Genomic DNA, 55,227 nt, shown 5'->3' on the forward strand with positions numbered 1-55,227 from the left:
ACGGAGAATGGTTTATGGCCGCCCCTCCCCTCACAATCACCGAACCGGAAATCGATCTCTTCATGGAGCTCACGACGGAAGCGTTCCGCATCTTCGAAAGTGAAACACATGAGCATTAGGCTGAATCCGTGAAACCCGGCGACGCTGTCGTGAGGCCGACGGAGAAAGTAACCGCCAGCGCCCGCCAGTGGCGCCGAGAGTTCCACAGCCGGCCGGAGCTCCTTTTCGATGTGCCTCAGACTGCCGCTCGCGTCGCGGACCATCTGGAACGCTTCGGGTGCGACCGGGTGACGACCGGAATTGGCCGTTCAGGTGTCGTCGGTGTGGTCGAGGGCCGACGCGGGCCTGGCCCCGTAATCGGAATCCGTGCCGATATGGACGCGCTGCCGATCACGGAAGCAACGGGGCTCCCCTACGCGTCAACGCATTCCGGCAGAATGCATGCATGCGGCCACGACGGCCATATGGCAATCTTGCTTGGCGCCGTTTGCCATCTCGCTTCCACGCGAGCCTTCTCAGGATGCTTGGTCGCCATCTTCCAGCCCGCCGAAGAAGGCGGGGCCGGCGCGAAGGTTATGGTCGATGATGGCCTCATTGAGAAATTTGAGGTGGAGGAGGTCTATGCCCTTCACAATATGCCCGGTATGGACGTGGGTACTTTCGCAATTTCCGATGGGGCGATGCTTGCTGCTTCGGACCGCTTCGACATAAGGATAATAGGAAAGGGTGGCCATGCCGCGCGACCGCATGAGACTATTGATCCGGTCATCGTCGGCAGTCACCTCGTCGCCATGATGCAATCGGTTGTCTCCGGCGAGGCTGAGCCCACGGATCCCGCGGTCTTGTCGATAACGTCCATGCATGCCGGCGAAGCCTACAATGTCATTTCCGGCGAACTTGCCTTGCGGGGTACCGCGCGGACCCTTTCCGTCGCCAACCGGGACCTCCTCGAAAGCCGCGTCCGCTCCATGCCTCCGGCTGTCGCACAGGCATTCGGCGCAGAGGCCGAGGTCATCTACCAGCGCGGTTATCCGCCGACAATAAACCACGCTCGGAAGGCAAGGAAGCTTGGTGACGCCGCAGCGCGGGTCGTTGGAGAGATGGCCGTGGAAAGGTCATTCAAACCGATTATGGGCGCCGAAGACTTTTCCTACATGCTCCAAGCTTCACCAGGCGCTTTTATCTTCATGGGCAACGGCGCGACTGCCGCTCTTCATCACCCGGCCTACAACTTCAACGACGAGGCGCTGGCCTACGGGATTTCGCTTTGGATCGAGCTGGTTACGAGGTCTAACGGCTAGCTATCTACGTGAAGCTGGGTCTGCCAAACGTGCGCGCAGATACGGTCTTTGTCATCGCGGAGAACAGTGTGCCAAACTGAAGTTTTTCGGCCGAGATGCAGAGGCCTGCATTCGGCCGAGATGCGTGTTCCGGCACAGGCCTTTATAAAGCTGGACTTGGACTCGAGGGTTGCCGTTCTCTGGCTCGGACCAAGGTTTTTCAAAGCGCCTATTGCGCCGACATTGTCGGCGAGTGACATCAGTACCCCCCCGTGGACGGCGCCGCCGGAATTCATGTGACATTCGGTAACTTCGATATGGGCCGTTACACAGTCTTTCGCTATGTCATCAATGACGATACCCAGAGCGCACTGGAAACCTTGCAGCGGCATGCGCCGAATCTCTTCATCACTCCAGGGGCCGGGCTTAGTGCGCACCGGCCGGAATGGTACCTCCCCTGGTGGCTGTGGCTTGTCCGTAGGCATCACTCACCGTCGGCTTAGGTGCCGCGACCTAAAGGCCAAGGATAGTGCGAGCCTCGTTCGGGCTGGCAACGTCAAATGACAGTAGGTTAAGAATCGTTCGCATCCGGGCGACCTGTTCGGCGTTTGAACGGGCAAGTCTGCCACGCTCCAAGTACAGATTATCTTCCATTCCGACTCTCACGTTGGAGCCCATGGCGGCACCGACCGTGCACAGCCGAAACTGATTTTTTCCAGGCGCCAGAACTGACCAGTGGTAGTCTTTTCCGAACAGTCGATCTGCGACATTGCGCATGTGCGTGATATGGTCGATCTCAAGCCCGATGCCGCCGCTGAATCCGAACACGGTCTGGATGATGAAAGGCGGTTTGAGCAGGCCGATCTCCGCGAAATACGCCACGTTGTAAAGGTGGCCGACATCATAACACTCGCATTCGAACTTGGTGCCAGCCGCTCCGACTTCACGGATCGTGTGAGTGATCATCTCTTCGGTATTCGGGTAAACACGTGACGGTGCAGCCGTAAACAGCTCACGTTCCCAGTCATACTGCCAGGGCTCGAACTTGTCGAGAATGCGCTGTCGACCATATGGCGACAACGATCCCATGTTGAGCGATGCGAGTTCAGGCTTCAAGCGCAACGCGGCCGAAATGCGATCGTCCAGCGTCGTCTTTGGGCCACCGCTGGTGGTAATATTGACGATGACGTCTGTAGCCCGGCGGACTTTTTCGATAGCGGGAGCGTAGATATCCGGGTCAGGCGTTGGACGACCGTCCGCCGGATTGCGGGCATGGAAATGCACAATGGCAGCTCCAGCGGCTACAGCATCGATAGCCTGGTCTGCAATCTGCTCAGGTGTGATAGGCAGGTGGGGTGACATGGTCGGCGTGTGGGCCCCTCCTGTCACCGCACAGGTAATAATGACTTTGCGGCTCGAAGCCATAGCAGTCTCCTCAAAGGTGGCTGGGATATTGCCTCGCAAGCCGTTGTTCCGCGAACCGCAAGAGTTATCCCCTGCGCAAAAGGATTATGGGCGTGACCGTTTCAACGCGTTCGTTTCAGCTTGGTTTTGCCCGATCCAGTGTCCAGCCACAGCTCGCCTTCCAGCGGTCCATGAATTCGGGCAATTGTCGCGACTTCACCGTCGGAGGTGGTGGCCGCCGAGGTGATATAGCCGACACATCCCCTGTTGGACCAAACAGGCGCGTGAACGTAAGCTTCAGCCGGAGCGCCTTCCACCGGCCGCAATGCAAGCACCATCGTACCGGTCTCTGGACCGGCGAGGCCTTCACATCGAACGTCCGGTAGGAACGCGTTGAGGTCACGATTCCAGCGCGGCTGCCCGACGATGATGCGACGCCGCTCCACCGCCGCGGAGCCAACCGGCCCCAAGGCCGGCGCCGTACGCTTCCCATGCACCAGAATGAACTCATAGAGCGTCGCGCCATATTCAGTTGGGCAAATAATTGCGATGTCGGTCTCGAGGTGGCAGGCGAGGGCCGGGGTAACCCCGATATGGACCCAGTCCGCCTCCCCGGTGTCGGTAGGCCGGAGTTCTGTAATGATGTGCTTGGCGCGAGGCCCGGCAAGCAGGAAGAATGCCCACCCTGACGTTTCATCGGTCACGCGGCACTCCGGTGCTGCGGCATGCAGGAAACGGCGTAGACGCGGGGTCTCCGCAGGCTCGACAAGCAGAAGCCATTCGTCTTTGGCTACCCTTACGACAATCGGGACGCTCTCGACCCCGCCACGGGCATTGCGCATAGGCAGCCTGGCGGCACTCCGGCCATCGCCCGGAAGTACGTCGTTTACAAGGGTTTGTAATGGACCGGCGGCGGATTTGCCCGAGACGCGGATCTTCCCGAAATGGCTCTCATCGACCAGGCCAGCGTCGCTTTCAAGCAGGGCGACTTCATCATGGACCCGGTCCGTGGTACTGTCTCCGAAAGATTCTGCAACCTCCCAGCCGCAAACCGGCTGGAAATTTGCTTGCCACGCTTGAAGCAAGGAGTGAACCGGCGAGCGTCGGATATTTCTAGTACCGGGCCTCGAATGACTACGAGAAAGGTAGGTGCCGCTGGTAAGATCTGGCCCTACCAGCCGCAACCACCGGTCCGACCCCTCGAAGCTCTGGAACCGGCAAATATCGACGGGCGTCAGGTCCTCCGTCGGCGCTCCTGTAATGATAAGTTCCGCCAGCTGTCTGCCCGCGCCCATGCAAGCGCCGATGCCGCCCGAGTTCATGCCGGCAAGAGTATAAAAGCCTCTGGTACGGCTGGACTCGCCTAGGATGTAGCGATGATCAAATGTAAAGGCCTCGGGACCATTGATGAAGGTTTTGATCTCGGCCTGACCAAACACCGGCAGGCGCTCCACAATCTTGTCGATATAAGGGGCAAGCTGGTCCCAATTTTCCGGCAGCAGTCCGAAGGAAAAGTCGGCAGGGAGGTCGGGGAGGTTGATGAGCCGCGCATTTTCGTCGAACACACCGAGGAGAAGTCCTCCGACCTCCTCGCGCCCGTAAAAGAGGTCATCGCCCGAACGGAAGCTGGGAGTCTCGGAAGGCAATCCGGCGATGGGCTTAGTGAGCACAAAGAAATGCTCCAGCGCGACAATTGGAAGTGGAAGTCCCACCATCGCCGCGATCTGCCTAGCCCATACTCCGGCGCAGTTTATGACAATCTCGCAGCGGATCGAACCCTTGGAGGTGGTCACGGACCGAACCTGGTCTCCTGATTCGATCGCCGTGACTGCGGCGTTTTCGAACACGCGGGCACCTCGCCGGCGTGCAATCCGCAAAAGGGCTTCAGTCAGTCCCGTAGGGTCAACTCGGTACGCGTCCGGGTTCCAGAGGCTTCCTAACAGCTCCTTCGGCGCCAGGATCGGCAGCAGATCAAGGGTCTCGGCCGGCGTCAGAATGTGGAGCGGGAAGCCTGCGCTGCGGCCAAGCGCCTCGACGCGGCGTAACCGCTCGAAGCTTGCAGAGCGATGTGAGAACACCATACGGCCGACGACCTTACGACCAACACTCAGGCCGGATTCCCGCTCAACCACTTGAATTTCGCTACGTGAGTACAGGAAATTTCTGAGAAAAGCGGGGTCCTCTGTCGTCATTGATAATCCGGCAGCAGAATGCCACGTAGTTCCGCTGCCTATGGCATTTCGTTCGAGAACTACCACATCGCAATAGCCGAGCTTGGTAAGGTGATAGGCAACGCTCGCCCCGATCACACCTCCGCCAATTACGACAACTTGCGCATGGGAAGGAATATCCGTCACAACACTTCGCTCCTGTGCCGCGTTAATAACCGTACGCCGACCGGTCGCACGGCTCGCTAAGTGACAGCGGTGGGGGAGCAAACCTGGAACAGTGGCCAGGTGCCATCTCATTTCACGGTAAACGCGAAGATCTGACCACGAACTGTCGCCCCTAGCATGGTCGGGTCTCGGGTCGCGGTCATGCCGCTTCTATTATGAGGAGCTTTTGGTTGTTATGAGGGGTGTGCGTGCTAGTTCAGGCGGACCGCCTATCCTCTAGCCCACTTCGGTGTAATGCCGACGTGACGCTTGAACAACGTGCCGCCGCGACGGCCACGCTGCTGTCGCTGACGCGGGCGTCGATCAGAATCCATGCTTGCGGACGCCACATTCATCAATCTCATCCGCGAAGAAAATGTCGCTCACGCGGCCGCCGTGCTCGTCACCTTTCTTGAGCTAGATAAACGATCGGAATGATCGACTTGAGGTAAGCGATGATACCCAAGCGATCCATGCGCACGCCGCTGTTGAGACACCAGCGTCGAAATCGATCGAACGCCTCGCGCGGGGCGTTGGCGGGAATAGTCCTCATCGATCCCGGGGTTGATGGCGTTGAGGAAGTCGAAAGCCTGCTCGCTGCGCAACTCGCCCATGAAGATACGGGCGGGGCATAAGCGCAGAGACGCACCCAAGAGCGACGACATCGTGACCCTCGCCCTGCCCTGGTCGCCCTTCGAGGCGATCAGCGATACGACATTTCCTGGGGAGGCATAAACTCGGGCGCATCCTGCATCAGTGGGAACTCGGATAAAAGCTCACTCGCCATCTGCTGGATGCCGGCGGCGACCGTCTCGGCCGCCGGGCAGGTCGCAAACCTGATCATTGTCAATCCGGACGGATCGACGATGTCGATCCAGGGATGGCAGTCAAGGGAATGCGCGCCAGATTGCGTCTCTCTCCAAGTCCAGCCAGATACTGCGCGGCGCCCCCCACAAGCGTCAGCAGCGCTGGCGGTCCGTAACGCTCCCAATATTTGGGGTCGACCCCTCCCGCGGAGGTTTGAACAGGAGGGTTCCGTCGGCGGTCAGACGAGTTTAGGTTCCGCATTGCGCATGAAGGTAAGCGCCAGGCCGTCTATGAGCCCAATCTATATTTGCCGATTGGAATTTGGACCTTCACGACAGTGCCCGCCCCGGGTTTGCTGTCGATGAAGAGCCCCCCATCGAGTGTGGAGACCATCTGAGAACAGCCGGTGAGCCCGAGGCCGACGTGATTTCCGGCCCGGGTCGAAAAGAAGGGCGTTTTTGCCTTGCGCAGGATTTCTGGCGTCATGCCCACGCCGTTGTCCGCGACCTCAAGGAAAAGAGCTTTGCGGCGAAAAACAGGCCGGTGAACGACGGACGCTTTTACAAGAACCCTCGGCCTGTCGGTGTTTTCGACGGCAGTGAGAGCGTTTTGCACGAGTTCGGTAAGGACCAGTTGAAACTGGGTTGCCGGCACGGCTTGCGTTCCCGCCTCGGAATCTACCGAAAGCTGTACGATCCCGTCCCGATCTTTGAGGTCCAGCAGAAGCTTGGCAAGCGGCAGGACATGCGGATCTCGTTGCGAAAAGGCGATCTTGAGCAAGCCGTCATTGATGGATTCGAGCTCATTCGCCGCACCGCGCGCTGCGTTCAACATCTCTTCCCGCGGCGGGTGCTCAAAACCGCTATTCTCCAGAAACAGCCGCAAAGCCGTCACACGGGAGCGCGTCATATGCGCAAACAGCGACGCAAATGAGCGCATGTGTTGATCGCGACGGCTGACGAAAGCGTGACGCTGATGGATGATGAGATAGAAGATCGCGACCAGCCCCAAGGCAATCGCGAATATGAACCAGTTGCGGGACGCCGCTATGTCAATTTGAGCAGTTTCCTGGAGCGTTGTGCTATGATTAACAGTGGCGCTCGAGATCTCGTACATGTCCTCTTCAAGATTGGCCATGTGGTCGAGGGCCTCCCGGTAATTCGAGCCAGCGTCGACGATCGGCGCGACGTTTTGCTCGATCGTCCGACCTACGTTTTCCAGGAGTTCGATGTCTTTTTGCGGGAAAAAACGTTGCAGATACGGCAGCGCTAAAAGCTGCGCGATGTTGACATTCACGAGAGCCATTTGCCGGTTGATGTCAGGATCCAGCTTGCCGGCTTCGTCGGCGAGACGGACATAGCCATGGACCCTTACAAGCCGCTCGCGCACCTGGGTCGCACGCCATTGGATCTCGTAGGTCTCGTTGAGAATTTCGTCCGTCTCCTGCCTGTAGCGGTCCGAGCGGACGAATGCCCATGTGCTGAGGACGAGGGCGATCGCCAGCCCAAGGTAGGGCAAGGCGACGAAAAAGCGGCTGGTGCCGAATTTCATTGCTCAGCGCGCAGCACCACCGGGAAGAAGACCCAGATGGCATTCCGGGCCGGGACATAGGAGGGAGGCAGGCGATCGAAGGGCCAGACCATGAAGATTGGGCCTTTCTCGATCATGCTGATGGGGCGGAACTGCTGATCGCCTTTGCATCGTCCTTGGCTTCGATCATCCTTTGTACATTGGCGCTCGACCGCCAGGATCGGGGCATATGACTGGATCTCGTCCATGCGCAGTTCGGAAACGAAGTCGTCGTAGGCGACCACCTTGACTGCTGGGGCGTGGGTAAGCCCGGTTTTCGCCCATATGTCCTTTAGCAGGGGCCCTCGATAGACGATCTTCTCGTCTTCTCTCGTCCAGGGCGTGCGCGTATCATAGGTCTGTTGCGGAAATTCGGTCTTCAACTGCTCGACGGTGAGCGTTTGGATGGCCTGACCCGATGCATCTTCGAGCGTGAGTGTATCAGGATCTGCGAAGGCACCCTTGCCGGATGTCGGCCCGACAATAGCCATGGCAGCTGAGAAGGCAAGACAGGCAGCAAGAGCATTACGCCGCATCTGGTTCAACCTCTTCATATTCGCGTGGGCCGTCGTCTTTAGCGAAAAGGACGCAGGGTCCGCGGGAGCCGCGAGGATCATACGCATAGCCCTTTAGCGCCAGTGCCTGGGTAATATCGCGGATTCCGTCCAATCCATACAAATGATCATGCAGTTCCAGAAAGACGCGCTCGATGCCTGGGAGCTTGGCCTGCTGCAGGAGTTCCTTTTCGGCACCTTCTATGTCCATTACAAGGACGTTGGCGCCGTGCTGGACAATGAATTCGTCAATGTTGGTCGAGACAATCGTCATTTCGCGCTCGTAAGGCCCCTGATCTCTATCCATCGACGACATCCAGAGGTCTTTGCGGACATAAAACGTGAATGGACGGGGCGGGCCGGCTGCAAGAATGCCCTTCAATAGCACCACATTGTCCAGATCGTTGGCGTCGACGACGCGTTTGGCAAGGGCTGCCGAGGACGGATTTGCTTCGAAGGCCCAGACCTGAACGTTCGGGATCTGGGCGATAAGCGATGTGATGATGCCGATGCCGGAGCCGAGTTCCAGAACACGATCACCGGGCTTCACCGCCTTGGATATCCACTTGGCTTCCTTGGCCTCGTAGGTCTGGTTATTGAGGGCCTGCCAGATAACAGGCGAGACGTCATCGGGCAGCAACGGTACTTTGATTCCATGGACGCTCATCAATGACATTCGCGTTACAGACCCCGCGGTAGCCTGTGCCCGTTCTTCATTAGTTTCGCACGCGCTTGTTTGTAGTATTTTTCAGCGGAGGCGGGATCGATGCCGAGGCGACCTGCCATTACCTCGTAAAACTGAGTACGTGTCATGCTTGGCTCGCGACGGGTCATCATGTCGATAATTTCCTGTTCTCTGGGCGTCAGGACGGAATACCGAACGTCGGGTACCGTCATCGCAACACGCGAAAGCCGGATTGCAAATCCGTTCGTGGAAATATCGTCGAGCACGTCACTGAACACGCCAGGCTCCAGCCCTGTCTTGCCGAGATAACCGGCCGCACCGATTTGACGAAAACTTTCCGCCTCAGAATGGTTGTCAGACCCTGTTACGATGATGTGAATCGCGCTTGGTGAGGCTTCTATGATTGCGCCGACGACGGCCACGCGATCAGCGTCCAGCGTCGGATCGAAGCCGGGAAGTCCTGGATCAATGATCACCAGATCGAAGTCCGCGCTCTGAAGCTCACGCGCAGCGATCTCCAGCGTTTCTGCGCCAAGCACGACGCAATTTCCGAGACTCGCTCGAATCTGGTCCATAAGAGCCAGCCTCATCAAATTCTGGTCTTCGATGACGAGCGCGCGAAACACTGAGAGGAGTCCTTAGAAGGGAAGGTCCTTACTGATTACTTGGCGGGCAGGCTTTCATCTTTCGCAAAGGAAAAATAGGGATGCGATCATCCCTTTTTTCGCCCGCATGGGCGGGTATCAGTTTTGATAATGCGGGAGGAGCCGCAGGAGTCGGAGCATGTCTATGCCTAGTCAATTGGTGTGCAGCAGCAATGGCGGGGCACGAAAGGCTGATGGAGTTGTGGATCTGATCGGGGCGCACCGCCATGCCATGGCAAAGGTGGAGAGTCTCGGAAAACGGTTAATGCAAGCCGAAGAGGCCGAGGCGGCGCTGATCGGGCCGCAGCTTGACGCCGTGATGGCGGACGAGGCGGTTGTGCGACGGCAGGCAGCGATGGCGCCGGTTGCCGATGTTTGCGAGCTGAAAATGAAAGCCGTATATTTCGAGCGGCTGATGAACAACGGTTGGTGCGACGTGGATTGCGACGACCTGCATGAGCTGCTGCGATCTTTCGTCGATTTGCCGATCTAAGAAAAGACCGCAGAAAACCAAGACGCCAAGGCGTGCCATGCGGCATAGGCCAACGCCGGCACCGCGATGATCGCAATGAATGCGACCGCGCCCGGTATAGCCCCGTCCGTACGGCCCTCGACTGGGTAGTAGTAGCGGTTCGATTCCTCTTCGTGGTTCATTGCTTGCGCTCGCTCGGTGGTTTCAGCAAAAGTTCAATCGGATGTTGAAACTTGGTCGCCCAAAGGCCATCCGCGTTCATTTTCGCGTTAAGCTCGGCCACCAGATAGGTAGCACTGACGGCGTTGCCTTTCGCGTCGGTTGCGGCGAACGCGTAGCCGGCCGCTATGAGGGCGGTCCCCACGTCGATCGTGTTGCCGTCGAGTTTCGCTCCACACACGACAAAGGTCGCTTTGTCCAGCGCCAAGGCGATGGGCTGGCAAGTCACGGCCGCTGTCGAAAACAAGGCGGCCAGGCGGGCGAGCGAGATGTTGCCGCAATCGAGCTCTTTGCCATTCGCATTCAGGGCGGTCGTGCCCCGCAAGCACGATTGGACGCCATAAAGCCGGTAGAGCTTGCCACGGTCGCGCCACGTATCTCCGGTCAACAGTTCGGCGCTTTTCGACACGATGACGGGAGTGGCTGTCGCGCTCAGTGGCGTGGCGCCTTGGGCGCTCACAGCGTGAGCGGTCGCGAGTGCGAACAGCGCGGCGAGGCTAGTTCGCTTCATCGGTCTGGAACTGTTTGCCGAGATCGGAGGCATGTTCGAGATCGGGTCGCAGGGACTTGCCTTTCGTGTTGCGGCCGATCGCAGCCATCTCGAAGAAGACCATGGAATCGTCGTCATATGCGACCGAATAAGGGTCGTTGGCATTGCCAGCCCCGACGAGCGCAAAGCACGAAACCGCGTCCGGTACGCCAGATTGGCTCTTCAGGACCAGCGTCTTGCACAACACGACGGATGCGCGGGTGTTATAGACAGCGTCGTCGTAGTCCTGCACGGCCTTCGTACAATCCCACTCCTCGGTTTTATAGGTAATCTTCGGCTTCGGGCAGGCCGCGAGGCCACGCAGCCTGTAGGTGACGCCGTTGATGACGCGTTCCGTTGCGGACTTGATTTGCACCGGCTCTGTCAGCTGCGTCACCTCGCGCTGATAAAGGCCCCCGTGGCCATCGTAGCGCTCGTACACGAAAATCTTTTCGCCAGGCTTTGCGAACTTCTGCAGGTACGCGGTCGAGGGCTGCTCGAACGGATGCGGCTCGTTCGTGCCCAGGTCGGCTGCGCATAAAACGGTGCTTTGCAGCAACAAAGCCGCAACGAAGGGCATCTGTTTCATCGGAAAAATAGCCTCGATCACGCTTCGCGTATTGACACTTTACTTTGGGACCCTGTATCCATAGTAAAGTGTCAATTTCGGTAACGCAATGAAAAACCGGATCGCCCTCGCGGTTTCGCTGTGTAGCGTCATGGCGTCATTCGGCGCACACGCGCAAAACACGCCCTCGAAGCGCATTGCGGCGGTATTTCCACCGTCGGCCCGCACGGCGCTTTCGACCGTTTCGGACGATGATCACGGTTCGGCGATCAGCGGCGGGTGCGCGCCGACGGACCGCCGGCGCGCCGCGGCCTTGGTGCGAAAGACCGCCGAAGAAGAAGGCTTCGATCCCGATCTAACCGAGGCGGTTGCCTGGGCAGAAAGCGATATGGGCGGCAATCAAGGGCCGTCTCGCGCGGGCGCTCTCGGCATCATGCAGCTCATGCCGGCCACAGCGTCTCGTCTTGGTGTGGCTGACAGATGTGACGAGAAAGCCAACATCCGCGCGGGCGTCCGGTATCTGAAAGCGCTTTATGCCGAGTTCCATGATCCGCTGTTGATGTTGGCCGCCTACAACGCAGGTGAGCAGAACGTCTACAAAGCCAACGGCATTCCCGTGAACGACGAGACCACGAAATACGTGGTGAAAGTGCTCAATCGCTGGAAGCTCGGCAAGCTGATCAAGGGCGCCATTCCCAACGATGTTGACGATCACGCAGCCGCGACCGCCACGGTCGGTGGCGCCGCCTGGCAAGATGGTCACGTCATCGATTTTGGCAACTGAAAAGGAGTAAAAGGACGATGGATTATAAAAAGGCAGGCAAATTCGCCCTGCAGTTTATTGCCGCTGCGGCGATCGGCGTGTCGCTGGCGCCGGCGAGCGCATACGCGCAGTCGGCAGCCCCGGTCGAGGGCGTGCTGGAATGGTTCGTCGGTGTGCTGCAGGGCAGCATTGCTCGATCTTTTGGGATCATAGCAGTTTGCTTTCTCGGCTTTCTTGCCATGACCGGCAGACTGGTGTGGATGATGGCCCTTTCCATCATCATCGGCATCGCTCTCGTCTTTGGCGCTGCAGCTCTGGTCGATTCCATCAGGTCTACCGCTGGAGGCGCGTGAGCGGATGGACGACGAAGAGGTCTATGTCGAGCCCGTAAGCCTTCCTTTGACGCGCCCCCCGATGAAATGGGGCGTGCGTTACGAGGTGTTCGCGCTTAACGGCATGGCTGCCGTCATCGGATTCATAGCGACCAGCAGCTTCACGTTCGGCCTGTGCCTGTTCGGCGTGACGCATCTGGTAAGCGCCTATCTGTGCCAGCGCGACCCTTACATCTTTCACGTAGTCGAACGCCGGCTGTCGAAGCGGGGCGCGGTCGCAAACTCAGGCTTTTGGGGCGCGAGGAGCTATTCGCCGTGACCGTAAACGCCGATCTGAAGTTCGCCAAAGCGCGCAGACGGGAAAAGCCTGTCGAGGCCCATGTCCCCTATCTGCGGCATGTCGACGACAACCTGGTCGTCACCAAAAGCGGCTTTCTGCTCGGGGTCATTCAGCTTAGCGGCCTGCCCTTCCAGACCATGGATCAGGCAGAACTCAACAGCCGCATGTTCAATCGCAACACGACATTCCGCAATCTCTCCACGTCCCGTTTTGCGGCCTATTCGACCATCATTCGGCGTCACGTAGCCCCAGACATCGAAGGGGATTTCGACAACCCTTTCGTGGCGGAGCTCGATGCCCGCTACATGGACGAGTTGGGCTCGAAGAACCTGTTCGTCAACGAGGCTTTCCTGACGCTCATCCGCCGCCCTATGGTCGGGCGTGTCGGATGGGTCGACAAGGCGCTCAACGCGTTCCGCATCAGTACTGCCGGCGAAGAAACACGTGAAGAGGCCATGGCCGAACTGCATGATGTCCTCAGTGGCGTCGTGAAGGATTTTTCGGCCTATGGCGCGCGGCTCTTGGGCGTGGTGACACGGCGCGACAGCGTGTTTTCCGAACCCGCCGAATTCATCGCCAAGATCCTTGCCGGCGGCGCTGATGTGGAAATGCCGCTCCCGCGCATGAGTTTGGCAACCGCGTGTGCAACCCGGCAAATCTTCTTCGGCAAATCCGCTCTGGAGATCAGGGCGGCGCAGGAAAGCAAGATTGGCGCCATGGTGTCCATCAAGGAATACCCGCCCTTCACGGCACCCGGCTCCCTTGATGGCCTCTTGAGGCTCCCGCATGAATTCATCCTGACGCAGTCGTTCGCGATTGAGGATCGCGTGACGGCCATGCGACGCATCAACACCATCTCAAACCAAGTCAGCGGTTCGGATGAGGCCGGAACCTCCGTCGAGGATTCCGTGCACGCCGGCGCTGACAAGCTTGCCGGCGGCGAGGTTGTCTTCGGGCAGCACCACATGACGGTGATGGCGCTCGCTGCCGACGTCCAAGGGCTCAACCGCTCCTTGTCCGACATAACCGCCGAACTTTCGCGCATGTCGATCGTGCCGGTGCGGGAAACGCTCAACACCGAACTTGCGTTTTGGGCACAGCTGCCCGGCAATTTCAGCTACATTGCGCGCCGCGCCCTGATCTCGTCGCTGAATTTTGCCGGGCTGTTCTCGGGCCACAATTTTCCCTCAGGCCAGCGTGAGGGACTGCACTGGAAGCGGCCGATCGCGCTTCTCGAGACAACCAGCCAGACAGCCTATTATTTCAACTTTCACGTTCACGACGTCGGACACTTCACCGTTTTTGGTCCGACCGGTTCGGGCAAGACGGTCGTGCTGTCATTCCTGATGGCCCAGGCGATGCGCATTTCGCCGCGACCCCGGTGCGTGTACTTCGACTACATGCGGGGCGCCGAGCTCTTCATTCGCGCGCTCGGCGGCCGCTACGAGGTCATGCAGCCGATGCAGGCCACCGGCTTCGCGCCGCTCCAGCTGGAAGACACTGCAGAAAACCGCACGTTTCTCGAAGGGCTTCTGCGCTACATCCTGACCCCTGACGACGGTTCACTCGATGTGGCCGAAATGCGCGTGATCAACACGGCCATCGACAAGGTCTACAAGATCCCGCGCCAACAACGCACGTTCGAGTTGCTGCCGGAAGTTCTGCGCGGTTCGCTGACGCCCGGAATGAACGATCTCGCAGCTCGAATTGAACCGTGGCTGGACCCTGGCGACAAGGGCTGGCTCTTCAATAACCCCGTCGATCTCGTGGATTTTTCGAAGCCGGTGGTCGGGTTCGACATGACCAAGATCCTGGCCGAGAAGAAATTGCGCTCGGCCGCTCTGCTCTACATCTTCCACCGACTCGAAGAGATCATCGACGGCACGCCGCTTCTCATGTTCCTCGATGAAGGCTGGAAGCTGCTCGATGACGACGTGTTTGCCGCCTTCATCAACGAGACGCTGAAAACAATCCGCCGGCGCAACGGTGTCGTCGGCTTTGGCACCCAGACGGCCGAGGATGTGGTGAATTCGTCGATCTCGTCGTCGCTGATCGAGCAGACGAAAACCAACATCTTTTTCCCCAATCCGAAGGCGAGCAAGGATTCCTACATGGCGCGCTTCTCGCTGACGGCGAAGGAGTTCGAGTTTGTGCGCCGCACAGCCAAGGAGACGCGAACGTTCCTAGTCAAGCACGACAGCGATTCCATCGTGGCGAAGCTAGACCTGTCGGGCATGCCCGATCTCATCAAGGTGCTGTCGACCAACGAAACCAACATCAAGGAGTGCGAACGGCTACGGGAGATCTACGGGCAAGAGCCGGAGGCGTGGCTACCATACCTTTGCGGATGGGAGAGCGAGCATGAAGAAGCGGCTTAGCAGCGTGATCGCCGCGGCCGCGATCTTGCCGGGGCAGATGGCGCCTGCCCCGGCGCTGGCCCAGATCGCCGTCATCGACAATTCCAATCTGGATGAGCGCGCGCAAGACGAGCAGCACAGCGCGAAATCGCAAGAAACCAAGTCCGGCGAGAAGGGGAAGAAAAAGAGTGTCGTTTGCACTTATTCTAATAAGTACAGGTCGCAAATGTTCAGTCGCTCCCCTGGTGAGGCGTTGAGCCGCGACGCCGAAAACGCCAAGCTCATCCGCTACTATACTCAAAAATATGGCGTTCCGGAGGGCCTGGCCCTGTCGGTCGCGTACCAGGAATCCCGCCTTGACAGCTGTGCCGGCTCTCACACCGGCGTCAAGGGCGTGATGCAACTGACAAAGGGAACGGGCAGGCAGCTCGGCTTCGATCGCGATATCAACGAGCAAAACGTCGAGGGTGGGGTCAAGTATCTCGGCAAAGGCGTCGCACAATGCGGCGCCAGCAACTACAGCTGCCTGGCGAGCTTTTACAACGGCTCCAATGCCGCCGAACAGGCGCAGTGGGCCTCAGGCGTCGGCCGATGGCACGGCTACTTCGACAACTACGTCTCCAGCGGACAGGCGCCGGCGGCGGCCCCCCCAGCGATCAGCATCGTGACGTCGAGCGGACCGGGCGGCGCTGCCCAAAGCGGCGCCCTCGATTCCGTCTCCAAAGCCGCGGCCGACCTTGACGGAAGCTCCGCACAGATGACGGCCAATTCCGCGCAGATCGACGCGCTCGTCGGTGGCGTCGGACAAGTTGACGAATACAAGGAGGCCTGGGAGCTCAACTCATCCGCTCGCAGTCTCAATACGGACGTGACCGGCCAATATATCAATCAGGCCACGGATTTCACCGCCCTTCTCGGTCAGTATCTTTCCTTGAGCAACGTCGGAGCCTCGCAAACCGCGCGGATCATTGCGCCGCCATCGGATGGAGGGCCAAATCCATTTTCATGCGACCCGGCCGAGCTTCAACGCCTGCGGATCGATCGAAGCCAATGGCTACCCTGTGCCAGCCAGCGAGCGCACAGCGGTTCCGGGAACGCGCAGTCAGTGCAAATCAATGCTGATCCAACAGGCGCGGCTCGCGCGATTGAAGCAATTCAGGAATAGGAGGCTGACGTGAGAAAGATCGCTATCGCAGCATGTGTAACACTTCTGTCCAGCGCGGCTCACGCGCAAATCGCCGTCATCGACAATGCGAACTTGGACGTTGCCCGCCAGAATGCGGACAACACCAATTCGATCATGGGCTCCAACAAGGACATCCTCGAGAAGAGCAACCAGATCCTGCAAGCGCTGACGGGCAGCCGCAACGGCTCTCTCGGCATTGGCCAGATGGGCCTGGGCGGCAATATGTCGATTGCGCAAGCGCCGAGCTTCGGAGCGATCCTCAATGGCGGCGCCCTCTCTTTCGGCGGACTGTCGCCGCAAATCCAGAAAATCGCCGGAGCTGTCATCAACGGCCTGCAACTGGTCAAACAGCTCCAGCAAATTACCGGCAATGGCAGCAGTGCCGTCAACACAGCCTATGGCGGCAGCGTCAACGTCGCCTCGCTGTTGAGTGCTCTGACCTCCCAGGCTTCGCAAGGGGTCGCGCAACGCGAACAGTCGTTACAGTCGGCCAGCGGCCAGATCGGACAGTCTGAAGACGTGAAAGGCTCGGTCGATCAAAATACGCGCATGCAGCTCGAGAACGCTCGTGCGGTCAACGAGCTCATTGGCGTGCAGAATGGTGCAGTCGCCGCGCTCAACGAGGAAATGAAAACACGGCTGTTGCGCCAAAGCCAGGTGCAAAAGCTGATGACGCCGGCGCAAGTCAATCCATTCCAAAACTTCGGCACAAGCGGGAACTGATTGTTGACGGCGCGAGCGAAACGGATGCCAGCTTTGTGGCGGTGGGTCGCCGTGGTCGCCGTCGCGGTGACGAGCGTCACGGTGGGCGGGTGCGCCAGGCCAGGTCGCGAGCTTAAAGCGCCGTGCGCGCCGCTGGCTTATGCGGGCGACGCAAGCTGCGGCCCCTTGAAGCCGGTCAACGCCACGCCCTTCGATGGTGTTGTCGAGGATTGATGAACGGGCTGGCGACAAGCATTCTGGGAGGCATCGATGACGTCGGAAAGGGCTTTGTTTCCACCGTCTACATGCAGCTGGGCTACGCGCTGGGGAATGTCTACGCGCTCATGCTCACCGTCTATATCGTTTGGTGGGGATACTCGATCCTCAGCGGCCGCGAGACGATTTCTCCGATTGACTCGGGGTATCGCCTAGGTCGTGCGGTGGTCATTTATCTGTTGCTGAATGGATGGGGCACGTTCTCCGAAACGATCTACAAGCTCGTGCAGGCGGTGCCGAGCGAAATCGGCAAGGTCATCGTCGGGGCCGTATCGCGCGCGACGGGCAACCAGCTCTCGGATCAAGATGCGATCCCGGCACTGATCGACAATCTCTACCGAGGTGCCCAGGATGTTGCCAATCAGGTCTACAGCGGCACTTTTTACGACATATTCGGCGCGCTGCTTTCTACCATCGTGCTTCTGGCCGCCATCATCTTTTCGGCGCTTGCAATAGCGGCAATCATCGCGGCCAAGATCATGCTGTTCATCACTTTGGCGCTGGCGCCGGTCTGGATTGTCCTTTGGCTCTACAGGTGGTCAACCCGGATGAGCGAGGGGTTCATTTCGCTGACCACGTACCTGATCATCCAGCAGATCCTCATATATGGCTTCTTGGGATTCTATTTTTCTCTCGTAAATCTTGCCTTGAACACTGCCACGTCGGGAGGTGCCAGCGTCGACAACAAGATGTCGATGGTCCTGCCGCTCGTCCTGGTCACGATCATCGGCATCTATATCCTCATGCAAATCCCGGCGATCGCCTCGATACTGAACGGCGGCGGCTATCTCAGCACAGTCGCAGCATACCGTTCCTATGGAAATGTTCCGGGCAATGTTGCCCGCTATTCCGGAGCGCGGTTCGCTGCAAATCGTTGGCAGCGACTCAGGACCTCCCGCAGTTCCGAGGCGGCTCGATCATCCATTCAGCAAGCGGCGCGCGATAATGCGAGACCATTGGCCTAGATCGCAGGCATCGACCTGATCAGCGCGGCTTTGTGGCTGCCGCGGGAATTATGGAAATGGGGCAAAAGTAAAGTGACAGAAATGCCAGCAAGCATAGCCGCCGAGACCGGCAGACCGGTCGACAACCGCTACTATGAAGCAGGTGCGACGTGGGAGGACGACACACACCGGTCTCTGAGACGTTCGCGCACGCTGGCGTGGCTTGTCAGCGGCGTCGCAAGTGTGGTTGCAGGCCTGTCGTTGCTGACGCTCGTGCTGATCCTTCCGCTCAAGCAATTCGAGCCCTATGTGATCGAGGTCGACAAGACGACCGGCTATCTCGAAATAGCGCGCGCGCTCAAACCGGGCGATCTGTCGCAAAATGAGGCGGTCACGGCCGCCAACCTCGTTCGTTATATCCGCGCCCGCGAGACCTATGACGCGCGCGAGATCAAGCAGAATTACGATCTTGCGCAGCTTTATTCGACAGCAACGGCGGCCAAGGATTTGACTTGGGCTTACACGCCGTCCAACGCGCATTCGCTGGATAAGATCTACGGTCGCAACGTCACCATCTCCGTCGACGTCAAGTCGGTTTCGCTGCTCAACAACACGACGGCGTCTGTGCGGTTTTCGACCATGACGCGTCGCGAGAACTCCTCGACGACCGACAATTGGGTGGCCGTGGTCAAGTTCCGTTACACAACGACCCCCATGAAAAACGAGTGGCGCTTCGACAATCCGCTTGGCTTCCAGGTGATGGAATACCGTCGCGATCAGGAGTCCGCGCCGACAGCAGGGAGCTCGCAATGAAGACCCACATCGGGGCCGCTCTTTCCCTGCTGATCCTGCTTGGCTCGGCCAGCTGCGCTGCCGCGCGCGACTATCGTATCCGCTACGTGCCTTTCGACAATGACAACGTGACGGCGGTCAATGCCGCGCTCGGCGTCTCCACGATGATTGAGCTCAGCCCGTTCGAGGTCATCGAAACCGTCTCGGCCGGCGACACGAAAGGCTGGTCAATCGTGCCGAAACGCGGCTCGCGCTTTCTCTTCATCAAGCCGCTCGAACGGGACGCCTGGACGAATGTCAACGTCATTACCGACCGGCGCGTCTATTCGCTGCTGCTCAAAGCCACCAACAGCGATCGCGACCGTGCGTCCTTCCAGGTCCGGTTCAAATATCCGGATGAGGATCAAAACGCGCGCTTGCTTTCCCAGGCCCAGAAAAGCGCTGCCGATCCCGATCTCAAGAACCTCAACTATGCCGATCTCAACTACAATTACGTCTATGGCGGGGACGATAGCCTGAAGCCCCGCGTCGCTTTTGACGATGGCACCAAGATGTTCCTGGAGTTCACAGGCGATATCCCGGCCATCTTCGTCGTCGATGAAAAAGGCCATGAATCGCTGGTCAATCAGCGGACCCAGGGCAAATACACGATCATTGACAAGATCGGCCAGCAATTCACGCTGAGGGCCGATGGCAAAACGCTCTGTCTCTACAATCGAGCGCGGCCGTCGAAGGCCGATCCTGTCTCCGACGTCTACGGGCCGAAGAAGCTGGTGCGCGGGTCCGGCCCCTTCTCTTCCCCGATCGCAAGGGGACGATAGATGAGCAACATCGACTATAATGAGCTCGATGGCGGCCCGACCGTCGCTCGACGCTATGCCGGAATGGGCGCAAAACTCGCCATGGTCGCCACAGGGCTGACTGTTGCGATCGCGCTGATCTGGGTCAATTGGCCTCGCGAGCCGCGGTCTCATGCTGTCGCCTCGGACACTGGCGAGAATTTCAACCCGCCCGAATTTCGCCCGCCGGCGCTGGCCGAGACGCCACAAGCGGCCGACAAGACAATCGATCAGATCGTTGTTCCGCCGCCTGCGGAAGGCGAGACCAACAAGCAGCAGGCCGACAATGTGGATCAGACGGTTAAGCAAGGCGAAGATCTCGACGCGCAGCGGCGTGCAATCGAGGCCCAGATGGCAGCCGAACAGGCTCGCCGCAAAGCTGAAGAAGGAGAGGCCCGGCGCAAGGCCGCGGCCGACGAGGAGGCCCGCCGGAAGGCCGAGGACGCTGAACGCCAAAAGGCAATGTGGGAGCGCCTGCGGTCGAACCAAATGATTACGAGCGAGCAAGAGAGCGCGGCCAGCGGGCACGATCAGCCGGTCCAGGCACAAATCGCCGCTGACGGTCAGCTTGTTCCGGTGCCAGGGGCCGACACCGATCCCAACAAGGCTTTCCTCGCGCAATCGGAAACACATTCGAATGCGATGGCGAAGGCGCGGGTGTTCCGTCGCACCGATGCGTTGATCCCGGAAGGTACGATGATCCGCGGATTTCTGGAAACCGCCATCAACACCGATCTACCCGGCATGGTTCGCGCGGTCGCGCGCGAAGACGTCTATTCGCTCGACGGCCGTCGCATTCTGATCCCGAAGGGCTCTCGGCTGACCGGCGAGTATCGTTCGGGGATCGCGCGCGGGCAAAAGCGTGTTTTCATCGTCTGGAACCGGGTCATCCGTTCCGACGGCGTTTCGGTCGACATTGCCTCGCCCGGAGCCGACCGTCTCGGACGGGGCGGTCTCGGTGGCCGCGTCGATACCCACTGGCTTGAACGCTATGGCAATGCGATCATGCTTTCGGTGGTGGGCGGCTTTTCGGAGTACCTGTCCTCGCTCGCCGACAACGGCAACGACAGCCAGCAACGTCAGGTGACAACCGTCGACCCCGTCACGGGGCAGACAGTCACCACCACCTATGGCGGCTCCGGTTCGCAACGCGATGCCCGCAGCATCGCCTTCGACAAATCCTCGACGGCCCTGCAACAGCTGGCACAAGAGGCATTCCGCGACACACAGAACATTCCGCCGACGATCTATGTGGACCAGGGCACGCCGATCGTCGTCTTCGTTCGCCGTGATCTGGATTTTTCCGAGCTCTATGCGGATCCGGTTCAAGAGGAGCTGGCTCGACTGAAGCGCGGCGGAAAGCCGGCAAAGGCGCTCGATCCGACGCCGCTGTTTACGACGCCGAAGGCTGAGGCTGATCCCTATTATCATCCAGGCTACGGGAATCCGGCCAAATGAATGTCATGCAGCCTGTGCCGGACCCCTGGGCGCGGGCGCCGGTCCTGCGCGCCGAACTGGAACCGATCTGGCCCTATATGGAGGAAGAAACGGTTTCGGAAATCGCCATCAACCGACCCGGCGAAGTTTTCATCGAGCGCCTGGGTAGAAAGGAGATGGAGCGGGTCGTCACACGCGAGCTCACCAAAAACTGGATTCGCTCGGTCTCGGTCGGGGTCGCTTCGGCCACCAACCAGGTCGTCAACGAAGTCACGCCAGTGCTGTCAGCCGCGCTGCCCTCAGGCGAGCGCTTTCAATGCGTGCTGCCGCCGGCCGCACCGGATGGCGGCGTGATCTCTATCCGCAAGCAGGTCATCATGGACATGACCCTTGGCGACTACGCAAGGATGGGCGCCTTCGAACATACCGAGATGGGAAGTGGCCTGGCGCTCTCGGCCGAAGAAAAGCAGCTCGCCGATATGCTGCATGACACTTCGCCGCTGGGCTTTCTGCAATACGCGGTTCGCAATCGGATTTCGCTAATCGTCTCCGGCGGCACGTCCACCGGCAAGACGACCTTCCTCAACGCGTTGTTGAAGGTCATCCCCTCTCATGAGCGCATCATAACCATCGAGGACACGCGCGAACTCAAGCCGGCGACTTTGAACACCGTGACGCTGCTCGCCTCGAAAGGTGACCAAGGCCTCGCCAAGGTCACGCCGCAACAGCTTCTCGAGGCATCGCTGCGAATGCGACCCGACCGGCTGCTGCTCGGCGAACTGCGCGGTGCCGAGACATTTTCGTTCTTGCAAGCCATCAATACCGGCCACCCGGGTTCGCTGACGACCGTTCACGCCAATTCCGCCCGTTCGGCCTATGAGCGCTTGGCGCTCATGGTCATGCAAAGCAATGTCGGGCTCTCTCGTGACGAGATTCTCGACTACCTGCGCGACGTGATCCCGGTCGTGGTGCAGATGGTGCGCGGCGACAGCGGACGCCGATCGATCAGCGAAATCAAGTTCACGAAGGCGGAGACGATTTGACGAGGTCGCATTATGGAAAAGATCGCTGGCAGGATCTTTTTGACGCTGATGGCTGTGGCCCTAGGCGCCTTGCTGTTTTTGGTCGCATACGCGGCTACAGACTGGTACAGGACCGGTTCGCATTTTCTTTTAGAGAGCCTGAATGCGGACCCACGGCCAGCCTTCGGCTACGCTTGGACGGACTTGAAGGCCGGAAGCTTCGCAAAGGTTCAATACGCCGGCGCCGCAGCCGTATTCGGCTTCGTCCTGCCGCTCGTCATCGCATTTCTTATGCGGCCCCCGAAGCGCAACGACGCGAAATTCATGTCAATGGCGGACGTTCGCCGGGCCGGCCTGCTGAAGCCGAGGGGAATCTTCATCGGACGGGCCGGCGGCAGGCTGGTCAATGTCTTTGCACCGCACCGCGACCGGCGCACGGGCAAATTGCGCCTGACGCGGCCGAGAGTTCGGGGCGGCAAGAAACTTTGGATCGAGGGCGATGACGTCGGCGGCTTCGTCATTGGACCGCCGAGGTCCGGCAAAGGCGCGGCGTTGATCATCCCGAACGCGCTGATGTGGCCACATTCGCTCGTCGTGCTCGACCTTCGCGGCGAGACCTACGAAGCGACAGCGGGTTATCGGGCTACCTTCAGCCAGATCGTCCGCTTCGCGCCGGCCGACCGCGATGGCAACACCGCCTTCTATAATCCGATGGACTTCATTTCCCTCGATTCGGCTCAACGGGACATCGACCTGCGCAACATGGCGGCCGCACTCTTTCCGCGGCCACCTGCGAACGCCGATCCTTATTGGGTCAACGATGCGCGCCTCCTCTTCACCGGCATTGCCTCTTACGTGATGGAGTCCCCGCAGATCGCCGACGAGAACCGCAGCTTTGCCACCATTCTCAAGATCATGAACGGCACCGACGAGCCGATTTTGGAGTTCCTGGCGAGCTTGCGCGACAACCGCCGGCATGAAGTGTCCGATTTCACGCTGCAGACGCTTCTGCCCTACGCGGATATGGCAGAAAAGCAGTTTTCCGGCCTTTATGCCGGCGTTCGAACCGGCATGGCGCCCTTCTTGAACGAGCGGCTGATGCGGGCAACCTCGCGGAGCTCCTTCGACATCCGCAATCTCAAGAGCGAGCGGGTCTCGCTCTATCTCGATTTTCGGCGCGAGCAGATGGCTTCGCTCGGCCCGCTGTTCAATGTGCTCATCACGCAGATGATGAACTTCATGTCAGAATCCATGCCACGCCCCGGCGAGCATCAGGTGCTTGTCCTGCTGGATGAATTTCAGAACCTCGGCAAGCTTGAGAAGGTAACGGACATGGCCACGGTCCTTGGCGGCCACGGCGTGCCGATATGGTTTTTCGTGCAGTCCCTAAAATCTGTCGATGAGATCTACCGGAAAGAAAGCCGCGAAACGCTGATCAACGCTGCCCGAGTCCAGATCTTTTTCGGCGCCCAAGAGACCGACGATCTGCGCTACGTCTCTGAGCAGATAGGCGAAACGTCCGAATCTCAGAAGGACGTCACCAGAACCCAGGCCAGCCTTTTCGACACATATTACACGCGCTCCGTTCACAACAGGCAAGTACGTCGGCCGCTCATGCGCCCCGACGAAATCCGCACCATGGATAAGAGCAAGCTCGTCATTCTGCCGCGTGGCGAAAACGCAATCCTTGCAACCCGCAATTTCTATTTCGCTGATCGTGAACTCTCCAAGCGCGCTTTCATGGAACTGCCAGAAAGTGCGAACGCAATGCACGCCAAACCCGTCACTGCCACCGCTCCCCTCCCCTCCCCATTTGTCCAGTCGATTGTGCCGGTTGGGCCACGCTATCGTTCCGGCATCACACACTCGCGGCTGCAGCGCGGTGCGACTTTCGCTGCAAAAATTGGACGTGCCGACCATCCAGCCCCTCGCCGCCGCTTGCCCGGCCCGCAAAAGGCGGGCGTCGAGGCCCCCCTCATCCCAGCGGCAACGGTGGCGCGTGCAGCGCCAAACGCGATCGACTTTTCGGCTTTGGCGGCCCGCGCGGCGTCGACCAGGATCTCGCCGCAAAAGGAGGCCGTGATTGCGGCCATTCTCGGTCAGGCCAAATCCTTCCGCCCGCAGTCGGCGGATGCCGAGACATTCGACCGGAACTTAAGCATCGTTGCAGAAGCACTGCCGGACGTCGTGGACGAGTAATTTCTACCAGAGCCCCTCGGCAAGGTGAAACGGCACTCGCAGGAGCGTAACCAGGCTCCATTGCAAAAATATTTCCGCCTAGCGCCCAACCTTTGGAATTATCTTGGTCGAAAATCACTCAGAACCAAGTCACAAGGAGAATGTTCAGTGTTCGCTCCCAAGCCTCTGGACCGCTCCTCTGAAGGTTAGATCCGTCTTTTGGCCGGGCCATTTGAGCCCGGCCTTTTTCTTTAACTCCTCAGTTCCGAGGGCTTCGGAGTGAGACTCCGCGCTTCCGCGCGCCTTTGAGCAAATTGGATCATTACGTTACGCGCCCCATGCACTGGGTCGGTGTCTCCTCTTTACGTCGGCCAACTTCGGCGAGCCGCTAGGTGAGCAGACTTCGCGGAACAACGGAACCGGTGCGCTGCCCCCGCGCTGTTCTCTCCGGGGCTTCCGTCATGACCGTATGTAATCCCTGCGGCGGCGAGCGCCGCGTACACTCGTGCTGCAACGAAGATACTTGTCGGATGGCGCAGGAGCGCGGCGGCGGCGATGCGCCAGCCGATGTGCTGAGTGCTGTGTCGCTGGAGTTCGCTCTCCCGGACGTCTCCCAGTCGGAACGCTCCGACGCTCCGGGGGATTAGCCGTCTCTGAAAAAACCTCAAATGCTACAGCGACTTCGGACTCATGTTGGGGCAACCTCATATGCAAATTCCCGAATTTTAAGCATGTCTTCGCTCCGAAAGGGGGCCCTTTCGGCAGACGTGCTAGCGCTCGTATTCGTCGCCCTGGCTACGTTGCGTCTTGCGGTCCTGCTCGTCGGCCTGTCGGCCCTTTTGCTTGGCTGAATCCTTCTGCTGCTGAACGCGTTGTCGTGCCTTCTCGGCCTGCCGCTCCGACGTCTCGGGCTGACGCGTATCTTCTCGGGTCGGCAAATCGCGGCCGCGGGCTTCTCTTTCGGGCGCGGCGTCCCCGGCTCCGCCTGCGCCCTTTTGCTGCTCGTACTGGAGGCGGGCGAGACGATCGTGCATCTTGTCGTTTACGCCATCGCGGTATTGCTCGAAGCGGGTTTGCTCGGCGTTGGGGAGCGTGTCTCGCATCTGATCCAATGCCTGGTTCACACGCGCCATCTTCTGCCGCATTTCCAAAGGTGTCTGTGCCATTTCGCTAGCTCCTATCAGCCTGGTCAATTCTTTCATGCCGGGATGGGACAAGAACGACGATCGCCGCGGTCCCGCGGCACCCTTGGTGACAGCAGCGGCCGGCTTCTCGCCTGTCCGATGAATCTGGAGCGCATTGTTGCCGATCGCCTCGGCTGCAGTCAGCGCTTGGCCGGTCACGCCAGCCGCCCGCATCACGGCGGCGGTCTGCTGCCACATGCCGGCGATCGCCGCGCCACTGGCAACGAGCAATCCGCGGTCAATTCGACGCTGCCGCTTATCCTCCACGCGCGCGACCGTCTTGTCACTGACTTGGTAGCGCGGGTCGTTCTGCGCGCGTTTGTAGGCGCCTGCATGTTCCTTCGTGTACGGTCGGCTCGTCGCGTAATCGTATCGGCGGGTTGCGACCATCGCTATACCGCGTTGGCGCGCCTGCTCCGCGTAGGCTTCCCGCCAGGCATGGAGATCCGCCTTGTAGAATGTCAGCCGCTCGCCGTCGGCCGACCGCGCCTGCACCATGGCGTGGATATGGACGTGCTTCGTCTCGGCATGGTGTGCGAGCACGAACTTGTGCCCTGGCGCGCGCTCCTCGAGCACGGCACGCGCGGCCGCCATGATGGCATGCGGGTCCGTGCCGGCTCGAGCAGAGAAGAGCAGGTGATAGACGTTGCGGCGCTCCCGGCCGGACAGTTGCGGCCGCCATTGCTCATAGATTGCTGCGGCTGCCTTCATCGGCTGTTTGCCGGCAACCTCCTGTCCATTCGGCTGGCGAGCCTGCTTGTGCGACCGAATGAACTTTTGGAGAAAATATTGCGCCTTACGCTCGTTGCCGACGGCCGCCGTCACTTCCGCCGCCGCGCGAACACCGGCGTTACCCAGGGCTTCGCGCAAGCCGGCTTCGATCTTGTCGAGCGCTTTGCTGCGCGAATTTGCTCGGCCGGCTGCAAGAACCTTGGCAAGCGGTCCGGCGCGTTCCTCGGTGTGGCCATAGACATTGACGGTGTTGCCCTTGCGTGCATAGACGAACGGTTTCGATCCGAAGGCCGCATTTAAGGCAGCGGAAAGCGCCTCGTCCGAGACGTCGCCGCCGAGCTCGAACCGCACTTCGATGAAATTCGTATTCTCAAGTTGCGGCTCGAATGTCTGCGCGAATTGACGCAGAAAGCCGCGACGATCCTCCGCATTGGCGAGCCCCTGTCCGCTATCGGTGAAGATCTCGATGTCACGCTTCCCGCCGAGTTCAGTTTCGCGCGTGCCGATATAGGCGAGCAAGGCGGCGGCCTGGTTACCATTGGCCGCGCTCGACAAGACCTTGAACACAGCCGGCTGCGCGCCGGCGGCATAGGCCGCGCGTCCGGCACCGGCCCTCGCCTGACGCGTCGGCCGCGCGAGGTGTCGAGCGGACGGGAGCGCGTCCGACCTTCCGCCGCCACCGCTTCGGCGCCGCCATTCTTCTTCCTCTTCCTTGACGAAAGCTCCGAGTGCGAGGCGAAAAATCGCTATCGCCGCTTTGGCGTCCATGGAGCGCAAACTCTCGCTGGTGCCTTGCGGTCTAGCAGACAGCGGTATCGCGCGGGCGACCCCTCCCCGGCCTGTGGCCGAAACAGGGGCCCTTTTAATGCCGGGGCTCGCTCCTGGATGGTTCGCGCTCGTCGTCGACCATTTCCCGCCAACCTGGGGCAAAGGCCCGCGACCTGCGGCGACGCCACTCGCATGCAAGTTCATCGCTTTAAGATCGGCCGTCTCCCGACGGCTCGATTTCAAAAGCTTGTCATCATAAAGGTCCTCGAGATCGCCAGCGCCCGGTATGCGCAAATAGCGTTCGATCTCGGCAGCATATCCGGCAAGGCGGCCGCTCATGCCTTGACCTCCCTTCGTTTGCGCGGCCTCGCAATCATCGCCTTTAATTCTTCCCGGAACCGGCGCACGAGCTCGCCAACGGCGATCAAGGCACGCTCGAGGTCTTCGTCATACGGCACCCGGCCCTCATTCATCGCGCGGACCGCCTGATTGAAATTCACACCCACACGGCGAAGCTGGTCGGTGGCCTCCTCAATAGAGGGTCGCAGTTCGCCCGTCGCAGCCGGAAGAAAGCCAGCCTCGGTCCTCACAAGGCGGCGAACGACTTCGCTGACCGTCACCGACTCCCGATCAGCGATGGCGCGCAGCCGCTCCATTTCGACGCCTGAGAACCGCACGTGCAGGACCTCGCCATAGCGACGGGATGCATTCTGGGTTTCTGTTTCGTGGTTGTTGGGTCGCATCTTCAAGCCCGCTTGCGGGCGCTAAGGCCCTTGGGCCGCGCCGCCTTTTTCGTGTGTAACACAAAAAAGGCTATCCTGCCAAATACAAAAACAATCCTTCATAGAAATACACACACTTCCCTGAAGCCACCATTAGCACTAGCTCCCCATTACACTGAATGTGCGGATCAAATAAACATCGACGTTTGGAGACATTGTGCATTTTTAACTTATCGACAAGTCCCATCGTTGATATGTCTCTGCCGTAACATGTTTCCTTGCTGCGCTATCATTATGCTAACATGGAGACAAATCGCAACGAGCGGGAAATATGCCGGGGCTCTCGCGTGAGCTAGATGCGTCGGTTGCAAGATCGCGGCTTCGACGTGGTCATCGCAGATAGGGGTGATCGACTGTTCGGAATGTCCCTTCAAGGCGACAATTCGCCCTGCCAGCGCAATTTCAGGACTGCCCCGATACCTGTCCGATGAGCAGCGTGCTCCATTGTTGATCATAGTACAGAATGACCAACCTCGTTTTCCCTCTATTAACCGCGAATGCTATGAGGATTTGATCTCCGTTGGCTTTTTAATTTTTTGTCGCCGAGATGGGCGCACACTGATCCGCACGCAGAACGAGAAGCGGGAAATGCTCAAAGTCATAAGTGGTGATTGGCCCACCGGAATTTTGGTTAAATGCGGTGGCGTGTTTAACCCGCGGCCGAGCCACATGGAGTTTCGTGTGGGGTTTACGCGGGAGGAAAAAGTCGCCTTGCGAGATATAGCCCGCGCCGAACTTATCTCGACTGACAACACAACGGGCAGCGCCGTGGCGTACGGGCTTGCTGGTGCGGCAATTTTAGGTCCACTCGGTGCGCTTATGGGCGCTCAGGCAGCAAAAAACGGTCAGAAAACTTTGGCGGCTGTTGTCTTCAAGGACGGGCGTAAGGTGATTCTCAGCGGCTCCAGTGAAGAACTGGCTCCCATCATTGCTGCGGGCTTCGCGTGGGACAAGATGGCCCCCACGCTTCCTGGGACATCACCGCGATTAGATGCGGGCGCGATTGTCGAAGGCGAACGCTATGTTGACGAGCCGACGGCAAGTGCAGCTGCCGATGACTGGCAACGCAAGATCGAAGCCTACAAGGCAATTCCTTCTCCAGAAGCGCCAAAGCTTGAACTCCCGGACCGACCACAAGCAGGCGGAGTGCGTGCATTCGGGAGACGGCAGATTTCCAAACACTAGCCATTGAATTCCGTCACCGAGGCCGCACAGACAGGCGGTCCTCATTAGCAGCCAGACCGCTGCCCTAATCGTTCGGCAGTTTGTGCTTGTGGGTCTCGATGTAGTCCTGCACCGCCTTGCGCAGCAACTCGGTCATGCTGTGGCCATTGCTGATCGCGAGCAGCTTGAATTGGCGCTGCTCCCCGGCTGTAAGGTAATAGCCGCAGCGTACCATTTCCTCTTCGCGAATCCTTTTGCCAGCAACCGGATCCTTCTTCTGGCCCTGTCGCAGCATCTTGCGGAAGTCCGGGCTGGGCGGCACCGATGCAGTTTCAAGCTCCGGTGCCGCCGATGATGCGGCTGTAAGCGGCTGAGGGGCGGGATCGGATTTCGGAGCGATGAACATGCTCGGCAGCGTCGGCGGCTGTGTGGAGATCGCTCGCATCATGCGAGCCTTCTTGTCGACTTGTGTCTCGGGTGTGCTTTTCTCGGTCATGCGGCCTTCCTCATTGCTTCGATGAAGGTCTTGAGAACGTCATCAAAGACCCCTTCACTTTCGGCAATTGCCTTCGCATCAGGCTGATTTGGGCTGTAAAGTGTCTGGCCGCTTTGTAGGTCCCGATAGGCAACACGGTTTTGCAGCGCATGTTCGGCGATCGGCGTGCCGTTCGCCTGAATGATTGCGCGCAGTTCTGTCAATGCTCTCGCCTTCGCATCAATGATGGTCTGTTTTGTCAGGACAAACACGGCTGGCAGCGGCCGCCCACGCGTTTCGACCGCGAGCGGAATGTAGTGGTCAGTGATCTGGATTGCGGCGGTGACGTCGTCGAGCGCGAAAAAGATCGGCACCACGACAATGTCGGCGGCGAATAGCCCGGCCATGAGATTATCATTCGTGGTGCCTTCGGTGTCGATCAGCACCACGCAGCGATCACCATTGTGCAGCTCTGCCGCCTCCAGGATCTCGCGCGGCGTCGTGGCGCTGACGAGCTGCAGTGTCTCGGGACGATTGCCGGCCTCCTTGAGCATCTGTGCCCAACGGCTCATGTTTTGGCGAACGTCGCCGTCAATGAGGGTCACCGCGTAGCCGCGCTCGAGAGCAACCGATGCGAGCGCGCGCAGCAGGGTCGATTTGCCAGTGCCACCTTTGGCGATAGCGGCAGATATGATCATAGTTCAGGGGACCTCTGATGAACCGCTTTAATGTCAATCGCCTACCGGCATTGTCATACCCGTACCCAAAGTGTAGTGTCAATTTATGAGCGATCAACCGGACAGGGCAACCATTTTCAGGGCAGCTTTAGCTGAGATTTCGGTGCGAGACGGCTGCGACGCCGCTCTTGATTCGGCAGCCGCCACGCTGGCGCATTACAGCGCCCTTGCCTCCGTCGGCATGATGCGCCGGCGCGATCTGATTTTGATCGTGCCTAACAGCGAGGCGTGCAGAGCGGATGGTTAGGGAGATATTGGTGGCCGCAGCGGCGGCTGCGAGCGTCGGCGCCGCCGCTCAAGGCGATCAGTCCAAGAGCGACGGCAATCCGATGTGGCCCGCCGGACTGCGATGGAATTGCGAGACGGCGGCGAAAATTGTGTGTGAACGCGACGGCTCCTGCAAGCTGGCCAAAGGAGATGCTCCATTCCTGCTCAATTACGACAACAACAACATCGAGTTTGCGAACGGGAATGTCCGCATCAAGCGGCACTATCAGCAAACAGTGGAAGCCAGTCCTCTGCAAAGCGAAGTCAAGGTGGAACTCGCCGACAATCGGGTCATCTGGCTGACGGCGGTAGATGCCAGCCGCACCTATTCCGATGCCTGGGTCGGCGCTCTGACGGAATTGAAGGGCGGCGCCGTCCTTTTGGAATCCCAAGGCGTGTACTGCACCCCGCACAAGTGAGCGTCGCTCCAGGCCATGCACCGTACGAACTGCTAGCGGGCCATCATCTCCGGCCTCCGCCGTCCCTACGGCGCTATTGGGGGCGCGCTCCGGCTCCGGCTCTTTGGCCATGGGAATTGCGGCGACACAGAAGAAGATCCTTCGACGGGACCGGATTGCGGGTGGAAGAAGCCAAGTGCCACCAGCGGGCGATCACTGCAGGAAGGATTTCGCGGTTTGCTGATCGACCCCGGAAAGCAGACGTTCACAGTCAGACGATCATTGAACCTGCACCACTTGCCAGCCATCAGGTCCCTTGGAGAAAGCGACCACGCCATCACCTTCGTCTTTCCAGGAAGCGCGAAGCTTGTATTTCACGGTGCATTGCACCCCAGGTCCCATGGTGTTCTTGGAGCACTCTCCCAGCCGCAGCGTCACTTGATCAGAACTCTTTGCTCGCCGGAAAGCTTCCAAGGCCTCGGCCGGCGATGGAATCTCAAGGCCGGCTGCGACCAATTTCGCACACAGCGCCGGCTCGGACGCAATCGCTGCGGAGAGCTGGTCTTGTGTCGGATAAAGAGCCAGCGTACCGCTTATGCCGACCAATGTTCCCGATGCCGCCGCCATGATAAAGGCTCCCGCATTGAACATGATCACGGCTTCGGAAAAACGTTGAAAGTGGAGGCGATAAGATCCGTCGTATAGACTGTCTCGCCGTTGCGTTGGAAAGAGTTGTTGCTGATACGGCCTTCGACGAAGACGACATCGCCGGCCTTGGCGTTTTCTGCCACCCAGGTGGCCTGCTTCTCCTCCAGGACCGTCACCTGGACCCAGTCAGTGGCTTCCTTGGGAAGGCCTTGTTCGTCCCGCCAATTGCGATTGGTGGCGATGTTGACCCTCGTGCTTTTGTCGAAGCCGGCCACCGACCCGACATTGCCATGAATGGTGAACCTGTTGACGCTTTTCATCTGGGTAACTGCCTCTTTTGATGGAACTAATTTAGCCGCCCGGGGTGACTTGGGATTATGGTCTGCTAAGGTTGAACCAGGTGCGCTGCCGCAGCCCATTCGTGTCGTCGTAATCGATGTAGTAAGGCTTTGCGCGGCGCGGGCGTTGAATGTCGTAATAGGTGGTCGTTCGATCGTTATGCGCTCCGCTGGAAATATAGGTAACTTGGACCTGCACGGTGCGGTCGCCGAGCTGAATGGTCCCAGTCGGGCTTCCGTCGGCCCGACCATGCTGCATTCCAAAGCTGGCAAGCTGACCGAGATTGCCCGCCGCGATTCGGCACATGCTGGCTTGGCCTTGCCCCGGCCGGTCGGTAGCCGGCGCGTAAGGCGTCCACCCCTGCGGGCAAGCCTCGTACGGCTCGTAGCGGGCGCCCGACGAGTTGGCCTGCGGACAAGTCGGCCACGAAAAGCCCGGCAATCCCATGGCTCCGATCAGCCGATCTATTGGTGGATGACAAGAGGGCGTGCCCTGCCAGTCACCGGACAGACAAAGGAGGACCTGACACCCCCACTCGGATGCGAGTGATTTGGACGGAAGAGACGCGGCGCCCGCGAGAGCGGCAGCGCCTACAACGAGATATTTCAGCACGGTCGTGGCCCTTTTCTTGTGACGCTTTTTGACACTTTACTATGGATTTTGGTTCAGGAAAAGGGCAGACCGAACAGGCGGGATCGTGCGAATACATAGGTTTATGCTGCCAAATGAAGCGGGCGGGGTGAACAACCCCCTTCGAGACAATATCGCGGCGTTTCTCGACGCCGAGCGCCGTAAGCGAAAGCTTCGCCATCAAGACATGGCGGAACTGTTCAAAACGGCACCCGGTCAAGGGCTCGCGTACCGCACGTACATTCGGACCACAAGAAAGCGAAACAACGTGACGCTGCGCACCCTCGAACACATGGCCCAGGCGCTCCAGGTGTCGATCGCGACACTTCTGGGCGGCGGCGCTGAGGTAGAACCTTGGGCGCACAAACTCACCGAAAAATCCATTCGCACGCGCCTCGCCGCCATCATCAACAGCGAGCGTGAGCGCCGCAATCTGGTCCGCTATCAAATGGCTGAGCTCCTGGGTGTCTCTGACATCACTTTCACCAAGCTCGAGCGTGCGGCCGGCAATGTCAGTGTCGATACGATCGCCGCCGTCGGCGAGGCGCTCGGTCGCGATCCGGCGACCTTCCTGTTTCAGGAATCTGATAGCCAGCACCAACCGGCCTGATTGGCGCGGCCGATTCCCCAAGGCTGCTTTGCAACAGCCTCTTGCGGCCTTTCAGGTTGCTCTGCTGTCGCGGTTTTTGCGGCCTCGGCCGTCAGCCGGTCGACCAATCGTGACCAGAGAATGGCTTCAAGCCGCCGGAAGCGCCGTCGGATCTGGGGCTAAACGGTCGGCTGCTGAGTCTATTGCGGAAGCTTCCTGTGGACACCGCTTTTTTGAAGCCTGTCGGGTAAGATTTCAGGCCGAGATTGGGCCGAAATTTCGCAATCCAGTCGATCTGACGACGATGCACGACCACAATGTGATTGGGAAGGTTCCTGGCTCGCCATTGCCTGCGTTGCGTGACGCGCAGCAAACCGAGCGTGCTGGCTTTGCGCAGCGCATTCCGGACGGTGGTCGGCCCAACGCCGGCGCGATCGCCGATCTCCTTCACCGATCGGTCGCATTTGCCGTGCCGTCGGCAGTCCGACATGACGATGTAGAGAGCGGCGCTCTCCCCTTCGGTGAATTCGCCGGCGAACTCGGGCCGGACGGCCTGCATGCGGGCGAGACGCCGTTTGCGCGCCCATCGCACAGGATCTCGTCGGCCGCGGGCAGCCTCGCGCCGGCTTCGCTGGCTGCGGGGCCGTTGCGGATAACATGAGCGAGGCAGCGCGCTACCATCCGCGCGGGCCCTGTTGAGGTTGGCGCGGTGCTGGGCAGCCTTCTCGCAAAGCCGCTCCGCATCATCCTCGCCCAACGATTCCTCGCCGTAGAGCTTCCATATCTGGCGGCAAAAGTCGTCCAACTCGACCAATGCCCGGATGTTCGTGAGCCATAGGCTCAACGTTGAATACAGATCCATCTCTTTCCTCTCGCCAGGCCGTACAAAGCCGTGGCGCGGAAGCGCAATTTCTCTTGCAATGTCGGGAAGGACCGGCTACCGTCTCGCATAATCTTCGGGCGAGATCAGGAGCGCCAACTCCTGTAGCCTATTCCCTGGAAAAGCCGGCCTCCGCGCCGGTTTTTTTGTGCTCGGTTGCACCCTCCGTTCAGACTCGCTTGGCATGATTGCAAGGCGCGACATCCAAAGTAAAGTATCAAAATTCGGCAGATTGCGAGTCGTTGAGATCGCCGCCTGACAAGGCGTTCTCCTCAAAGTCGGTATTGCGGGCTGTCCGGTGCCTGACAATTGTCAGGTCCGCGCCGCTCCTGTTCCGACAGATCACGCAAGCCGCCAGAACGGGCGGGGACGAATGTGCCGGGGTTCGGCACGTTCAAGGTGAAGCACATACAGGAGCGCAAAGGTCGCAACCATCACCGATGATCGAGGCACCGCCGGATAAGAGGCTTCACCTTCATGCGGTCAACGCCACTTTAAGAACCCTTGGTTCCAACGTGTCGGTTCGACAAAATCAGGCGCAGACGAACGTGGTTCTTGGCACCGAGAGGCCCAAGCTCAATCGCGGGAGCCGCCACGATGGAGCACTAATGACGGGATCATTTTTGCTCAGCCTGCCCGAACCAGGCGCTCAGTTCGGCGCCTTTGAGCAAGCGAGCGCGGCCAATCCTTCAGGCGGCGAATTCCGATAGAAGGCCCTGTCGTGGCGTGCCTTCTAGCGGAATTTCGCTGGGGGACACTTTTGAGGCGTCCTTTACCGGATCGCGGCGCCCCGAGGTGGAGCGCCGCTTCCAACAGTGGCCGCCTCAGCGCGACCAGATGAGGGCATATGCGTCCTCGTTCTCGACGAGGCTGGCGTAGATCGGAGCGGGAAAGCTCGGGTCGTCGAGCTTGACCGAGTGATATTCCCGGCCCGTGTCCTTGGCGGTCTTCTTCCAGCCCGCACCGATCTCAATGGGACCTGCGAGGGCGCGAAGGTCCGGCGACTTGTCGCTTTCCTTCTCGGCCACCACCAGGCGGGCCTTGATGTTGAGGTTGAGCGTCTTGATCACTCCGGCAAACGAGCCGTCTTCATTGCGAGTGAAAGTGCCGATCTGAGCCATTTGTCTTCTCCTTTGCTGTATCAGGTCGCGACCATCGCGGCCTTGATGGCGATCGGAGAACACCGGGCGACCGACCCGCATCCGAAGGGCCGAAATGAAATGGAGGGCGGCGCAGGGGCGAGCTTCTTGGCAGCGCGAGGAAGCCGCGCGCAGGCGTCAGCCGAGCACGGCGGGGAAGAAGGTCGGCGTCGCGCCGTTGCGGGATCGAGGTCGGGCTGCTTCGCGGGCGAACCCGGTGTGAGAAACGCCAGCAAGAAAGGCCGCAGTGGACGTACCTAGGGCAGCTTCATGGATGAGACGTCCCAGGCTCATGACGCCGAAATCCGAACGACGACCACATGCCGGAGATCAGGCGCAACCTTGTTTCGCGCCAGGCCGCTGACTGCGACCGGAAGGAAGGCGGGCCTCGCCACTTCGCTCCTGGCAGATCAGCTTAACGGCGCATGGCGATGGGCCGCGTGGCACGGGTGGTGAGTAACACCCGTTTAGCCTCCTGCCGTATCGCGGACCTGACCCGAGCGCAGTGGCGGGCGGCGACATCGAACGCCTTTTCAAGCTGGTCCTGCGCGCTGGCAGGCCATCAGACACGCGCCCAACAGTCGAGGTCTCGACAGGCGGCCGAACCTGGCTAACGCGTTCGCCTCACTCCAACCAAGCCTTTTCGGCGGGCGATGAACTCGCGGGCCAAGGGCAGGAAGAACGCCTTGCTCAACCGCCCGAGCGGCGGATCGGGTTCAAGATAGAACGACTGACCAACTATATCAGTGTTGTACTCGTCAAAAATGATCCAGAGCCGCAGCGCGGCATCGAGGCCGGCTCGGCGCTTCTCGATATCGGGCAGTTCCACAGCGAAGCCGCCCGGCCCAGGTTGTTTGGTGGTGATCGGGAAAAACAGGACCAGGTCGCCTTCGGCGCGGACCAGGCGGACGCCCACCACGACGGGCCGGCTCTTGCGGCCCTCTGTTTCACCGCTCGCCGCTTCCCGTGCCCACAAATAGGGATAGCGGATAACGCTGGCCGTTTGGATATCTTCGAAGCTCACGGCTGAACCATCTCTTCTGAATCGGCGTAGGCCTCGACCGCGTTCTCGAACTCCTCCAGCAGGCTGTCGGACATGGTGTCGATTGTGCCGACGGCGCGCCTGTCCGCGCTGCCGCGCAGGCGCCGATAGTCTTCAATGTTGAGAAGCACCAGGCGCGGCTTTTTTCGCTGCGTTATGGTCACAGGATGGCGCATGGCCTCAGCGATGATATCACCGGATTTGCGCGACAGGTCACTGGTCGAGTAGGTGCCACCGGGTTTCGCCATCTCAGTCTCCTGCATTTGCTGTTATTGCTGTATATTACAACACTCGCTTTAAATCGCAAGCCTTGAACCGCTCCGTGAGCGTGACCCATGCAAGCCCATCTTCAAGCTCTTCCACCTCGGCTACGTTGCGCGGCCAGATGAAGAGCGCCGGGGGCTGGACAGCCGCCTCGATCTTCGATCCAACCGGGCATATCTGGCTGATCTGCCAGCGCTCGGCGGGGCGGGCAGGCCGGCGGCGTAGAAGCGACGTCACAGTACGACAAGTTGCGACGGCGGATCCGCGCGATGGCCGGGGACGATGGGCAAGGCCTGAGCCTTGCCCAAAGCGACAGCTCAGCCGAGAGCCGACATCTGCTGCTCGGCCGCCTTGCGGTCGATGGCCTGGCCGGGGTTTTCGACGGGACGCTCGAAAGGCTTCCACTGCTCGCCGACGATCTGTTCGTAGGCAGCAACTGCACCTTCCGCTGCCATGCGGAGCGAGTGGGCCTGGATGCCCATGTCGGCTGCGAATTCGCGCTTGCGCTGTGCGGCGTTGTCATATCCGACCGGGCCGTCGAGATCCTCGTCGCGAGCGTCATTGGCCGCCTTGGCGGTGGCATCGCGAGCCTCGGTGACGGCGCGGGAGTAGAACTGGCCGGCGCCGTGCGCGGACCCGACATAGGCGCCGACGATGCGCTGGAGGTGAATCTGCATCGCCCGTTCGCCGAGCCCCTCAGAAAGGCTGTCGGCGGTCTCGATGATCAGGCGCTGGTGCAGGTCACGGATCCCGTCGGCGTCGACCACAGCCGTTCCGAAGCTTTCAGCGATCCGCATCGCCTGAGCGACGTCCGGGCAAGTGAGCAGGACCATTTCGACTGTTGCGCCCTTTCGGAGCGGCACGACGCGTGCGGATTTGCGGGACTGGGTTGCGGGCTTGGCCATCGGTTCTTCCTTTCCTGGCTTCCTCCGAAGCGGTGCCGGCCCTTGCCGGCTTGCCCTTCGGTGCGGTCAAAAGGAACCGGCGCAAGCCGGGCGTTTCAGGGTCCGGGCCCGCCGGGACGAGCGAAGCTGGTTTGTGCGCGAGCAGGTCAGACTGACCTCGCGCGGCGCACGGGCCTGCTTTGCTGAGGACGGCGCGGTCCGGCCGCCCCGCGGCGCGAAGCGGCCTTGAAACGCCCGGCCGCAGGTTCAGACCGCGGCAAAAAAGAAGGGCAAACCGGCAAGGGCCCCGACAGCGGAAGCCCTGGAACAGGAAGCCCTTGGGGCGAGCCCCCAGTCTTCCGGAGGGAGCCTGACGGCCCGCTGGCGGGCAGATGGAGGACCGCTTTGGCCGCCAACTGAAGATCGGTCGGTGATCGCCTTGTCGAGAAGGACCTGGCCCGGCGCTGGAACGGTGCAGGCTTCAGTCTGGTGCGAGAGCGCAGTCGTTGACCGGAGCGCCCCGGTGGTGGGCGCATCCGCATCGGCGGGCTTCATTGTGTCGTTCACGGCGAGCTGCGGCGAAGCTGCTGCCGGCGTGAGTTCGAGTCGGGAGCATCCCCTTTGCCTATGCTGCTGAAGGCGTTTCGGTACATCGCTGAAGCTCGAATGCGGTCGGTTGCAGCCCCCCGACCGGACCGCACCGGCCGCCGGAAGCGTAAAGACGAGAAGAGCGAGAACTGACGCGGCTGTCACTGGAAGCGGTGATGCATTTCATGGGCGAACCAACGGGCTTCAAGCGCTGGCGTCTAGGATACCCGTGGCTGACGATTCATAACCGCAACGAATCGGTCGAGCCGGTTTGATTCAAAGAACGCGTTGGACGCCGCTTTCAAAGAACGCGAAGTTCCAGCCATGCAAAACGAAGAGACAGGGCCGGTTCATCTTCGCCGCATAGACTCGTCGCAGAACATGCGGCGCTTCTATACGCTCTCCATCCAGCCGACCTTATTCGGTGGGGCATCGGTCATCCGTAACTGGGGCCGGATTGGAACCAACGGCCAGTCGATGATGGAAACCTTTGATAGCGACGACGATGCCGCGACTGAGTCAATGAAGCTTCAGCGTGCCAAGCGCCGGCGCGGCTATTATGGCTGTGATCCTGCCTAAAGCGGGCGACAACAAAGCGGGATCCCGCAAAAGCTCACCGTGAGCGCACACGCCACGATGCCTATGGAGACGCTATTCGTAGCTGACCTCCGTGAACCGATCTCGACAAGATCGCCGTCGTCGTCCTCGTTCAAGACAGCGACCTGTGCGCCGGCCGGGTGACGGTTTTCACGAATGCGGGGATCGATGCGCAACGCTTGCCCTCGCCAGCGGCCATAAGCTGGTCGCGGATATTGCCGGCCGAGACGATATGGACCGGAAACGGCAGCACCTTGCCGGACGTCAGCCACTCGAGGTGCTCATATACGGCGCGGGGCTCCCAGCCGGTATTGGCGAACACGGCGCAGTCTGGCATCGGCCCGACCTCGCCATGCGGCGAGGAGTGCCGTTGCGGTGGACTGGACGCCGGCGCCGCTCGAGATCACGCGCAAGCGCATCGAGGAGGGCTTTCGCCGCCCTCCCCCGTCTTAGACGGAGCGTGAAAGCATCAGGCGGCCCCCTGCTCTGCGGCCGCTCGCGGCTGGAGGCTATGCAGATAGGTGACGGCGCGTTGTGCATGGGCGGCGGCCTGAAAGATTGCCCGCTTGTCGGAGCCAAGAATTTTCGCCCAGCTGTGGATATAAGAGGCATGGTCTGGTCGCGGCTCTAGTTCGGGCACGATGGCGAGATCGGCGCAGAGCATGGCCGATCCGAGTTCCACCAACATTTCCTCGAACGCCCGGGCGCTGTGATCTTTGTGGTAGCGGCTTAAATCCCGGTTCAGCCGGCCGGGGGCGGATGTCCAGTGCAGGGTCTCGTGTGCTCGCACGGCCACGAAAGAGGCCATGTCCCGGAAAGCTTCGGGGCAAGGCAGCTGAATATGGTCCGGGACCGGAGCGTAATAGGCCTTATCACCGCCATAGCGCACCTGCGCTCCCGTATTGTCGAAGAAGCGATCGGCGTGCGCGATCCGCTCGGCGGGATCGGCGACGGTCTCCGCCCGCTGGTAATAGTGATCGGGCAGACCGTCTATCTGATCCGAATTGAAGACCGTGTAGGCCTTGAGGAACGGGATATCCCGCTCCACCTCTCCACCATCCGCATCGACCTCCGTCTTGCTAAAGCGGCTGGCATAGACGACGGTGGCACCGCTCTCGCCCTTACGGACATGCGCGCCCAGCTCATTTGCCTGGCGAAGCGTCATCCAGATCGCGGAGGCGAAGCCGCGTGCCGTCGCCTCTGACCACAGAAGCAGCACGTTCAGGCCGGTATAGGGCTGGCCGTTGTGACGCAGCGGCCGCGTGACGCGGCCGTTGGCGTTGCTCGCGCGCCATGGTTGGACCCAAGGGCGGACGCCCTTTTCGAGATCGGCCACGATGCGTTCGGTGATGCGCGTATAGATGTCGGTGCGCGAGATCTTTTCCTTGTTCGTCATGTGCTGAACCTCCGTAGCGGGGCCGCGCCTATCGCGGCCCGTCGCGGAGGTCCGTCGCCGGGGCAATCAGGAGGGTTGCGCACCCGATCAGCCCGGTCGCGCTCGCGCGACGGGCGAAGGGCCGGAACGGAAGTGGAGGACGGCGAAGCCGTTGCGCAGCCCGCCGGCACCGGCAGGGCCGCCGTTCGGGACGGGCCGCGAAGCGGCAGCCCTGCCCTGTCTTCCCTCCCTTCGTGTCGGACCGGCCGGCGACGACATGGGAACGGGCCGGTCCCGGATGGGCCGGCCTGTTCAGCAGGAAGAGGGGCAAGGCCGAGCCCTCGCCCCACAAGCTTAACCGAAAGGCGCCGCCGACAATGGCCGGCGACGCGGAACCGCGATGGGAACAGCCACTATTCGGCCGCGACTCCGTAGGCGGCTTGCTTCTCCGCCGTCACGTAATCGGGGGTTTCTTTTGGTTCGGCTTCGGCCTCGTGCGGCTTCAGATCGGCGGGATCCACCTGGTCCACATCATCATCCTGCCCAACGTCCGCCCGATCAATCTCAGATTGGTCAGCCGAACCAATTCCCTCCTCCTCGTCGAAATCGTCCGCATGCCGCATCAAATCGGCGAGCTCTCCCGGGTCGGGTGTGAACAGTGCAGCCGGATGAACCAGGCGGGCCTCGGAGTTGTAGTGGTCGACGAGTGCGGCGCGCGTTTCGCGCACGCGAGGCCGCGGCAGGACATTCGCTTGGCTTGCAGCGAATTCGAGCGCCTGGCGCGACAAGCAGGAAAGGAAATCCTCCGTGCCCATGTTCGGCAGGTAACCGTCCGCGCCGATCATCTCGCCCGCAATGCGCGAAACAACACCGCTGTTCGACATGCCGCGCCGGCACGAAAGCACGTCGATCAGCACAGAGCGGGCGGCAGCGCGCACCGTCTCGATGTCGAACGACAGGATACCGTCTTCAGAAAACAGACGCGCGACATGTCGCTTGAAGCGTTTTGGGCCAAACACATGGTCGCTGGCACCGGAATCGACGCGAACGTTGAGGCCGGCGAAGGCCATGATAAGCAACGCCATCAGCATGTCGTCTTCGATCGGCGCACGGGCAAGAGCCTCGTGGAGCGCGTCAGTACGGAAATCCCCGATCATGTCCTGGCCCTTCTGGGTGACGTCCGGACGCGGCTTTGCTGCGAGGTTGGCGTGGTGATCGGCTTCATCGGAGCCGTTCGTCTCCGCGGACTGCCCGTTGGCTTTTCTGGCCTCCGGAACGCGGTAATGGACGCTTTGCACCTTGCCGTCCCGATCGAGATACATCGCGGTGCAATCGCCTCTGGCCGGCTTGCCGTAGACGCGTTCTGCCTTTTTCGGCAGGTCCGGCTGGCCCCAACCGTTGACTTCGACGAGCACGCCCTTCTTGGGCAAATTGTTCGTCATCCACTCCTGCTGGGCGCCGAGGAAAGCTTCGACATCCGTGGTGTAGCGATTGTCCTCGTCGGCTGGACCAAACAGGTCCTCCGCCCACTCGATGCCATAGGCCTGGCGAAGATCGTCGCCGAAGCTTGCGTCGCGGGCATACATGCGGGTCTTTGAAAGACCATTGGCAATCTGCCACCAGCCGGCCGTTTCACCCTTCTTCGGCTTATGTGCCTTCCAAACCTGCTTTTGCTCCTCGAGTGAAGCGGCGGCAATCGTCCTCAGCTGCTGCTCGCTCGGCATGTCGCCCCTGGCCATCTGGTCGAGCATGGGCGGAAGCACATTGGCAAGCAGGCGCAACTTGCGGATCTGGCGCACGGGCAAAGCGAGCGCTACCGCAATTGCCTCTTCGGTCCAGCCGAGAGCGACCAGGCGTTCAATGGCGCGCCACTGGTCGACGGGATTGAGCGGTTCGAACGCGATGTTGCCGATCAATGAACGCATGGCGCCATTGTCGCTTGCGGCTTCGTCGACCAGGACCTCGACCTCCTCGAGGCCGGCGGCGATCGCCTGCTTCACGCGGCGATGGCCGGCCTGGATCACGAAGCCGTTGCGGCCGTCGGTCGGCGGCGAAACGACCGGCGGCTGGATGACGCCGACGGCCTTGATCGTCGCGAGCAATAGCGCATCGGCCTGCGGCGAGGATTTCGAGCGACGGGCACCGTCGGGATTGTCGTTGAGCGCGCGGGGATCAAGTTTGAGGATGTGCATCGGAAAACTCCTTTGTCCGAGGTTTTCGGAAGCGGTCAGCTGCCGCTCCTTCCCGTCTCCATTTCTGTGCGAAGACATTTTCCGGACCGCAGGCCGGTCCGACCGACGCAACTGCGCGCGAGCAGCCCTGCCGCGAAGCACAAGCGGGGCTTACAGCCCTGCGCGGGGCGAGTGGCCGGGGTGAGAGGGCGCGGTTGAGCGCAAAGCGTCGCCGGGAGGACCGATCTGCGATCGGTTTCTCTTTCTTCCCCCGATCTCTTCCCGATTCTTTCTCGCCCTTCCACGGCGGGTGTCAGCTTGGGCATGCCGGCGAGCACGAGATCGCCGGCTCCGCCGTACGCGGTAGAGTCCGATCACGGCTCTTGCCGACCGTTCCAGACGAGCCAAGGCGATGGATCGGCGAAGGCATGAAGCCGGTCAGGCCAAGGCTGACGGCTGCGGCCTCGAGTGCCGCAAGTTACTGCCGATCAAATGGAGAGCAGGGCGCCCAATCATGAGCGGACCCGTTCCGGAGCTGTCGTGACCGTCTCGGGGTGCGGAATTTGCGGCAGGCCTTCGACCAGCCGTCGAGCTCGTCGATGTGATAGCGCACGAAGCGGCTGCTTACGAAATTGCGGACCGCCGCACTTGAGCCGCATCCGTTCGAGCGTGCGTTGGGAGAGCCGACAAAGACGACGGGCTGCGCGGTTGCCCTTCTTGGCGCGGGCGGCACGTTCGTTTTCGTGGTCGATGATGATCCTCGGATCAGTTCAGAAACAAGGATGCGAGGATGGGCGAGCGAGTGGCGCGCGACGGGCGAAAAGTCGGTCGGCAGCCCGCCGGCGCCTTGGGCGGGCTGGAAGGCCTCAGAAGGAACCCCCGCGCCGCCGGCGGCGCGGGAGCTTTCGGAGCGGATCGATCAGTCCGCGGGGTTCCAGATGATGGCATAGGTATCGTCATCATCCTGGCCGGCGGCGCGGCCGAGATTGGCGTAGAGCTTGCGCGGACCGAACTCAGGTGCGGCGATTGACAGGCTCACATAATCCTTGCCGGACGCCTCGCCGATCCTGATCCAGCCGGCGCCGACCTCGACCCCTTGGGTTAGCACCCGGAAGTCGGGATGGGTGTCGGCGCTCTTGGCTTGATTGGGCACGATGGCGATGTCGGCGCGGACGCTGAGCGTCTTGAGCTGGCCCTTGTAGCCGCCGTTTTCCTGCTTGGTAACGTATCCGATCGCGGGCATTTCGAAGTCTCCTTTTTGCTGCCGCCGGGGCCATTCCCCTGCGATGGCGGACCGTGATGGGCGCGTCCGGCCTGCCCGAACCTGAAGGGCCGCAGCGGCAGCAGAGGACCCGAGCGGGCGGCTTTTTTGAAGCGAAGCGGCGCGAGGAAGCCGCCGCAGGCGGCGGGGAAAAAAGCTGGCGGCGAGGGTTTCGGGCGGGCCGGATCCGCGCATAGGTCACCAAGCCAGCCGCAGGGGATGGTCCTTGGTACGAGCAAAGGAGACGGCCTGGAGATGCGGTCGCCAAGCCGAAGCAGAGGTTAAGGCGACGCCAAGGCTGCGGACCCCTCCGTCACCCCGCCAAGACCCATGCCAGTAGCAAGCGCCAAACTGCTCCCAGTAGGCGGGTGTCCTTGGGGCAGTTTGTGGTGCGCACAGCTGAAAACCGGAAGCGGTGCTGAGCGGTCGCCGTTTGGCGACGTGCCTGCCGCGTGCATCAGGTTGCATTGCCGGTCTTCGCCTCGGCAGAAGCCGCAGCTCCGTGTCGATGCCGACATAAACCGGGATCACCGCAGCGATGTCCTCGGCCTGCGGGACGATCGAGTCGACGCCCGTTTTCACGTCGCGGATCGTCACCTTTCTGCGTCTTTGACGGATCCGCCAGTCCGAACTTAAGCGCGGCAACCTGCTTCGCGATCTTCAGATCTGGTCTGTGATTTCAGACAAAGGCCGGCCCTCGGCTGCGGGCTTCCATTCCCGCCAACTTCGCCACGGGCTCCACGTTTGCCGGTTCTACGCGTGATCTGCTCTCCGCTCACCATCTCGCTGTGCCCACACCGCGCCGCCGGGAAGGGCAACCAAAAAGACAACGCCCGCCCAAAAAGAGCGGCGACCGTCACAGCCTACGAGGGCTGCCTGCGCCAGGGGGCGAAGCCGCATGGCCGAGACCGCCTGAGCCTGTCGAAGAAGCGCGGGCTCGGTGCACGAGCACCCGGTGCGCGCCATCAGCGCAGGCGCCCGGCGGACAAAACGACTAAGCCTTATGGGTATGCAACCAGCATATTAGCAATGGAGTATATTTTTCGTCAGCCGGTGCCGTGTTTCGTTTCCGAGCCCCCGCCGGTTAGGCCCGGCTCGTGCTGGCCTACCCCGCCAGCCTGCCGGGCCGCTCCCGCTGTTCGTTTACTCATCGCGCCAGATCACCCGCTTCTCCCAGCGGATCTGCACCAGGGGCCGGAAGCGGATCATGTGCGCCAGCTCTCCTGTCGAGTGGAATAGCTGCGCGCTCATCCACTCTCGGCTCTTGCACCCTTGGCAGCGTGCCTTGCCGCGCACTTCGTCGATCGTGACGTTGCCGACACTTCTTGCAACTCGAGCGGCTTGTAATGGCGGGTGACGTTGCAGCCGGCGCAGCGGATGCCGGCCACCTGCCCTGCGTCATGAGCATGCGTCAGGGTCCAGGAGGCGCCTGTCGGCCACTTTTTCGGGTTGCTCGGGCATGCATCGAGAAACATAGTCCTGTCCGGTCAAGGGGCAGCTTGACTTTTTCGTTCTCATTTTGTCCACTGTTGCCGATGATCGACGCACCAGGTTTGCGAGCACGATGGCTGCAGCAAGGATGCCGGTTGGGGCTTTGCCAAGTCGAAGCGGGTTGTGTTTCGAACATCGCGGCGAAGGTGAGACATTCCTGTAGGAGCATGGCCGATGTCCCGACAGCAATTCGTGTATGAACTGGAAAGCGCCGCCGACAACATAGCAGACGCTTCGCGGGCCGATCTGCAGGTTTTGCTACGCCGGGCCGCGCTGCTGCTCAGAAACGTCGGCGGGCTCCGCCTTGATCCGTACACCGAAGAGGTATTGAGCGGCCTGGCCGCCGAAATAGGCAAGCCGAAGCCGGTGTTGGTGGAAACGATCGTCAGCGAGTGGCTTGTGGCAAATGCCTATCTTCCGGTGCCGCGTGCGCTGGACGAAGACAGCGTGGTGGAAGGTAACGGATGATCAACGGACCTAGGCACGAGCGCGAATACGCCGATCGCGAGGTCGACTGCCAGGAAGCAGTGGAGCCCGGCTTTCAGGCCATTGTCGATTGCATGTTGGAGGCCGGCTGGCGCAGATACGAAATCATGTGGTCGCTGCGCCGCCTGATCGCGGCCGACAACATAACGCAGAAGGAAAACGCCAAGCTCGAAGCCGATCTGGCGATTGCACGGGCCATGCTGCGGGCCGGTAAGGCGCTATGATGGTGAGTAATGTGCCAAGGGGATGGCGTGTCTAATTCGGGGCGGTGGAGTTCTTCTGTACGTCTGCGGCTGAACCGGGCGCCGAGTGTAAAGCCGTCGAGCACCCACACCAGACCTTTCGTCTGCAGCCCAGAGCAGCATATCGCACGGCCGGAAGCGTTCCGTTAGCAATTGCTAAAAGAGACCGGAACATCGCGCGTGGAAGCTGTTTTTGCTTCCTCTCAGGAGGATCACTTGCGTGACCGCGACAGCGTGTCGGCTGACGAAGATCCGGAGGTCCGTTACTTCGCCAAGCGACACCGGACTACGACCTTAGCAAGTTCGAGAACTGACCGGCGAGCACGGCAACGACGCAAAACCTTGGAACGGGAGGCCAAGAAATTGCGCGGGTGATAAACCTTCGGACCTTGGCCGCCGATCGCCGGCTGCCGGCACGGCGGCAACCTCCCGCAACAAGTGTGCAATTGCAGGAAATGGGGCCAGCCGGTCGACTGGTGTGAGATGGTTGATCTCAGATTGTTCCGGGAAGAAGCGGAACCAATTTCGCGCATCGAAGTTAGCAGGCGCCGCTTACGGGAACCCATGCGATGCTCCTTGCCCGGGATGATGCAATTTCGACGGCTGTTTTGGCCGGCAGAGGCGCAGACGCGGAAATCTTTGGAATGATCGATCTCACCAGCAAAACTGAAGCCCGCATCGGCCCTATCAGCTTAGGGCGCGCCATCCAGTTTGTCGCCAATGCGTCGGTGCTTGGATACGACGTTCGCGGTGCAATGGTCCTATATGGGGAACCGGGGACGCCAAGCTTGAGGGTGTGGGACTGCGAACACCTTTGGGCGCAATACGGTGGCGCACTTATCCAACCATAACCCCGGGGACCCCGGCATAATTCTCCGGATGCATTTGCAATGCAGCGCATATATATTTAAGAGCATCCTTCCGAGTGGGGATGGGCTTGAATAAATCTCGGCACCACAATCGATCTGACCAATGGCTGAAGCACACCGGCGCCAGGCGCTCGCGCGCCCGACGTTGGGCAAGCGCGCCGGGGCGCCTGATCTTCGTGACTGTCGCCGCGGCTGGCGCACTGGCCGCCCAAACGGCCATGCAGCACAGCGACAACTTGCCCGACATCGATACGGCGAGCTGGTTTGGGCCGAAGCCGCAGCCGATCACTGGCGTCGCCTCCGTCGTCGACGGCGACACGATCGAAGTCCATGGGCAGAGGATCCGTTTCAACGGCGTCGACGCCCCGGAGAGCAAGCAATACTGCGAGGACGCCAAGGGCTTCGAATATCCTTGCGGACGGCGATCTGCGGAAGCACTGGACAGCTTCCTGGCCGCCTCGAGTCCCGTACAATGCACATTCGTGAGCTGGGATCGCTATCACCGCTTCGTCGGCGACTGCAAGCGCGCCGACGGCGTCAGCGTGGCAGCGTGGATGGTCGAGCACGGCCAGGCGCTCGATTGGCCGCGATACAGCCATGGCACCTACGTAGCGAAGCAGGCGAAAGCAGAGGCGGCAAAGGTCGGGCTGTGGGTCGGTAACTTCCAAGCACCCTGGGATTGGCGCGCATTGCATTCTAACGTCTCCACACCATCGAGCCAGCCGCCCGACATCGTCAGCCGCAAACTCGTCGCGCAAAGTGGCGGCTATTCGTGTGAGCCGCGACGATACTGCTCGCAAATCAGCTCGTGCGACGAAGCCCAATGGTATCTGCACAACTGCTCATGGGGCCGGAAGCTTGATCGGGACGGCGACGGCGTGGCTTGCGAGACGCTTTGTTAACGCGGCAGTCGCGCTGACCAAGGAAAGCCAACAATCTTAGCAGTTGCGCTCTTCGGTGGCGCTAGTTTTCGTGCCAACCGGCCCAGGGGGCGTCAGCTCATCGCTACCTGGGGTGATGATCAACTGCCCGTAACAACGGGCCGCGCGCCTCCAGTCGCTCTGGACACAGAGACCGGTGGCCGCGCGACGCTTCTGTTCTTGGTACAAGTTTGTTCCGAGAATGTTCAGGCATGATCGGCTATTTCGCTATGCCACCATCGTTATTGTTCTGGCTTTGATCCCGATGGCTGTCAGCATCTCGGCGCCGGATATGACGGCCTGCTCGTTCGAGCTTTGCCGCGGGTTCGACTGCCAAGGACATGAACCTCGTTCTGTGGAGATGGGCCGACATTCCGCCGGCCCGACTTGTCCTGATCGACGACGAGCACCGCCTGTCGCGATAGAGGGTCAAGGCTAATGATGTGCCAAAAAATGGGCCGGCAAACGCCGGCCCATAAATCTTGAAGGTCAAAACCTCCAGAGGGGAACAGCTGGTGCGGCGGCACTGGGAGGAGAAGACCGCCATGTGCACCAGCAGCGTGCAGGATGCCCGCGTTTTGATCAGCCGGAAACCGACTATTGTGCAATGCAGCCATGCGTCTGTTGCATTGCATTCAAGGTCCGGTTTGCGTTGAGCAGGTCTTGACGTCACGCTGCTTGCGCGGCCGATGCTGCGTCGTTCCGCACCTCCGATGCCAGGGCAGCTTCGACGTCCGCAAGTTGGCGGCGCTTGTCGGCCAGTTCGCCGGCAAAGGCGAATTCGCCGCCGTCGCGGGACCGGTAGGAGGCGAGCCGCCGCCGGGCGTCAGCGAGGCGCTGCCGATAGCGTTCCCGTTCCTCCCCGAAACCGGACAGCGCATGCTCCAATCTCGCGACGGCGCCGAGCGGGGTAACCGTCACCGGCAGCTCGATCTCATGATCCGCTCCGGTGAGCAGGAGCATGGTGGTGTAGCGATAACCTTCTTGCCCGAAGCGCTCGCCGGAATATTCGAGGTCGAACCCGCCGATCGACGCGATCACGGTCTCGCCCTCCTGCTGAAGCTGGACCAGGGTGAGAATCTCCTTCATCAGCGCCCGGCCGGCTTCCTTGCGCTCGCCGTAGGATGTTTTAGTCACGGCCATGGCGAAGGCATCGCCACTGGTCGGCACGAGCCGCTCGATGTCTTGTCCAATCTCGCCAATACGCCGGGTTGAATACTCGATGTCGCGCTCGGCATCCCGGATCTGCCGGCGCACGGCGTGCTGGTCGTCGATGTGGGCGGCGCGCAGACGCTCGAGCCGTGCGATGTCAGCCTCAAGTCCGGCTTTCCGCATCAGCCGCTGGTCACCCGATGCAATCGCCTTCGCCATCGCGAACTGGTTGGCCTGCCCTTCGCCAAGATCTTCAAGCCGCCGGATGGAGGTGTCGCCGGACAGCGCCGCCGCGATGAAACGGGCTTTCCGCTCATTGTTCTGCCACATGGTTGCGTCGAGCGAGCCTTCGGTCGCATAGGCAAAGATATCGACCTCGTCGTGCTGGTTACCCTGTCGGACGATGCGGCCCTCGCGCTGCTCGATCTGCGAGGGGAGCCAGGGCACGTCCAGGTGATGCAGTGCCTTCAAACGAAGCTGGGCGTTGACGCCGGTGCCCATCGTCTCCGAGGAGCCGATGAGGAACCGCACCTTGCCGGCACGGACATCGCCGAACAGCCGCTGCTTGGCTTCCGATTTCTTAAAATCCTGCATGAAGGCGATCTCGCAGGCGGGAACGCCCAGACGGATCAGCTCGTCGCGAATCCAGCGATACGCCGAGAACCCCCTTGTCTTTTCAACGTTGATCGTTCCGAGATCGGAAAAGATCATCTGCGCGGCGCCGGAAAGCTCGTAGGGCTTGCCGTCGGCACGGACGTAGGTGTGATCCGCCGTTTCAAGCCAGATGCGGAAGGCGTTCGACACAAGAAGATTGAGCTTGTTGTCGGCTTCGTTGTCATTGTCGGCATCGACCAGCCGCAGGTCGATCGCGGCATGGCGGCCGTCGGTGATCACCGAGAGAAGAATGTCGTCGCCAGGCTCCGGCGGGCGGTCGCGCATCTCGATCGCCTTGATGCGCTCGGCGAGCACCGCCTGATAGCCCTTGAAGGCAGGCGAGGGCTTGGCCGTCAGGATCTGTCGCCGGCCGGTCGAAACCGCGGGCACCTTGACATATTCGTGCAGGTCCCGCGGCATCACGACATCGGCAAAACTGCGAAACATCGCGATCAGCTCGGGGACATTGACGAAGCTGGCGAAGCGCGTCACCGGCTTGTATTTGCCGGAGGGCTGAAGCTCCAGTTCGGTGGTGACGTCACCGAAGGTGGCTGCCCAGGCGTCGAACTCGTGCAAGCCGCGCTCGGCGAGCGCTCCATGGCCGAGAAAGCGCTGCATGGAAAACATCTCGCTAAGCGTGTTTGTTAGAGGTGTGCCCGAAGCGAGCACGAGCGCCCTGGCCGGGTTCTTCGTCTCGACAAACCGAGACTTCACATAGAGGTCCCAGGCGCGCTGCGAACCGTTGGGGTCGACACCCTTGAGCGTCGACATGTTGGTCGCAAAGGAGACCTTGCGGAACTCTTGCGCCTCATCGACGATGATCTGGTCGATGCCGATCTCGGAGATGGTCAGAAGATCGTCCTTGCGCGTGGCGAGACTTTCGAGCCGCTCCTTCAGGCCTTCTTTCAACCGCTCGAGGCGCTTGCGCGAGACGCGATCGTCGCTCTCGACTTTGGTGACCAGCGTCTCGTAGAGCTCCAACTCGTCATGGATCATCTGCTGCTCGAAGGCGGAGGGGATGCCGATGAAGCGGAATGCCGAATGCGTAACGATGATGGCGTCCCAGTTGGCGGTCGCGGCGCGGGACAGGAAACGGTGCCGCTTGTCCCTTGAGAAATTCGTCTCGTCGGCGACCAGGATGCGGGCGTTGGGATAAAGCGCGAGAAACTCTCTCGCGGCCTGCGCCAGAGTATGGCCGGGCACGACCAGCATGGCCTTGGCAATCAACCCCAGACGCTTCTGCTCCATGATCGCGGCGGCGATCGTCATCGTCTTGCCCGCGCCGACGGCGTGGGCAAGATACGTCGAGCCGGCCGAGACGATGCGCCAGATGCCCCGCTTCTGGTGCCCATAAAGAGAAAAGGCGCCAGAGGCGCCGGGAAGTTGCAGATGGTCCCCGTTGAACCTTCGGGGCACGATGTTGTTGAATCGGTCATTGTAGATACGGGCCAGGCGGTCGGTGCGGTCCGGATCGGACCAGACCCAGTTCTGGAAGGCGGTCTTGATCTTCTGGAGCTTTTCCTTCGCCGCCTCCGTGTCGACAACATTGAGGACGCGGCGCTCGGTTTGGCCGTCTCGGACGGTGTCGAATATCTGGGGGACACGGCTGTTGAGCGCATCGGCGAGCAGTTCGCCGGCATGCCTGCGTTCGGTGCCCCATTCGGACGTACCGGCGGCGGTCCATCCAAGCTGACGGGCCTCGACGCTCCATGAGGCAAGCTCGGGCATGTGATGGATCTTTATCTCTGCACCCATTGTCTCCTGCACGAACGCGGCGACATCGGTGGCCGGTATCCAGGGAGCCCCCAGACGCGCGGTGATGTCGGAGGGGCTGAGATCGGCGGGCTGCACGTCCGTGAGCGCTGTGACATTGCGTTCGTAGCCGGGATCGAGCGCCGCCGCGGCTTCAGCGGCCTTCAGCTTGTCGCGGACCGCCCCGGACAGATAGGCATCCGCCGTCTGCCAGGAACCGTCAGCCGGATCGCGGAAAATGGCGCTGCCGAGTTCGGCTATGATCCCGTCGGTATCGGAATGCATAAGCTCGGCGATGTGGTCGATGTCGACGCAGCCGCGTTCGTTGAGGACCACGGCGAGCGCATCCGCGGCCGAGCTTATGATCGGCGGCAATGGCGGCGCGATCACGCGCTCGGTGAAGATCGGACCGGGCTTCGCCGTATCGGATTCGAGATCGTAGTCCTCGACAGAGGCGACGAGCCAGGAATCCGGGTCATCCGTAAACGGCTGCAGGTTCGGCCGGCGATGCGTCTCGCGCACCTCACCGGTTTCCTCATCCTTAGTGGTCGAGACGACGGTGGTGTTGATCGGGCCGAAATCCCTGACGAAGCTCGACCACGCGATGCGCAGGCTGACCTGCGCTTGCCGCCACGGCCTGTCGAGCTCCTGTGCCTTCAGCACCGCACGCACGGCATCGCGGACGGGGACCAGTTTCTGAATGATCCGGACATGCTTTTGCGGGATGCCGTCACCGGCGCGGCCCTTGCGGACCTTGACCGGTGCCGGCTCGCCATCGACGACCTGCATCAGGCCATGCCGGAGGTCGACGAAGAAGCTGCCTTCGCGCAGATGCCTGTCGCCGCAATGGTCGCCGTCGGCCGGCGCGTCCTCCCCGTCCTCGCCATCGATGCCGATCGCGTCCGGCTGGCCATCATAAAGCGCTTCCGGTAGGAGAGAGATCGCAGCTGTGAGCATTTCATTGAGATCGCCGGCGGGCCTCGGCAGGCAGGTATAGGCCTCGTCGGGACCGTAGATGCCGCGCCTCAACGCGTGGGTGCCGAGAACGAAATCCGGATGCCGCGCGAACCAGCGATTGACGCGGATGGCGCCCTCCTCTTCCGTCGCCGGACGGACCTCCTCGAGATCGAGCCAGGCGACGTCGCCTTCGGGCTCGCCGACATTGCGTTTGCGGAAGAACAGGATGTCGACCACGACGTCCGTTCCGGCATCGGCGCGAAAGCTGCCTTCGGGCAGACGGAAGGCGGCGATCAGATCGGCCGATTTCGTGATCTGCTCGCGCGCCGTGGCGTCCGCCTTGTCCATCGTCCCGTGGCTGGTCACGAAGGCGGCGAGGCCGCCGGGCTTGAGCAACCGAAGCGCCTTCACGATGAAATAGTCGTGCAGGCGAAGGCCGAGCGATCGGTACGCACGATCGGAACGCACCCTGCGATCCGAAAAGGGAGGGTTGCCGATAGCGAGGTCGAACGAAGCCGGCAGCTCGGCGCGGGCGAAGTCGGCGCTGAGGATGCGCGCTCGCGGCTGGAGCAGCCGGGCGATGCGCGCCGTGACCGCATCGAGCTCGACACCGGTGACGTGGGAACGGTCATGAAGCTCGGCCGGCATCAAAGCCGCAAACAGCCCCGTTCCGATGCCGGGCTCGAGAACGCGGCCGCCGCGCCAGCCAAGCCGCTGCAGGCCAGCCCAGATCGCGCGGACAATAAACTCCGGCGTGAAATGCGCATATTGCGTGCAGCGGGCCAGCGAGGCGTAGTCGGCCTCGCCGACCACGTCTTCCAGTTCGGTGCCGATCTCCTGCCAGCCGTCGCGGAAGTCGATCTCGCCTGGGCGGCGAAAGACGCCATTGGCGAGGTCGGACGCGCCAAATCCTGTGAAGCGGATCAGCCTTTGCTGTTCCTCGCGCGTGGCGGGCCGTTCCGCAGCCTCGATCTCGGCCGCCAGCCGGATCGCCGCGATGCTGTCGCGGGCCCGCTCCTTCCAGCCGCGCGCAAGTCCACGCTCACCGCTGAGGTGAAAGTTCAGACCCCGTTCTCGTCGGTTCGGTGCCGGCGGGCGTGCGGTATTTGCCACGGGCATGGTAGGCGCCGGTGCCGACGGCGGTCGCTCGTCGTCATGGTCCGGATCGGCGTCGACTCCGGTCGAAAAGGCGGTCATGCCGAGGCCGAGGCCTGACGAGAGCGACGTGTTGCCGAAGAGGTCGATGGTGAAGGGGTCGTCATGCGCCATTGGAAATGTCTCCTGTGCTCGAAGGCGCGCGCTTTCCCCCCGGCCGAACAGGGTCGGCCGGGCGAAAAGCGGCGCGGTTCTTGGGATGGTCAGCGAGTGATCAGCGAGAGCGTGATCTCGGCCTCGGTGAGCTCGATGGTGAGATGTGTTGCGCGCCGGTGGCGGTCGAAGAGCGGGACCAGCCGCTCGGCCTCGATGAACTCGATACCGTCATCGGCGCCGAAATGCCGGCGCTTGTAGTCCCACCAGTCGGGATTGCCGACAGGATGGCACTGTTCGGAATAAAGGACGAGGGGACGGGCACCCTCGGCGAGCTTGCCGTTGGAACACATATACACACCCTGGTCGCCGACGAGCCAGACACCGGCATTCTCGCCTTCGCCGGGCCTTGTGCCGTAATAGGGGTTGCGGAAGCCGCCATTGGCGGCGGCATCGGCAATGCCGTGATCGATCACCTTGCGGACCGCCACAATCGGAAATGTGAACATCGCCCGCACCTCACGCCGCCACGTTGGTGGGGAGATGCCTGAGCTGCACGGGCAGCTTGGCGGCGATCTCCTCGTCGGTCAAATGGTCGAGCAGCTTGAGCACGGTGCGCCCGCGGTCATAGACCAGCACCGTGCGCTTCCCCCGATGCTCGGGCAGCCAGAGCTCGCCGGCATAGCCGCGATAGTCGTCATGCGTGCTCGACCAGATATGCTCGAGGCGCTCTTCATGCGTGATCGCCTTCACCGGCCAGGACTCGCGCTCAGCGATCGCGGCCCGCATGCGCTCGGGCGAGCCCTTGTCGGAGAGATCGCAATAGCTGTGGAAGTACCGGATCGAGCCGTCGATGCTGAGCCGGAAAAACACGCTGGTGACGCTGCCGGTAAGGAATTCGCTGAGCGCGAACATTTCCCGGCGCATCCAGAGCGGCGGCAGGATGCCGAGCATGTAGTCGTGCTCGGGCTGGGCGATCTGGAACCATTCGTTCCGGTAGAGAGCGCTGGCGTCGTCCCCGAAGCGGTTCGGACGCTGCGCATGGCGGTCGAACAAACGAAACATCTGCCCGCGGTCGGCAATGCCCTGGTAGATCTTGCGGATGGGAGAGGTGGGGTTCATGAGGGGGCTCCTTCAGCCTCGTCGGGCCGGAGCGCGGCTCGCCCTGCTGGATCGCCATCGCCTTCAGCCCTTCCTGACCCCTCCCCCGCGGCCGCCTCTCCGTCCGGGCGGGTCAAGGGCCGGCAAAGCCGGGCGAAGCTTCACCCTTGACGCGGCCGGCGGGCATGCGGCAGCCGGGTTTTTTTTCTCCCCCTCCTTCCCTCTTCTTCTGGTTCTCTGTCGTACGCAGGTCCTCGTTCCAGTCATCGGCCGCAGGGCGCAATCGCTCGAAACCGCATCCCGCCTCCACCGCGGCCGCCTTGAGCCGCTCGGCATAGACCTCGCCCTGCGCGTTGTTGTCGGTGGCGGCGACCAGAAGCGCGCCCTGGCGCGCCGCAAGCCTCCGGATGGCCGCCACAGTCGCCGGCGCCCAGCCGCCGCCGGTGCTCAGATAGAGGCTGCCGGGCTGCATCTGCTCGATCGCGGCGAGGCTCATGGCATCGATGGCCGCTTCGGTGACGCAGAAACGGATTGCGTCCACAGCGCCAAGACGGAAAAGGATCTTGGCGCCACAGGTCGCGAAACCACGCCATTCAGGACCCCGCTCCTCCCAGCCAGTGACCGCGCCGGTTTCGTCGGTGTGGGCGGCCCACATGCTGCCGCGCGGCCCCTCGCGGAGCCGGTTCTGGCGGATCGCCGCGCCGATGACCGCCTCTGGAAGACGGCGCTCGTCGCGCAGATAGCGCCAGGTCAAGGAACCCTGCCAGGGGCTGCGGCGGCTTTGCCAGCGCGCCGAAATGGAAAGGTCCGGCCGGTGCTTGCGTGGAACGCGCGTCCAGACAGGCTCGCTGGCGACGAACCCGACCAGATCCGCCACATGGTCGAGCGCTTCCACGAAGGAGATACCCTTGAGGTGCTCGACCAGTCGGAAGACGTCTCCCTTGGCCTCCGACAGCGGATCGAACCAGCCCTTGCCATCGTGGATGACGATGATGATTTCGTCGCCGCGCCGGAATTTTACGGCGCGTTTGGTACTTTCCTTCCCATCGACCGCGAAGCCCGCCCGCTCCAGCACCGCGGCACACAGCACCCCGCTCCTGAGTTCCTCGACATCACTCTTCTTCATTCCACTCCCGGAGCCCATCAGGTTCCGGCCTTTCTGTTCGG

At 61.1% G+C, this 55,227-nt stretch carries 55 protein-coding genes and 1 pseudogene; 25 read left to right on the top strand and 31 right to left on the bottom strand.

The genetic code is table 11. The features are described 5' to 3' along the window. Nucleotides 1-128 precede the first annotated feature (128 nt). Complete coding sequence (locus O7A70_RS29715) at nt 129-1,301, top strand: M20 aminoacylase family protein (protein WP_337143523.1); 1,173 nt, start codon at nt 129-131, stop codon at nt 1,299-1,301. Here O7A70_RS29715 and O7A70_RS34270 read toward each other — a convergent pair. The 8 genes from O7A70_RS34270 to O7A70_RS29750 all read right to left on the bottom strand — a co-directional run bounded on the left by O7A70_RS34270 (nt 1,298) and on the right by O7A70_RS29750 (nt 9,300). Continuing rightward, on the bottom strand, nt 1,298-1,765 hold the full coding sequence (locus O7A70_RS34270; RefSeq protein WP_442921226.1) for a PaaI family thioesterase: 468 nt from the start codon (nt 1,763-1,765) through the stop codon (nt 1,298-1,300). The two genes, O7A70_RS29715 and O7A70_RS34270, sit on opposite strands and share 4 nt — an antisense overlap. 28 nt (nt 1,766-1,793) lie before the next feature. Continuing rightward, nucleotides 1,794-2,705: a 3-keto-5-aminohexanoate cleavage protein gene (locus O7A70_RS29720; protein WP_337143524.1), complete on the bottom strand. Its 912-nt coding sequence runs from the start codon at nt 2,703-2,705 to the stop codon at nt 1,794-1,796. Nucleotides 2,706-2,806: 101 nt separating this feature from the next. Further along, nucleotides 2,807-5,152, bottom strand: a complete 2,346-nt coding sequence (locus O7A70_RS29725; protein ID WP_337143525.1) for an FAD-dependent oxidoreductase — start codon at nt 5,150-5,152, stop codon at nt 2,807-2,809. Between the two features lie 610 nt (nt 5,153-5,762). Beyond that, entirely contained in the window at nt 5,763-5,903 is a 141-nt protein-coding gene (locus tag O7A70_RS29730; protein ID WP_337143526.1) for a hypothetical protein, read from the bottom strand. Between the two features lie 251 nt (nt 5,904-6,154). Then, nucleotides 6,155-7,417, bottom strand: coding sequence for an ATP-binding protein (locus O7A70_RS29735; protein WP_337143527.1), 1,263 nt, complete (start codon nt 7,415-7,417; stop codon nt 6,155-6,157). Next, nucleotides 7,414-7,971 carry a hypothetical protein gene (locus O7A70_RS29740; protein ID WP_337143528.1) on the bottom strand — a complete coding sequence of 186 codons (558 nt, stop codon included), beginning with the start codon at nt 7,969-7,971 and terminating at the stop codon, nt 7,414-7,416. The genes O7A70_RS29735 and O7A70_RS29740 overlap by 4 nt, the downstream gene beginning before the upstream one ends. Beyond that, a complete protein-coding gene (locus O7A70_RS29745; protein ID WP_337143529.1) occupies nt 7,961-8,665 on the bottom strand; it encodes an FkbM family methyltransferase in 705 nt (234 codons plus the stop codon). The genes O7A70_RS29740 and O7A70_RS29745 overlap by 11 nt, the downstream gene beginning before the upstream one ends. Nucleotides 8,666-8,670: 5 nt before the next feature. After that, nucleotides 8,671-9,300, bottom strand: a complete 630-nt coding sequence (locus O7A70_RS29750) for a response regulator (RefSeq protein ID WP_337143530.1) — start codon at nt 9,298-9,300, stop codon at nt 8,671-8,673. Between the two features lie 163 nt (nt 9,301-9,463). Here O7A70_RS29750 and O7A70_RS29755 point away from each other — a divergent pair, with 163 nt between their 5' ends. Beyond that, nucleotides 9,464-9,811 carry a hypothetical protein gene (locus O7A70_RS29755; RefSeq protein WP_337143531.1) on the top strand — a complete coding sequence of 116 codons (348 nt, stop codon included), beginning with the start codon at nt 9,464-9,466 and terminating at the stop codon, nt 9,809-9,811. Here O7A70_RS29755 and O7A70_RS29760 read toward each other — a convergent pair. The 3 genes from O7A70_RS29760 to O7A70_RS29770 are packed head-to-tail and all read right to left on the bottom strand — an operon-like array spanning nt 9,808 to nt 11,127. Then, nucleotides 9,808-9,972, bottom strand: coding sequence for a hypothetical protein (locus tag O7A70_RS29760; protein ID WP_337143532.1), 165 nt, complete (start codon nt 9,970-9,972; stop codon nt 9,808-9,810). The genes O7A70_RS29755 and O7A70_RS29760 overlap by 4 nt on opposite strands. After that, the gene (locus O7A70_RS29765) at nt 9,969-10,520 is read right to left on the bottom strand and encodes a thermonuclease family protein (protein ID WP_337143533.1); all 552 of its coding nucleotides are present in this window, start codon (nt 10,518-10,520) and stop codon (nt 9,969-9,971) included. The genes O7A70_RS29760 and O7A70_RS29765 overlap by 4 nt, the downstream gene beginning before the upstream one ends. After that, a complete protein-coding gene (locus O7A70_RS29770) occupies nt 10,507-11,127 on the bottom strand; it encodes a hypothetical protein (RefSeq protein ID WP_337143534.1) in 621 nt (206 codons plus the stop codon). Before O7A70_RS29770 ends, O7A70_RS29765 begins: the two co-directional genes overlap by 14 nt. A gap of 88 nt (nt 11,128-11,215) precedes the next feature. Between O7A70_RS29770 and O7A70_RS29775 the strand changes: the two genes are divergently transcribed. The 13 genes from O7A70_RS29775 (at nt 11,216) to O7A70_RS29835 (ending at nt 24,295) form a co-directional block, all read left to right on the top strand. Next, nucleotides 11,216-11,890 carry a lytic transglycosylase domain-containing protein gene (locus O7A70_RS29775; protein ID WP_337143535.1) on the top strand — a complete coding sequence of 225 codons (675 nt, stop codon included), beginning with the start codon at nt 11,216-11,218 and terminating at the stop codon, nt 11,888-11,890. 17 nt (nt 11,891-11,907) lie between these two features. Further along, nucleotides 11,908-12,222 carry a TrbC/VirB2 family protein gene (locus O7A70_RS29780; protein ID WP_149907836.1) on the top strand — a complete coding sequence of 105 codons (315 nt, stop codon included), beginning with the start codon at nt 11,908-11,910 and terminating at the stop codon, nt 12,220-12,222. Between the two features lie 4 nt (nt 12,223-12,226). After that, nucleotides 12,227-12,520: a type IV secretion system protein VirB3 gene (locus O7A70_RS29785; RefSeq protein WP_337143536.1), complete on the top strand. Its 294-nt coding sequence runs from the start codon at nt 12,227-12,229 to the stop codon at nt 12,518-12,520. Next, entirely contained in the window at nt 12,517-14,919 is a 2,403-nt protein-coding gene (locus O7A70_RS29790; RefSeq protein WP_337143537.1) for a VirB4 family type IV secretion system protein, read from the top strand. The genes O7A70_RS29785 and O7A70_RS29790 overlap by 4 nt, the downstream gene beginning before the upstream one ends. Then, nucleotides 14,903-16,063 carry a transglycosylase SLT domain-containing protein gene (locus O7A70_RS29795; protein ID WP_337143538.1) on the top strand — a complete coding sequence of 387 codons (1,161 nt, stop codon included), beginning with the start codon at nt 14,903-14,905 and terminating at the stop codon, nt 16,061-16,063. Before O7A70_RS29790 ends, O7A70_RS29795 begins: the two co-directional genes overlap by 17 nt. A gap of 9 nt (nt 16,064-16,072) precedes the next feature. Continuing rightward, nucleotides 16,073-16,807 (top strand): type IV secretion system protein, encoded by a 735-nt coding sequence (locus O7A70_RS29800; protein WP_337143539.1) that lies wholly within the window; start codon nt 16,073-16,075, stop codon nt 16,805-16,807. Nucleotides 16,808-16,831: 24 nt separating this feature from the next. Continuing rightward, nucleotides 16,832-17,020, top strand: coding sequence for a hypothetical protein (locus O7A70_RS29805; protein WP_337143540.1), 189 nt, complete (start codon nt 16,832-16,834; stop codon nt 17,018-17,020). Next, a complete protein-coding gene (locus tag O7A70_RS29810; protein ID WP_337143541.1) occupies nt 17,020-18,027 on the top strand; it encodes a type IV secretion system protein in 1,008 nt (335 codons plus the stop codon). The genes O7A70_RS29805 and O7A70_RS29810 overlap by 1 nt, the downstream gene beginning before the upstream one ends. An 81-nt stretch (nt 18,028-18,108) precedes the next feature. Then, the gene (locus O7A70_RS29815) at nt 18,109-18,819 is read left to right on the top strand and encodes a virB8 family protein (RefSeq protein ID WP_337143542.1); all 711 of its coding nucleotides are present in this window, start codon (nt 18,109-18,111) and stop codon (nt 18,817-18,819) included. Beyond that, nucleotides 18,816-19,619 (top strand): TrbG/VirB9 family P-type conjugative transfer protein, encoded by an 804-nt coding sequence (locus O7A70_RS29820; protein WP_337143543.1) that lies wholly within the window; start codon nt 18,816-18,818, stop codon nt 19,617-19,619. Before O7A70_RS29815 ends, O7A70_RS29820 begins: the two co-directional genes overlap by 4 nt. Continuing rightward, on the top strand, nt 19,620-21,095 hold the full coding sequence (gene virB10 / locus O7A70_RS29825) for a type IV secretion system protein VirB10 (RefSeq protein WP_337143544.1): 1,476 nt from the start codon (nt 19,620-19,622) through the stop codon (nt 21,093-21,095). Further along, nucleotides 21,092-22,117: a P-type DNA transfer ATPase VirB11 gene (virB11, locus tag O7A70_RS29830; protein WP_337143545.1), complete on the top strand. Its 1,026-nt coding sequence runs from the start codon at nt 21,092-21,094 to the stop codon at nt 22,115-22,117. The genes virB10 and virB11 overlap by 4 nt, the downstream gene beginning before the upstream one ends. 12 nt (nt 22,118-22,129) lie before the next feature. Then, on the top strand, nt 22,130-24,295 hold the full coding sequence (locus tag O7A70_RS29835) for a type IV secretory system conjugative DNA transfer family protein (RefSeq protein ID WP_337143546.1): 2,166 nt from the start codon (nt 22,130-22,132) through the stop codon (nt 24,293-24,295). Nucleotides 24,296-25,044: 749 nt separating this feature from the next. Here O7A70_RS29835 and O7A70_RS29840 read toward each other — a convergent pair. Beyond that, nucleotides 25,045-26,709, bottom strand: coding sequence for a relaxase/mobilization nuclease domain-containing protein (locus O7A70_RS29840; RefSeq protein ID WP_337143547.1), 1,665 nt, complete (start codon nt 26,707-26,709; stop codon nt 25,045-25,047). Nucleotides 26,710-27,293: 584 nt separating this feature from the next. Next, on the bottom strand, nt 27,294-27,707 hold the full coding sequence (locus O7A70_RS29845) for a hypothetical protein (RefSeq protein ID WP_337143548.1): 414 nt from the start codon (nt 27,705-27,707) through the stop codon (nt 27,294-27,296). Between the two features lie 378 nt (nt 27,708-28,085). Between O7A70_RS29845 and O7A70_RS29850 the strand changes: the two genes are divergently transcribed. Further along, a complete protein-coding gene (locus O7A70_RS29850) occupies nt 28,086-28,925 on the top strand; it encodes a hypothetical protein (protein WP_337143549.1) in 840 nt (279 codons plus the stop codon). A 64-nt stretch (nt 28,926-28,989) separates the two neighbouring features. Here the strand turns inward: O7A70_RS29850 and O7A70_RS29855 are convergent, their stop codons facing one another. Continuing rightward, the gene (locus O7A70_RS29855) at nt 28,990-29,400 is read right to left on the bottom strand and encodes a hypothetical protein (RefSeq protein WP_337143550.1); all 411 of its coding nucleotides are present in this window, start codon (nt 29,398-29,400) and stop codon (nt 28,990-28,992) included. After that, nucleotides 29,397-30,077: a ParA family protein gene (locus tag O7A70_RS29860; protein WP_337143551.1), complete on the bottom strand. Its 681-nt coding sequence runs from the start codon at nt 30,075-30,077 to the stop codon at nt 29,397-29,399. The genes O7A70_RS29855 and O7A70_RS29860 overlap by 4 nt, the downstream gene beginning before the upstream one ends. An 85-nt stretch (nt 30,078-30,162) precedes the next feature. Between O7A70_RS29860 and O7A70_RS29865 the strand changes: the two genes are divergently transcribed. Together O7A70_RS29865 and O7A70_RS29870 are read left to right on the top strand one after the other, a co-directional pair. Further along, nucleotides 30,163-30,363 (top strand): hypothetical protein, encoded by a 201-nt coding sequence (locus O7A70_RS29865; protein ID WP_337143552.1) that lies wholly within the window; start codon nt 30,163-30,165, stop codon nt 30,361-30,363. Between the two features lie 10 nt (nt 30,364-30,373). After that, on the top strand, nt 30,374-30,802 hold the full coding sequence (locus O7A70_RS29870) for a hypothetical protein (RefSeq protein WP_337143553.1): 429 nt from the start codon (nt 30,374-30,376) through the stop codon (nt 30,800-30,802). Nucleotides 30,803-31,060: 258 nt separating this feature from the next. Here the strand turns inward: O7A70_RS29870 and O7A70_RS29875 are convergent, their stop codons facing one another. Genes O7A70_RS29875 through O7A70_RS29885 form a run of 3 tightly spaced genes read right to left on the bottom strand, consistent with a single transcriptional unit; the run spans nt 31,061 to nt 32,209 of the window. After that, nucleotides 31,061-31,432, bottom strand: coding sequence for a hypothetical protein (locus tag O7A70_RS29875; protein ID WP_337143554.1), 372 nt, complete (start codon nt 31,430-31,432; stop codon nt 31,061-31,063). A 2-nt stretch (nt 31,433-31,434) separates the two neighbouring features. Further along, a complete protein-coding gene (locus O7A70_RS29880; RefSeq protein ID WP_337143555.1) occupies nt 31,435-31,749 on the bottom strand; it encodes a single-stranded DNA-binding protein in 315 nt (104 codons plus the stop codon). A 55-nt stretch (nt 31,750-31,804) separates the two neighbouring features. After that, nucleotides 31,805-32,209 carry a hypothetical protein gene (locus tag O7A70_RS29885; protein ID WP_337143556.1) on the bottom strand — a complete coding sequence of 135 codons (405 nt, stop codon included), beginning with the start codon at nt 32,207-32,209 and terminating at the stop codon, nt 31,805-31,807. Nucleotides 32,210-32,483: 274 nt separating this feature from the next. Here O7A70_RS29885 and O7A70_RS29890 point away from each other — a divergent pair, with 274 nt between their 5' ends. Further along, complete coding sequence (locus tag O7A70_RS29890; protein WP_337143557.1) at nt 32,484-33,008, top strand: helix-turn-helix domain-containing protein; 525 nt, start codon at nt 32,484-32,486, stop codon at nt 33,006-33,008. 91 nt (nt 33,009-33,099) lie between these two features. Here O7A70_RS29890 and O7A70_RS29895 read toward each other — a convergent pair whose 3' ends face one another. Next, complete coding sequence (locus O7A70_RS29895; RefSeq protein ID WP_337143558.1) at nt 33,100-33,849, bottom strand: hypothetical protein; 750 nt, start codon at nt 33,847-33,849, stop codon at nt 33,100-33,102. Nucleotides 33,850-34,307: 458 nt separating this feature from the next. On the opposite strand from O7A70_RS29895, the gene O7A70_RS29900 reads away from it, so the two are divergent. Further along, nucleotides 34,308-34,577 (top strand): hypothetical protein, encoded by a 270-nt coding sequence (locus tag O7A70_RS29900; protein ID WP_337143559.1) that lies wholly within the window; start codon nt 34,308-34,310, stop codon nt 34,575-34,577. A gap of 114 nt (nt 34,578-34,691) precedes the next feature. Here O7A70_RS29900 and O7A70_RS29905 read toward each other — a convergent pair whose 3' ends face one another. The 4 genes from O7A70_RS29905 to O7A70_RS29920 form a co-directional block, all read right to left on the bottom strand. After that, a complete protein-coding gene (locus O7A70_RS29905; protein ID WP_337143560.1) occupies nt 34,692-34,988 on the bottom strand; it encodes a DUF736 domain-containing protein in 297 nt (98 codons plus the stop codon). Between the two features lie 628 nt (nt 34,989-35,616). After that, the gene (locus O7A70_RS29910; RefSeq protein WP_149906115.1) at nt 35,617-36,030 is read right to left on the bottom strand and encodes a hypothetical protein; all 414 of its coding nucleotides are present in this window, start codon (nt 36,028-36,030) and stop codon (nt 35,617-35,619) included. Then, nucleotides 36,027-36,296: a type II toxin-antitoxin system prevent-host-death family antitoxin gene (locus O7A70_RS29915; protein ID WP_337143561.1), complete on the bottom strand. Its 270-nt coding sequence runs from the start codon at nt 36,294-36,296 to the stop codon at nt 36,027-36,029. The genes O7A70_RS29910 and O7A70_RS29915 overlap by 4 nt, the downstream gene beginning before the upstream one ends. Before the next feature lie 333 nt (nt 36,297-36,629). Beyond that, nucleotides 36,630-37,217 carry a hypothetical protein gene (locus O7A70_RS29920; protein ID WP_337143562.1) on the bottom strand — a complete coding sequence of 196 codons (588 nt, stop codon included), beginning with the start codon at nt 37,215-37,217 and terminating at the stop codon, nt 36,630-36,632. Nucleotides 37,218-38,108: 891 nt separating this feature from the next. Between O7A70_RS29920 and O7A70_RS29925 the strand changes: the two genes are divergently transcribed. Next, on the top strand, nt 38,109-38,363 hold the full coding sequence (locus O7A70_RS29925) for a WGR domain-containing protein (RefSeq protein ID WP_337143576.1): 255 nt from the start codon (nt 38,109-38,111) through the stop codon (nt 38,361-38,363). Nucleotides 38,364-38,493: 130 nt separating this feature from the next. Here O7A70_RS29925 and O7A70_RS29930 read toward each other — a convergent pair whose 3' ends face one another. From O7A70_RS29930 to O7A70_RS29945, 4 genes are all read right to left on the bottom strand, one after another. Then, nucleotides 38,494-38,718, bottom strand: a complete 225-nt coding sequence (locus tag O7A70_RS29930) for a hypothetical protein (RefSeq protein ID WP_337143563.1) — start codon at nt 38,716-38,718, stop codon at nt 38,494-38,496. A gap of 132 nt (nt 38,719-38,850) precedes the next feature. Beyond that, complete coding sequence (locus O7A70_RS29935) at nt 38,851-39,777, bottom strand: ArdC family protein (RefSeq protein WP_337143564.1); 927 nt, start codon at nt 39,775-39,777, stop codon at nt 38,851-38,853. A 392-nt stretch (nt 39,778-40,169) separates the two neighbouring features. Next, entirely contained in the window at nt 40,170-41,948 is a 1,779-nt protein-coding gene (locus tag O7A70_RS29940; RefSeq protein WP_337143565.1) for a ParB N-terminal domain-containing protein, read from the bottom strand. Nucleotides 41,949-42,846: 898 nt separating this feature from the next. Continuing rightward, nucleotides 42,847-43,170, bottom strand: coding sequence for a DUF736 domain-containing protein (locus tag O7A70_RS29945; RefSeq protein ID WP_337143566.1), 324 nt, complete (start codon nt 43,168-43,170; stop codon nt 42,847-42,849). Nucleotides 43,171-44,853: 1,683 nt separating this feature from the next. Between O7A70_RS29945 and O7A70_RS29950 the strand changes: the two genes are divergently transcribed. The 4 genes and pseudogenes from O7A70_RS29950 to O7A70_RS29965 form a co-directional block, all read left to right on the top strand. Further along, complete coding sequence (locus O7A70_RS29950; protein ID WP_337143567.1) at nt 44,854-45,147, top strand: hypothetical protein; 294 nt, start codon at nt 44,854-44,856, stop codon at nt 45,145-45,147. Then, nucleotides 45,144-45,389 carry a hypothetical protein gene (locus O7A70_RS29955; RefSeq protein ID WP_337143568.1) on the top strand — a complete coding sequence of 82 codons (246 nt, stop codon included), beginning with the start codon at nt 45,144-45,146 and terminating at the stop codon, nt 45,387-45,389. Before O7A70_RS29950 ends, O7A70_RS29955 begins: the two co-directional genes overlap by 4 nt. Before the next feature lie 949 nt (nt 45,390-46,338). Beyond that, the gene (locus O7A70_RS29960; protein WP_337143569.1) at nt 46,339-47,178 is read left to right on the top strand and encodes a thermonuclease family protein; all 840 of its coding nucleotides are present in this window, start codon (nt 46,339-46,341) and stop codon (nt 47,176-47,178) included. Nucleotides 47,179-47,475: 297 nt separating this feature from the next. Continuing rightward, a pseudogene (locus O7A70_RS29965) lies at nt 47,476-47,621 on the top strand (RES family NAD+ phosphorylase); the annotation flags it as partial. Between the two features lie 244 nt (nt 47,622-47,865). On the opposite strand, the gene O7A70_RS29970 reads toward O7A70_RS29965, so the two are convergent. The 4 genes from O7A70_RS29970 to O7A70_RS29985 all read right to left on the bottom strand — a co-directional run bounded on the left by O7A70_RS29970 (nt 47,866) and on the right by O7A70_RS29985 (nt 55,186). After that, on the bottom strand, nt 47,866-52,980 hold the full coding sequence (locus tag O7A70_RS29970) for an N-6 DNA methylase (protein WP_337143570.1): 5,115 nt from the start codon (nt 52,978-52,980) through the stop codon (nt 47,866-47,868). 89 nt (nt 52,981-53,069) lie between these two features. After that, the gene (locus O7A70_RS29975) at nt 53,070-53,468 is read right to left on the bottom strand and encodes a DUF3085 domain-containing protein (RefSeq protein WP_337143571.1); all 399 of its coding nucleotides are present in this window, start codon (nt 53,466-53,468) and stop codon (nt 53,070-53,072) included. A gap of 10 nt (nt 53,469-53,478) precedes the next feature. Further along, entirely contained in the window at nt 53,479-54,081 is a 603-nt protein-coding gene (locus tag O7A70_RS29980; protein ID WP_337143572.1) for a DUF1419 domain-containing protein, read from the bottom strand. A gap of 112 nt (nt 54,082-54,193) precedes the next feature. Further along, complete coding sequence (locus tag O7A70_RS29985) at nt 54,194-55,186, bottom strand: DUF3991 and toprim domain-containing protein (RefSeq protein WP_337143573.1); 993 nt, start codon at nt 55,184-55,186, stop codon at nt 54,194-54,196. Nucleotides 55,187-55,227 lie beyond the last annotated feature (41 nt).

This window comes from Mesorhizobium sp. Cs1299R1N1 (assembly GCF_037179655.1).
Lineage (GTDB): Bacteria > Pseudomonadota > Alphaproteobacteria > Rhizobiales > Rhizobiaceae > Mesorhizobium > Mesorhizobium salmacidum.

What these genes read in the sequence shown, in the direction of transcription:
- O7A70_RS29795 (WP_337143538.1), top strand. Translation starts at nt 14,903, where the DNA reads ATGAAGAAGCGGCTTAGCAGCGTGATCGCCGCGGCCGCGATCTTGCCG.
- O7A70_RS29815 (WP_337143542.1), top strand. Translation starts at nt 18,109, where the DNA reads ATGCCAGCAAGCATAGCCGCCGAGACCGGCAGACCGGTCGACAACCGC.
- O7A70_RS29985 (WP_337143573.1), bottom strand. Translation starts at nt 55,186, where the DNA reads ATGAAGAAGAGTGATGTCGAGGAACTCAGGAGCGGGGTGCTGTGTGCC.
- O7A70_RS29820 (WP_337143543.1), top strand. Translation starts at nt 18,816, where the DNA reads ATGAAGACCCACATCGGGGCCGCTCTTTCCCTGCTGATCCTGCTTGGC.
- O7A70_RS29755 (WP_337143531.1), top strand. Translation starts at nt 9,464, where the DNA reads ATGCCTAGTCAATTGGTGTGCAGCAGCAATGGCGGGGCACGAAAGGCT.
- O7A70_RS29765 (WP_337143533.1), bottom strand. Translation starts at nt 10,520, where the DNA reads ATGAAGCGAACTAGCCTCGCCGCGCTGTTCGCACTCGCGACCGCTCAC.
- O7A70_RS29970 (WP_337143570.1), bottom strand. Translation starts at nt 52,980, where the DNA reads ATGGCGCATGACGACCCCTTCACCATCGACCTCTTCGGCAACACGTCG.
- O7A70_RS29770 (WP_337143534.1), bottom strand. Translation starts at nt 11,127, where the DNA reads ATGAAACAGATGCCCTTCGTTGCGGCTTTGTTGCTGCAAAGCACCGTT.
- O7A70_RS29760 (WP_337143532.1), bottom strand. Translation starts at nt 9,972, where the DNA reads ATGAACCACGAAGAGGAATCGAACCGCTACTACTACCCAGTCGAGGGC.
- O7A70_RS29915 (WP_337143561.1), bottom strand. Translation starts at nt 36,296, where the DNA reads ATGGCGAAACCCGGTGGCACCTACTCGACCAGTGACCTGTCGCGCAAA.
- O7A70_RS29890 (WP_337143557.1), top strand. Translation starts at nt 32,484, where the DNA reads ATGCTGCCAAATGAAGCGGGCGGGGTGAACAACCCCCTTCGAGACAAT.
- O7A70_RS29810 (WP_337143541.1), top strand. Translation starts at nt 17,020, where the DNA reads ATGAACGGGCTGGCGACAAGCATTCTGGGAGGCATCGATGACGTCGGA.
- O7A70_RS29925 (WP_337143576.1), top strand. Translation starts at nt 38,109, where the DNA reads ATGCAAAACGAAGAGACAGGGCCGGTTCATCTTCGCCGCATAGACTCG.
- O7A70_RS29875 (WP_337143554.1), bottom strand. Translation starts at nt 31,432, where the DNA reads ATGTTCAATGCGGGAGCCTTTATCATGGCGGCGGCATCGGGAACATTG.
- O7A70_RS29730 (WP_337143526.1), bottom strand. Translation starts at nt 5,903, where the DNA reads ATGATCAGGTTTGCGACCTGCCCGGCGGCCGAGACGGTCGCCGCCGGC.
- O7A70_RS29835 (WP_337143546.1), top strand. Translation starts at nt 22,130, where the DNA reads ATGGAAAAGATCGCTGGCAGGATCTTTTTGACGCTGATGGCTGTGGCC.
- O7A70_RS29950 (WP_337143567.1), top strand. Translation starts at nt 44,854, where the DNA reads ATGTCCCGACAGCAATTCGTGTATGAACTGGAAAGCGCCGCCGACAAC.
- O7A70_RS29725 (WP_337143525.1), bottom strand. Translation starts at nt 5,152, where the DNA reads ATGAGATGGCACCTGGCCACTGTTCCAGGTTTGCTCCCCCACCGCTGT.
- O7A70_RS29940 (WP_337143565.1), bottom strand. Translation starts at nt 41,948, where the DNA reads ATGCACATCCTCAAACTTGATCCCCGCGCGCTCAACGACAATCCCGAC.
- O7A70_RS29930 (WP_337143563.1), bottom strand. Translation starts at nt 38,718, where the DNA reads ATGCCAGACTGCGCCGTGTTCGCCAATACCGGCTGGGAGCCCCGCGCC.
- O7A70_RS29945 (WP_337143566.1), bottom strand. Translation starts at nt 43,170, where the DNA reads ATGCCCGCGATCGGATACGTTACCAAGCAGGAAAACGGCGGCTACAAG.
- O7A70_RS29905 (WP_337143560.1), bottom strand. Translation starts at nt 34,988, where the DNA reads ATGGCTCAGATCGGCACTTTCACTCGCAATGAAGACGGCTCGTTTGCC.
- O7A70_RS29855 (WP_337143550.1), bottom strand. Translation starts at nt 29,400, where the DNA reads ATGACCGAGAAAAGCACACCCGAGACACAAGTCGACAAGAAGGCTCGC.
- O7A70_RS29805 (WP_337143540.1), top strand. Translation starts at nt 16,832, where the DNA reads ATGCCAGCTTTGTGGCGGTGGGTCGCCGTGGTCGCCGTCGCGGTGACG.
- O7A70_RS29920 (WP_337143562.1), bottom strand. Translation starts at nt 37,217, where the DNA reads ATGGCCAAGCCCGCAACCCAGTCCCGCAAATCCGCACGCGTCGTGCCG.
- O7A70_RS29865 (WP_337143552.1), top strand. Translation starts at nt 30,163, where the DNA reads ATGAGCGATCAACCGGACAGGGCAACCATTTTCAGGGCAGCTTTAGCT.
- virB11 (WP_337143545.1), top strand. Translation starts at nt 21,092, where the DNA reads ATGAATGTCATGCAGCCTGTGCCGGACCCCTGGGCGCGGGCGCCGGTC.
- O7A70_RS29895 (WP_337143558.1), bottom strand. Translation starts at nt 33,849, where the DNA reads ATGGATCTGTATTCAACGTTGAGCCTATGGCTCACGAACATCCGGGCA.
- O7A70_RS29780 (WP_149907836.1), top strand. Translation starts at nt 11,908, where the DNA reads ATGGATTATAAAAAGGCAGGCAAATTCGCCCTGCAGTTTATTGCCGCT.
- O7A70_RS29980 (WP_337143572.1), bottom strand. Translation starts at nt 54,081, where the DNA reads ATGAACCCCACCTCTCCCATCCGCAAGATCTACCAGGGCATTGCCGAC.
- O7A70_RS29735 (WP_337143527.1), bottom strand. Translation starts at nt 7,417, where the DNA reads ATGAAATTCGGCACCAGCCGCTTTTTCGTCGCCTTGCCCTACCTTGGG.
- virB10 (WP_337143544.1), top strand. Translation starts at nt 19,620, where the DNA reads ATGAGCAACATCGACTATAATGAGCTCGATGGCGGCCCGACCGTCGCT.
- O7A70_RS29880 (WP_337143555.1), bottom strand. Translation starts at nt 31,749, where the DNA reads ATGAAAAGCGTCAACAGGTTCACCATTCATGGCAATGTCGGGTCGGTG.
- O7A70_RS29720 (WP_337143524.1), bottom strand. Translation starts at nt 2,705, where the DNA reads ATGGCTTCGAGCCGCAAAGTCATTATTACCTGTGCGGTGACAGGAGGG.
- O7A70_RS29960 (WP_337143569.1), top strand. Translation starts at nt 46,339, where the DNA reads ATGGGCTTGAATAAATCTCGGCACCACAATCGATCTGACCAATGGCTG.
- O7A70_RS34270 (WP_442921226.1), bottom strand. Translation starts at nt 1,765, where the DNA reads ATGCCTACGGACAAGCCACAGCCACCAGGGGAGGTACCATTCCGGCCG.
- O7A70_RS29775 (WP_337143535.1), top strand. Translation starts at nt 11,216, where the DNA reads ATGAAAAACCGGATCGCCCTCGCGGTTTCGCTGTGTAGCGTCATGGCG.
- O7A70_RS29740 (WP_337143528.1), bottom strand. Translation starts at nt 7,971, where the DNA reads ATGCGGCGTAATGCTCTTGCTGCCTGTCTTGCCTTCTCAGCTGCCATG.
- O7A70_RS29860 (WP_337143551.1), bottom strand. Translation starts at nt 30,077, where the DNA reads ATGATCATATCTGCCGCTATCGCCAAAGGTGGCACTGGCAAATCGACC.
- O7A70_RS29745 (WP_337143529.1), bottom strand. Translation starts at nt 8,665, where the DNA reads ATGTCATTGATGAGCGTCCATGGAATCAAAGTACCGTTGCTGCCCGAT.
- O7A70_RS29955 (WP_337143568.1), top strand. Translation starts at nt 45,144, where the DNA reads ATGATCAACGGACCTAGGCACGAGCGCGAATACGCCGATCGCGAGGTC.
- O7A70_RS29785 (WP_337143536.1), top strand. Translation starts at nt 12,227, where the DNA reads ATGGACGACGAAGAGGTCTATGTCGAGCCCGTAAGCCTTCCTTTGACG.
- O7A70_RS29975 (WP_337143571.1), bottom strand. Translation starts at nt 53,468, where the DNA reads ATGTTCACATTTCCGATTGTGGCGGTCCGCAAGGTGATCGATCACGGC.
- O7A70_RS29935 (WP_337143564.1), bottom strand. Translation starts at nt 39,777, where the DNA reads ATGACGAACAAGGAAAAGATCTCGCGCACCGACATCTATACGCGCATC.
- O7A70_RS29900 (WP_337143559.1), top strand. Translation starts at nt 34,308, where the DNA reads ATGATCGAGGCACCGCCGGATAAGAGGCTTCACCTTCATGCGGTCAAC.